The sequence below is a fragment of the Robertmurraya massiliosenegalensis JC6 genome (assembly GCF_000311725.1).
Classification (GTDB): domain Bacteria; phylum Bacillota; class Bacilli; order Bacillales; family Cytobacillaceae; genus Robertmurraya; species Robertmurraya massiliosenegalensis.
This window is the reverse complement of the sequence record NZ_HE978514.1, coordinates 61538-119208: the sequence shown is the minus strand read 5'-3', so window position 1 is coordinate 119208 and position 57671 is coordinate 61538. Positions and strand designations below refer to the sequence as shown.

The following is a 57671-nucleotide window of genomic DNA, read 5'->3' as shown; positions in this document are numbered from 1 at the left end:
TAGAATTAATGCAAGAAGGGGTGAGTGCACCTACGGAAGGAAATATTCTTGAACTCTCAGATGAAGTGTATCGCTTGAGTCGTTTAGTAAATGATATACAACAGTTAAGTCTTGCAGAAGCGGGCAAACTTCCGCTAAATATTCAGTCTGTTGATATATCTGGAATGATAAAAAGAATTTCCCATCACTTTCAGGTGCTTGCTGATGAAAAGGACATTGAACTTAAATATAACAAAAACCAAGAAGAAAGATTGCTGCAAATCGATGCAGATCGAATGACACAGGTGATTGTGAACCTTGTTGGGAATGCTCTTCGTCATACTCCTGAGAATGGAATAGTAGAGATTTCTACTTTGCAAAAAGAAAATTGGTTTTTAATCAAAGTAGCTGATTCCGGACAAGGAATACCAGAAGACGTGCTTCCTCACATTTTTGATCGATTTTATAAAAGGGATACTTCAAGAACACGTAATGAAAGTGGTACTGGTCTAGGGTTATCCATTGCCAAGGGATTTGTGAAAGCGCATGGTGGATTCATTACCGTTGAAAGTGAAAAGAACAAAGGCGCTGTTTTTACTATCAATCTTCCTATTTAAACAACACACCCTAGTCAAATTACCAGGGTGTGTTTCTCTTTTAACTACCCCTATAAACCTGATACCCCCATGGTGAAATGAGTAATGGTACGTGATAATGTGCAGTTGTATCCGCGATGCTGAAGCGGACTGGCACTTTGTCTAAAAAAGCGGGTTCGGGTAGATCAAGTTGTTTACTTTGAAAATATTCCCCGATATGAAAAATGAGTTCATATACGCCACTAATCATATTTTCAGCAGACAAAAGGGGCTTATCAATCCGCCCATCTGAATTACTAACCGTAGACATGAGTAGCTGCCATTCATCGTCACACTGAATATAAAGCTCGATTTTCACATTGCTAGCGGGAGTGCCATGGGTTAAATCTAAAATATGGGTCGTCAATCCTGCCATAATTTCCTCCTCTTCATGCCTCTTTTACAGAAGTTACACTTTCCTTCTTCGGCCATTCCCCAACAAATTCTTCATGATCATAAGTAAGGAAACGATTTAATATTTGCTCTTTATCATCTTGGAAAAGTTGGTCGGAAATCGCAAGCGCAAGCTTTGGTAAGGCAAATCTGATCCCGGAAAGGGCAGATGCAGAAAGTCCGCAGCTTATTAACGTTGAATAATTAAATACGAATAGGCCGTATAATCGTTCTTTTCCCTGATCGTCACGACTCATGAATGAAAAGTTCGGGCTAAGATAAGGATGGGCATCAACAAGCGGATTTGCAATATTCTCAGGTGCGGAAAATTTATCACTCCAACGGGCAATGTGCTTTTCAATTAACCTTAATTCTGGACGAAGAGAAGGATTGGTTACAAGTCCGGTACTGATAATTAAGTGGTCGAACGAGTAAGTCCCTTGAGGAGTAGTAACGAGAACTCCATCTTCTGTTTCTGCCACATCGAGCCATGGTGAGCCTAAATGAAGCTCGAATTCTGACCATGATGTAGCCCGATTAAAAGTATCGTTCGTTGGGGGTTGATTGAATTTAAAGAAGTGAGAAATTGCTGTATATTTCTCTAAATCTGATAGAGTGTGATAATGTTCGATAATGCCTGATACCTCCATTTGTCGTATTGGATTAATACGAGGAAGCTCCTTTCGCCTTACGAATACATGAACTTCTCCAACGCCTTCAGTGAGAGCTGTATGAGCATTATCAAAAGCAGAAGCGCCGCCACCCAATATAGCAATCTTCTTATCTTTTAGTGTAGCAAAATCAATAGGTTCAGAAGTATGTGTATAGTGATGTTTTGGTAATTTCTCAGAAATAAATGGCGGGACATACCATTCACCCCCACCCTGCATTCCAGTTGCAGAGATGACTTTACGGGCTAGTAATTTTCCACTTGGAGCTCCAGGACCGTCAATGTGCAAGTAGTGAATGCCTTCCTCAGAAGGTTCAATTAACTTCAGTTTCACTTCGTTTGCCACAGGTAAATTAAGAATTTCACGATACCATCGTAAATAATTCATCCACTCGCCTCGAGGGATTTTATCAAGCTTTTTCCAGCCTTCTACTCCTTTCTGAGCTTCCCACCAAGCGCGAAAAGTCAGGGAAGGAATGCCGAGATCGATGGACGTTAAATCCTTGGGTGTTCGTAGTGTAACCATTCGTGCGTATGTTTCCCAGGGGCCTTCATAGCCTTTAGGATTTTCATCGATTACTAGTATATTGTAGATCCGCTCACGCTTTAAAGCGAAGGCAGCACTAAGTCCGCTTTGCCCACCACCAATAATGACTACATCGTACACTTGACCTTCAGGATGATGGAAAGGTTGTACCCATTCTGGACCTCCAAAGTTTAAATACGAAAGATCTTTTTTCACTTGTTCATTTAATGCCTCTAAGCTCATATATTTTCCTCCTTTTTAGAATCATTCATTGATTTTTTCTTGTAAACGAAGCAGTCCGATCTGATAAGTTTGTTCTAATGCTGTTTCAAATTCTGTTTCAACTGAATTTTGAATTCTCGCTTCCATTGCTTTGTATATTTGCTCTTTACTTTTGCCACGAACGGCAATGATAAAGGGGAATCCGAATTTTTCCATATAACTTCGATTTATAGTGATAAACTGGTCGTATTCTTCAGGTGTCAAATCTTTTAAGCCAGCCCCTTTTTGTTCATTAACAGAGTCAGGGCTCATTTCTACACGATCTCCTAAATTGGGGTGTTCCTTAAGTAAGGTAAGCTTTTGTTCATTTGTAGATTTTTTTATAATTGAAACCATCTCTTTATGTAGATGTTCGACTGAAGAAAATGGTTTTGTTTCAAATGCCATTTCTGTTATCCACGGTGAGTGCTCGAAAATGCCACCGAAAAGGTCTATGAAATCATGTTTCGTTAACGTATTGACTTGTTCGATTGTGAGCATGTTTATCATTCCTTTACTTAGTCTGTTAAAAGTTATAACATTCAGAGTTATTTTTATTTACATAATAATAAAATAATTTATCGTTGTCATTGGTTAGGGTAGCTGAATAATTTATCAATCAATGTGCGTTATGCACAAAGCTAACTTATATTTCTAACAGTGCCTTGATTCGTAGTGCAACTCTTAGCTGTAAGGTCGTTTCCGGTTCCTTTAATGTCTTTCCAAGAATTTCCTCGCATTTTTCAATCCGATAGACAACCGTGTTGCGATGAACAAATAATCTTTTTGCTGTTTCAGAGATTTGACAGTTTGAATCCAAAAATACGGATAACGTCTGAATTAATGTTTGTTCATCCTCTGTTTCTGGGCAGGTAAACCCTTGTAATGCATAAGTATAGAAGTTTCTTAATTCTTTTGCTGGAATAAGGCGCAATAGTTCGGTCACATCTTTTGTCTGAAAGACTTGAATAAAGTGGCGTTGTTTCAATAGTTCTCCTTGTGCCAAAGCATCCAAAGCTTCACTGTAAGCATGTCTAGTTTGTAGGAAAGTATGGCTGACATTGCTCACACCGAAAGAGATGGTTTTATTAAAGTAGGTACTGACCTTTTGTTGCAGACCGTTAAGGGAAGTTTCAATAAAGGAACTTGCTTCCTCGATTTCATATAGAACAATACAACGATCCCCTAATGTAAAAAGATGTCCTACTGAGCTTGAGTTCTGTAGTTCTTCCTCTAGAAATTCGTAAATATCATCGATTATTTGCTGCCTTTCCCGATAAGAAAAGTACTGGTCCGTATCATCTACTTTGCCGATGGCACAGATATATTTTTGATCATTAAAAAGAGAGAATTCTGTTGCCCGATTCATAATCTCTGTGTCGGTGGAAAAGGCTTGATCGAGGAAATGGGTAAAGAAATCATTTCGGATATTTCGTGATTGTTGTTTAAGGGCTTGTTCCTTCATGAGCGCAAAAGAGATAACGTTAATAGCCTGTTCGATCGTTAATAATGTTGAAGGTTGATGAATTTCCCCTAAAATAGAAAGAAATCCACTTTTCTTCTCGTTAAAATAAACGGGAAAAAGGGTATACGATTGTTTTGTTGAACAAAGTGAAAAGTAAATACGAGCAGTGTTATTCATCGTTTGGTAGAAAACATTCTTACGGATAGAACCCATAAATGAATAAAAGTCAGAATCATAATTCGTGGTGTACAGTGGTTTTAAATGTTGATTAATTAAGTGGACAGGGTGATTTATCATATTTGATAAATCTTGTAGCAATTTTGGAATTCCTTCTCCTTGTAAAACGATGCGCGTAAATTGTTTGTGTGTTTCAAATGCATGGGCTAGTTCAGTGGCATGTTGATCTAGAATTGCTCTTAACGTATAGTTAACAATTTCCCCAAGGGACAAGTCTAACGGAAGCTCGATAATTGGAAAGGCAAGAGCATCGGCAAGCTCCAATACTTCTAGAGGGATTTCTTGTAAAAATCGCTTTGTTTTTATGCCTAATGCAGCACAGCCTTGTGCATGCATAGCTCGAATTAATTCCACTAGTTGATCCGGGTGATCTTTTAAATGATAGGCGGTAGTAATGAGCATTTCATCTGGATTAAGAAAATGGATAATATCTGGTGCATCCATCATATTGACCGTGTTTACTTCTCTGTTTTTCCCAGCTGCTCCTGCGATTAGCGACATTCCGGTGAATTCAGACACGGATAATAATTCGGTTACCTTCATCATGACACCTCTTTAAAAATTCAGAATAATATATTTTTTTAATCATAGCACAAAAAATGCACTTGGTTAATATAAACAAAATCGATATTTAAATTTGTATAAAAATGATAATGAACTCTCAAGGTGAAATCAGTAAACTTAACTTAAATATCTATGTAACAAAAGTTAACATGAACTTTTTAGTTGGGGAGTGAATCGGATGGCCATTCGAGTTGGGAAACAGACGAATAAGGAAAATACAGTAGAGGAAATGATTGAATGGCTTGCTCAGTTTGGAAAAACAGAAACTGGGGGTAATACAAGGCTGTTATTTTCGAAAGAATGGAAGGAAGCCCAAAGAGCCATAAAAAATAAAATGGAAGAGTTCAAGTTGGATACCTATTTTGATAGTGCTGGTAATCTATTCGGTAAACTACAGGGGACAGAAATAAGTAGCAAATCGATCTTAACAGGATCACATATTGATACGGTGAGAAATGGTGGGAAGTATGATGGAGCGTACGGAATTATTGCAAGCCTTCTTGCTACATCGCGATTATTCAAGGCATTTGGTTACCCGAAAAAAACGATTGAAGTCATTTCACTTAGTGAAGAAGAAGGGAGTCGTTTTCCTTTAACGTTTTGGGGATCGAGAAATATAAATGGCGCTTATAATTTAGAAAGTGTGAAGAATTTACAAGATGAGGAGGGAATATCTTTTTTAGATGCGATGAAATCTGCAGGTTTCGATCCAAACTATTATACTCCTTCGATTCGTCATGATATTGAGCGGTTTATTGAGATTCATATCGAACAAGGAATGGTTCTTGAACGAAATAAGAAATCCATTGGTGTCGTTTCTTATATTGTTGGGCAACGTCGGTTTACGGTAAAAGTGAGCGGTGAAAGCAATCATGCTGGTACGACTCCGATGTTTTATCGCAAGGATGCAGTGACCACAACGTCACGATTGATTACGTATTTAACCGATAAAGCAAAAGAAATCGATTCACAGTTAGTGGCAACCGTAGGGAAAATCAATGTAAAACCTAATGTCCCCAATGTGGTGGCAGGTGTTGTGGAATTCAGCTTAGACATCCGAAATCATCGCGAAGACATGCTTAACCAATATTGTGAAGATATATTTGCTGAATTTGAAAGATTCGCAAACGAGTTAGAGATGAACGTTCAAGTATCACAATGGATGGATGTCAAACCAATTGCGATGGATAAAGGGATGAACAGGATGGTTCGCCAGCTTGCATCCAATAAAAACATTAGCCATCAGGATATCGTCTCTGGTGCTGGGCATGATGCCCAAGTATTTGCCTCGATTTGCCCAACTACTTTATTGTTTGTACCGAGTCAAAAAGGCATAAGTCATTCTCCTCAAGAGTTTACAAAATTAGAAGATTTGGAGACAGGAGTAGAGCTTCTGACAGAGCTATTATACAAATTGGCCTACTAAGGGGGATGGAAGATGAGTTTTTCAGAGCTAAATACACCGAAGAGAACGATTATGACACCAGGACCAGTGGAAGTGGACCCGAGGGTTCTAAGAGCACTCAGTACACCGATATTAGGGCAGTTCGATCCAGCTTTTACAAATATTATGAATGAAGTAATGGAAATGCTACGAAAGGTTTTTCAAACGAACAATCATTGGGCATTCCCGATTGATGGAACGTCTCGTGCTGGGAATGAAGCAGTGTTATCGAGCATAATCGAACCAGGGGATAAAGTACTTGTTCCGATTTATGGCCGTTTTGGTCATTTGCTTGTGGAAATCTGTGAAAGATATGGCGCAGATGTTTATACGCTCGACTGTCCATGGGGCGAGGTCTTTGAACCAAGAATGATTATAGCTGAAATGAAAAAGGTATCTCCAAAACTTGTTGCGATTGTACATGGCGAAACTTCTACTGGAAGAATACAGCCGCTCCAAGAAATTGGAAAGGCGTGTCGTGAGCAAGATGTTTTATTGGTAGTTGATGCTGTGGCTTCGATTGGTGGAGTCGAAGTAAAAACAGATGAATGGTGTATTGATGCAGTAATAGGTGGAACACAAAAGTGCCTGTCTGTCCCATCTGGAATGGCGCCCATTTCCTATAATGAGCGAATTGAGGAGATTATTCTCTCTCGTAAAAAGGTGGAACGAGGAATTGCGACCGATGAGGACCGTCAATATGTACGAAGCAAGCTTCCGATTGCAAGTAACTATTTTGATTTAGGGATGTTGCAAGATTATTGGAGCCCAAGAAGATTGAATCATCATACGGAAGCGACTTCGATGGTGTATGCCTTGAGAGAAGGCTTGCGACTTGTATTGGAAGAAGGTTTGGAAGAGAGGTTTAAGCGCCATCAATTTCATGAGCAAGCATTAATAAAAGGAATTGAAGCGATGGGATTAGAACTTTTTGGTGATCCTGAAAACAAGCTCACTTGTGTTACCTGTGTCAAGATTCCTACAGGTGTCGATGGAGACGCGGTAAGAAACATGCTCCTACAGAAATTTGGGATTGAAATTGCTTCATCTTTTGGACCATTACACGGGAAGATTTGGAGAATTGGAACGATGGGTTATAGTTGCAGGAAGGAAAATATTCTTTCAGTCTTAGGGGCGTTAGAGGCAGTACTTATCCGCCATGGAGTGGCAGTCAATCGAGGAAATGCATTGCAAGCAGCTCTAAATCATTATGACGCCAAGGTGGTGGGATAAATGGTTCTTTTTGATTTAGCTATTTGCAATGGTTTCGTCGTCTTACCTGGAGGTGTGAAAAAGGCTGATGTTGGAATTAAAGATGGCAAGATTGCTAAAATAGATGCAAATTTAACCGGGCAAGCGGACAAAGAAATGGACGCGAGTCGGTTATATATTTTCCCAGGTGCTATTGATGTTCATGTCCATTTCAATGATCCAGGAAGAGACGAATGGGAAGGCTTTGAAACCGGTTCAGAAATGATGGCAGCAGGTGGTTGTACGCTCTTTTTTGATATGCCATTAAATGGGATTCCATCAACGATTAACAACGAAGCTCTGATGCAAAAAATAGAGAAAGCGAGAGAGAAATCAATGGTTGATTTTGCCTTATGGGGTGGACTTGTCCCAGGAAATGTCGACTACTTAGAAGAGCTTGCTGAAGCTGGAGTGATAGGCTTTAAAGCGTTTCTTTCTGAATCTGGAAATGAAGAGTTTGAGCGGGTCGACGATATCACACTGTTGAAGGGAATGAAGAAAATCGCATCACTGAACAAAGTTCTTGCCCTCCATTCGGAAAGTGATGCGATAACGAAATGGCTAACGGCTGAAAAGCGACAAAAAGGACAATTCAGTGCAGATGATTATCTAGAAACGCGACCGATTCGCGCAGAAGTCGAGGCGGTTGAAAGAGTCCTGTCCTATGCAAAAATCACAGGCTGTCCGATTCATTTTGTCCATATAAGCAGTGCGGCTGCTGTGGGGAAAATTGAGGAGGCAAAAGAACAGGGCATTGATGTAACCGTGGAAACCTGTCCCCATTATTTACTATTCTCCCATGAAGATTTAGTAGAAAAAGGAACAGTTGCGAAATGTGCACCACCGTTAAGAGAGAAAGAAGAACAGGAGAAATTAATTCATTTATTCATAGATGGTAAGTTTGATATGATTGCCTCTGATCACTCTCCTTGTCCTTTTTCCTTAAAGGATCCAAAGACTCATCATCTTTTTGAGGCATGGGGTGGAATTAGCGGGGGGCAGTTTACCTTACTTGCCATAATTGAATTAGCGTTAAAATATGACCTTCCTTTTGAAAAAATTGCTAAGCAATTGTCAGCGAATCCAGTGGAACGGTTTAAGCTTCCTTTTAAAGGGGGAATTGCTGTGGGCGAACCTGCCAATTTTGCGATTGTAACAACAGAAGAAACGTTCACCGTAACGGAGTCTAATTTCTTTGCAAAACATAAAGAAAGTCTCTATCTTGGGCATACTTTCCCCTGTAAAATAAAGTCTACCATAAATAATGGGAATATCATTTTTGAGGACGGACATATTAAGCAATCGATAAACAAGGGAAATTGGCTCAAAGGTATAACAAATTAATAAAAAAAGTCTACCTAAGGGTAAAGAAAGGTATAATAAAAGGTATTAGAAAATGAGAAAGAAGCCCATTCTATTAATGGATGAGGCTTTTTTCATTTTTTTGAAATAATTAAATAGGACGGTTTTTATGAATAAAATAATAAAGTTGAAAGTAAAGTCATCATATGTGAAGAGCATTAAGGCTGGTGTTCCTCTAATCAAAAAAGAAGCGATTCAAAACGCCAATCTACTAGGTGAGGAAGGAGCGCTCATTGAACTAATGGATGACAAAGGTGCTTTCCTAGCAAAAGGATATTATGGGCAACAAAATAAAGGAATTGGATGGATACTAAGCAGACAGAAAGACGAGCAAATTGACGCCCATTTTTTCGAGAAAAAAGTTAAAAAAGCATTAGAACATCGTAGTTTTTTGTTTAATGATCCAGAAACGACGGCGTTTCGAGTGTTTAATGGTGAAGGAGATGGAATTGGTGGCGTAACGATTGAGTATTTTGATGGCTACCTTCTTATTCAGTGGTATAGTGAGGGCATTTATCAATTTAAAGATGTGCTAATCGAAGCTTTAAACAAGGTTGTCGAATATAAAGGTCTTTATGAAAAGAAACGTTTTGATGCTCAAGGTACCTACATGGCAGACGATGATTTTGTCATCGGAGAAAGAGCGCCTGAACCACTTCTTGTAAAGGAAAATGGCATGAACTTTGCCGTTTATTTAAATGAAAGTGCAATGGTTGGGATCTTTTTAGATCAACGAGAGGTAAGAAAGAAGATTCGCGATCAATATGCAGAAGGTAAGACGGTATTAAATACCTTTTCGTATACGGGTGCTTTTTCAGTCGCTGCTGCATTAGGTGGTGCCATTAAAACAACAAGTGTCGATGTGGCCAATCGCAGTAAAAGCAAAACTATTGAGCAATTTAGCGTCAATGGAATCGACTTCGAAGCGCAGGATATTATCGTTGAAGATGTGTTCAACTATTTTAAATATGCGGGGCGAAAAAATCTTAGCTTTGATTTGGTGATCCTTGATCCACCGAGCTATGCACGTTCTAAAAAGCATACATTCAGTGCAGGAAAGGATTATTCGGATCTATTAGAAAAAGCGATTCGCATTACAGAAAAGGGTGGGGTTATTGTGGCCTCTACTAATTGCAGTACATTTGGCATGGACAAATTCAAAGGTTTCATCGTAAAAGCTTTCCAGCAGGCTAATTCCAAGTATCAAATTCTTGAAGAGTTCAGACTTCCTGCAGACTTTAAAACGATCAAAGAATTTAAAGAAGGAGATTATTTGAAGGTCGTGTTTTTGAAAAAACGCTCATAAGGTATTGTTTGTATTCTGTAATAAATGCAAGAGGGCTGGGAAGTAATTTCCAGCCCTCTGGTGTTATATTAACGTACCCGGCTAGTCGTACCTGCAATCAGTCCTTTTGTTGAGGCAGCACGTACCCAGCTGGGATACTCTTGCATCAATAAATCATACAATTCATGATCTGAGACATGCTGTGGATCTTCGACGCTAAAGAAATCGGCATTGTCAATATAGCGGCCAGAGAGATCATCTAGTTTTTCCAAAAATGAAAAATCAGATTGGAAGGAATTAAAAAGTCCGCGTCTTTTTACTCCTTTATTTGATTTCCCAATCGCCATAAACTGCCAAAAGATCGGTTCGTAAGATGAGTTTCGAATATGATTGATCGTTTCTTTTTCATCGAAGGTTGCGCCGTCGGTTACAAACATGACGTAGACGGGAACCGAGCTTGGGTGCGGTGAATTTCTTTTTGAAGCTTGTCCAAAATAGTGCTCACGGATCGTTTTCATCGCCTTTCCATAGTAGGTGCTACCTTCTAATGGATAGCGCTTAATTAATTGATTGACAAAACCATTAAAGTTATCAATAGTTAGTTCTCCTGCATCATGAGACCTTGCTCCAAATAAGAAAATATCAATCGAGCCATCGTCATCAAAACGAGTTCCTAATGCTAGTATTCTCTCAGCAAAATCTTGAATCTTTCCGGAGCGATACAAGCTATACATCGAGGCAGATATATCTAAGCAGAGCGCAACTTTTGCATGATGATTCTGTAACCCTACCTTCTCAAGTGACACCTTCGCTTTTTTTGACAGGTCAAGGATTTTAGGAGCTTGCTGGGCCATTTTCTTCTCCAGATTGACTTTCTTATCATTTGCTGGAGGTGACGGAGTGATTTGGGGCTGTTCTTCTTCTGCCACTTCTCCACCAAAATCCTTTAGAAGAGCAGCAAGACCTCCGTCATAGCCTCTTCCCACTGATGCCACTCTCCAAATTGATTTGACATAAAGCTCAGCAATAATCACAGCCTTTTCATTCTGAAATTCATTTCCTTTAAAGGTGTATTCCAAAATAGATTGTCCATTTGCTTTTATTTGAATCGATCCTGAAAAAATATTCCCCATGGTTCCTTCCCCGTCAATCGTGCCTGTAAATACTAAATATTGAGCAGATGGGGGTAGCTTGTCCAAATTGATTAGAAAGGTTCCAGAGCCATTTTGATAGTTTGGAAGCCGTAGCTCATTTAAAGGAGATTGAGTCTGGTTGTAAAAGATCATGTAACGGTCGTCCACAAGCTTTTTGTCCGCATTTAATCCAAAACAAGTAATGTCAATTTCTGAATTTGCATCGATTTTCACTTCTACTTCAATCTGTGTAGATGGCGTGTAATCTACGAGTTTCACTTTCTCCCCACGAATTAACGATTTCATCTTGTCCTCCTTAATCGCTCGTTTCTTATAGTTTACTTTAAATTGGCAAAAAAGTTTAGATTTTACTTTTAATTGGTGGAAATTGCATAACAGTGGATCGTTGCTCAAATACTATTTTCAGTAGCAAAGCTAGGAGGATAAGTATGCGTACAAACGATGGGTTAATGTCTATTTTTGCTTTAGGAGGACTTAATGAAGTAGGGAAAAATATGTACTGTATTCAATATGAAGAGGATATAATCGTTATCGACTGTGGAAATAAGTTTCCAGATGAGAGTTTATTGGGAATTGATTTGATCATTCCTGATGTCTCATTTTTAGAGGACAACAGGGATAAGGTCAAAGCGTTAATTGTGACACATGGGCATGAGGACCATATTGGTGGGATCCCTTATTTGCTAAAAAAGATTGATGTACCTGTGTTTGCGACGCGATTTACACTTGGATTAATTGAATTAAAGTTGGAAGAACATAAGTTAATTAGGGAGACGAAACTAGTAGAGATCGATTCAAATGCTGAATTAAAAATCGGCCAAATGATCGTACAATTTTTCAGGGTGAATCATAGTATTCCTGACTGTCTAGGTGTTGTATTCCGAACACCACAAGGAAATATTGTCCATACAGGTGACTTTAAGTTTGATTTAACCCCTGTTAACCAACAGTATTCGGATATTCATAAAATGGCTCAAATCGGTACTGAAGGTGTATTACTATTACTATCAGAAAGCACGAATGCTGAACGACCAGGAAGTACACCATCGGAGAAAATGGTTGGAGAGCAAGTGATGGAGGCATTCATTGAGGCGAAACAAAAGGTGATCCTATCAACATTTGCCTCAAATATTAACCGTGTACAACAGGTGGTAGACGCTGCGATGCGGACAAATCGAAAACTTGCTTTACTTGGGAGAAGTATGGTCAATGTTGTGGATGTAGCAATTCAACGTGGGTACTTAACGGTTCCAGAAGGAATGCTGATTGAAGCAAATGAAATCAATGAGTTATCTCCGGAGCGGGTTGCGATTTTATGTACGGGAAGTCAAGGAGAACCATTGGCGGCTTTATCTCGCTTATCGACTGGAAACTTCAGAGGGGTGGAAGTGTTAGCGGGTGATACAGTAATTCTTGCGGCAGGACCAATCCCAGGAAATGAAAAAAGTGTATCGAAAATCGTTGATAATTTATTTACACTTGGTGCCCATGTTATTTATGGTTCTGGAAAAGGCATGCACGTTTCAGGTCACGGATATCAAGAAGATTTAAAATGGATGCTTACACTTATGAAGCCGAAATATTTTATCCCGATTCATGGAGAATATCGGATGCTCCATCAGCATCGAATATTAGCTGAATCGGTTGGGTTAGAACAAGAAAATACATTTATCCTCAAAAATGGTGACGTGGTGGATATTGAGCATTCACTTGCTCGCCACGCAAGGCGAATTCATGCTGGGGATACATATGTAGATGGAGTAGGAGTTGGGGATATCGGTGAAATTGTTTTAAGAGATCGGAAACAACTATCAGAAGATGGAATGCTTGTTATGGTCTTAACAATGAGTAAGGTAGATAAAAAATGGCTCTCACGTCCAGATATAATAACGAGAGGGTTTATCTACGTAAAAGATTCAGAGGAATTAATGAAAGAAATGCATCGACTCATTGATAAGACGCTGAAAGATATAAACCTTTCCGGAAGGGGACAATGGAGCTCGGTGAAACAAAGTTTAAAGAAAACCATTGGTGAATTTTTATATACAAAAACAAAAAGAAGACCGATGATATTGCCAATCATCATTGAAATTTAATAAGAAGAGAATTCTTTATCATTGCAATGCTGTAACGTAATGGGATAACATAAAAGTGGAAATAAAGAATATGGGTATGCAACTGAGTCGATTTCACCATGTACGAAGGTAAATTAAAGAACGAATATCTGTAGGTTATACATTCGAACCCACCTTAAAATATTTTCTTTTTTTTACTTAAAAGCACAAGTATGAGATTGATGCAACTGTATTCAAATAGAGAAGATCAGCGAAGAAAGTTGGTACTAAAAATGAGTGAAAAAAGCGTTATTTTTTTTGATATTGATGGAACTCTTCTCGATCATGACAAGAAACTACCTGAAACAACGAAAAAGGCTGTGCTCGATTTAAAGGAACAAGGACATATAGTGGCAATAGCAACAGGTAGAGCCCCATTCATGTATGAGGATTTACGAAATGAATTAGGGATCGATACTTATGTTAGCTACAATGGACAATATGTTGTGTTAAATGGAGAAGTATTGTATACGAATCCTCTTTCGAATCCGTCCCTTCTAAAATTGACAGAAGCAGCACTTGCAAATGATCATCCAGTCGTTTATATGGACCATGAGGCGATGAGGGCTAATGTTCCAGAGCATTCGTATATTAGCGAAAGCATAAGCTCTTTAAAAATCGAGCACTTTCCTGCTCATGATCCCCATTATTATAAAGAACGAGATATGTTTCAAACGCTTCTATTTTGTCCTGAAGGAGAAGAAAAGCAATACGAAGAGAGCTTTGAAGATTTTGATTTTATCCGTTGGCACCCTGTTTCTTGTGATGTTCTGCCAAAAGGTGGTTCGAAATGGAAAGGAATCGAAAAGATCGTCGACAAGCTAGGGATTCCAAAAGAGCGTCAATATGCCTTTGGTGATGGATTAAATGATCTGGAAATGCTATCGATGATTCATCACGGTGTAGCCATGGGAAATGGTGAGGAAGAAGCAAAGGCAGTCGCCAAATATGTGACCAAATCGGTGGAAGAAGACGGCATTCTCCACGGACTCAAAATGGTCGGCTTATTATAGAAACAATCCAAACATAGAAGAAGAGTATTAAAAATGACAGCACGTTTTTAATACTCTTTTTCGTATTTGTATTTGTTTTTAAAGAGAAGGAATCATGGGTGCAATTAAGGCTGATAAAGGAACGATCTTTGCTTCTTTTTCATATTCAGGCAAATATGCCTTTAAAGCACTAACCACTTTATTGCCAGTTATGCCAACATGCCCAATGGCAATGAATTGTTGGCGGTTATCAAGGCGATCAGTTAATTTAGATGCTTGCTGGTAGATATGTCTTTCAGAGTAAATATGGTCAAAGAACATATCGTTTTCCAGATAGGGAACAGATAATTCTTCGGCGATTTTTGGAATGACACTTTTTTGAGCCGTTTTACTATCGAGATAGTATAGGTTGTTTTCTTTACATATTTCAAGAATAATCCGCATCACTCGTTCGTCCTCAGTCGCTTTTGAACCCATGTGATGGTTCATACCAACGGCATAGGGAACGTCTTGAATTGCTTGCTCAACTCTTTTTCTAATTTCTTGATCACTTAAATCAGTCGTAATCGCACCAGGCCCTAACCAGCTCTTTTTTCCTTTCTTTGGCTCCATTGGCAAGTGGATGATGATCTCATGTCCTTTTTCATGTGCCAGCTTAGCATCTTTTTCGGTTGTCGATAAAAAGGGCATAATCGCTACCGTAAGTGGGATGGGGAGCTCAAGCATTTCTTTTGAACCTTCCATATTGTTTCCAAAATCATCAATGACAATGGCCAATTCTTTCTTGCTCGTTGCATCATGATTTACGGACTCGGCATGAGCAGGTATTGAAGAAAAAATAATGAAAATAGCTAACCATATTATGCGCATGTATTGTCACTCCTTTTTCTTTAAGATTTCACAATTCATACTCTTTCATCCAAAGAAGTTATTCATAATACTTAAAAAGTAAGGTGAAAAAATGGACATTAAACATTTACAATATTTTATTGAAGTGGTTCATGCTAACAGTTTTTCACGAGCCGCTGATAATCTTTATATTACTCAGCCAACGATAAGTAAGATGATCAAAAATTTTGAGGAGGAAGTAGGAGTTCCACTTTTTGAACGATCTAGAAAGCAACTAACTCTTACCGATGCTGGAAAATTGATTTTCGAGCAAGCGACATTAATTAATCGAGCTTATCATAATTTAGAAATTGAACTGGATAATCTTTTAGGATTAAAAAAAGGTCATATTCGTATCGGACTTCCGCCTATTTTTAATGCACACTTGTTTCTCAAAATTGTTAGTAGCTTTCATGAGAAATATCCTGGAATCACATTTCAACTGATGGAACAAGGATCGAAAAAAATTGAAGAGGCGGTAGAAAAGAATCTGCTGGATGTTGGAATTGTTGTTTTACCTACGCAAACAGAGATTTTTGAACATGTATCATTAAAGGAAGAAAATTTTCGGGTAATCCTTCATAAATCACATCCGTTTGCCGCAAAGAAGGAAATTGAATTAGAAGAATTAGCGAACGAATCATTCATTACCTATAATCGAGATTTTGTTCTCAATGATCGCATCCTGCATGCTTGTCAATCAGTTGGGTTTATGCCAAATATCATTTCTGAATGCTCACAACGCTCTTTTATCGAAGATATGGTTTCATGGAAGTTGGGCATTGCTCTTATCCCAGAAAGTATTTGTCAAAATTTAAACCATCGAATTAAGGCTGTAAAGGTCATTAATCCTTCGATTGAATGGAAGTTAGGGATCATTTGGAGCAAACATCATTATCTTTCATTTGCCACGAAAGAATGGCTTTCTTTTACGAAGGAAAAGCTTAAGGAAGAAAAAACAATATAAAGCTGAATACATTAGAGACGGAAGAATGATGCCGTCTCTTTTTTTGTGTGTTTCAACTATTCGTTTGAAGAATGGATGTAAACTCTTTCATAGATAAATGGAATATTTCTGATGAAATATAACCATTTTACTTGACGTAAGTAGAGACGTACAATTTTTTAAGAAAGGTTATTCTTGTTTACAAGTTGTTTATAGGATTAAACCTAATGAGATTGTTTAAATGAAAGGACTTAAGAGATGGAAGCAAAAAAAGCAAGTGAAAGTCGCATTGTTAATACAGCCCAAGTCTTATCCTGCGACTTAAACAATTACAATACACTCTTTGGTGGAGTACTAATGAAAAAGCTCGATGATGCTGCAACATTATCTGCTCGTAGACATTCGAGAGTAAAAGAATGTGTGACAGCGTCAACCGATTCGATTGATTTCTTACACCCTATTCATCAAACCGATTCTGTTTGTGTAGAGTCGTTTGTTACCTATACAGGAAAAACTTCGATGGAGATTTTTTGTAAGGTGGTTGCCGAGGATATTATCACGGGTGAACGGAGAGTTGCAGCTACAGCGTTCTTGACCTTTGTCGCACTTGATGAAAATAAACAGCCTATCCAAGTACCGAGCATTTTACCTGAATCGGAAGAAGAGAAATTTCTTTACGAAACCGGAAAAGAGCGGGCGGAAATGAGAAGGATTCGAAGAAAGAAAAGTAGAGAACTTGCTGAGTATATTTCACTTAAAAAACCGTGGGATCAATAAGAGGAGGATGGAGCTATGTTCACTTTATCAAGTATAGATGAATTAGAAGAGGCACAAAAGAGGATCGATAACATCAAAAATGATTACCCAGTGCTGTATGAAAAATTATTAGATGCTGTATATTTAACAAGAGCTTTGCAATTTAAATATCGATATATGGGCTGTTTAATCATGGATGAGGATGCTGGTGATGATACACCACAATTTGTGTATGGTTCTGTAATTAGAGTATATAGAAGGGAACTAAAAAAATTAAAAGAAGATCAAGACTTTCTTGTTTTAAAGCAATTGTTTACAAATTTCCGTGATGCTGGTTACTCAAAAATATCCCTCCTTGTTTTGGGGATGCCGCCAGAATCATTAGTTGGAACATCTTATATTCGATAAGAATGGAGGAGTAAAGACTTTAAAGGTCGTTACTCCTTTTTTCATTTGTATCATCTCAAATTTGGAAAATCACCTTTACACATTCACTATAGGATAAAATGCTTATTAATTTTTGTATGTTTATTGTAAAGTCGAAAAATTAAGTATATGATAGTATTGGATATAGGGTTAACTGCTCTAATCTATTGGTTGTAGAAGTGTTGATTACAATTAATCCATTTTATAATGGGGCACGTCAAGTTATTAACATTTTAGGTTATGTTTCCTTAGAATATTGAATGCTAGGAATTAAGCCGAAGTAAGAGGTAGTTATCAGCTACTCTTATTTCGGCTTTTTAATTTATTTTATTTAAAAGGATGGGTTTAATGAGGGAAGGGATTTCACAAAGTTATAAGAATTCATTGGATTATTTTATCAGTATGAATAGCGGTAGTGATTTCTCGATTTTCTCAGAGGATAAAGACCCGTATTTCATCATTAATTTATCAGGTGATATCGTCTATGCCAATGATGCATGTCACGTTTTCCTAGGATATAAAAAGGAAGAATTGCTGCAATTAGAACTTAAAGATGTTTGCAGTTATACAGAATTGAATCGTACAGGAACATATTTTTTAAGGGATGATCGGGAAAAATTAACTAGTTTCTATTTGCAAATTATGAAAAAAAATAAAGAGTTTACCGATATTGACGTTACGTGCGTTCCTATTTTTCAACATAAAAAAGTGATTGGAACTTATGTCGTTTTTAGAGAAGCGCAAGATATAGCCGTCCAACAAAAAAAACAATTTAGTACAATTATGGAGCATTCTCCAGAAGCTATTTTTATATTAAAAGGAAGTACAATCATTGATGTAAGCAATGGTGCCGTTAAATTGGTTGGAGCAAATCGTAAAGAGCAATTAATGGGGGAGAGTTTTTACCAACTTTTAGATCCTGGGTGTATAGAGATTTTCTATGACAAACTTCTTGTCATAGAGGACGGAGGAATTCCAGAATTATTTGAACTGAGAATGGTTACAATGGATGGAAAAATCATTGATGTAGAAATAAAAGCCTTGCCAACTATTTTCAATGGAGAACGAGCATTTCATTTAATTGTTAAAGATAGAAGTGAATATAAGAAATTAACGATGATCTCTGAGAAACAAGCAGTGGCTGGTCAATTGGCTGCAGGAATTGCCCATGAAATCAGGAATCCAATTACAGCCATTAAGGGATTTATGAAATTAATAAAGTCTGCACAAAAAAAGGAAATTTCCTATTTTCCAATTATCGAATCAGAAATTGAACGGATCGAAATCATTTTAAACGAATTAATGGTGCTCGCAAAACCATCAGATTTAAAATACGAAAGTGTATACATCGATTTAGTCGTGGAGAAAGTGATTAAATTAATGGAGTCTCAAGCATTATTGAACAATACGTGATTACATATGTACGTGGGTTTGTGGCACCAATGGAGGAAGTACTTCTGAAACAAGGGCATGCGAAGGATGTAGATCATGCAAGACGATTAATCATGAATTTTCTTATTGAAGAAATAAAGGGTGTCATTCAAGTATCCCTCGATGTTGAGGTGGGTGATTACTATCACGATTGGAATTTTCCCAATAATACAGGGATCCTTATATTTATTCTTGAAAAAGAAGAGGAGGATCATTATGTTACGGATATTGACATTTCAAAGTTAGAAAGGGAGGTAGGGCGAATCAGTCATCTTGTTCAAAAAACCCCTGATGAGATGTTTACATGTCCGATTTCTCATTCAATATATGTGGTTGAGAGAGCCGGTATCCTCATTCAAATAGAAAAAGCTCTACTCGAGCGGGGATTCGAGCAGGAATTGAGATATACAAAGGATCAACTTGAGAAAAGTTATTTTCATCGACACGGAGAATTTGAGGAAATCTTTCATCAACCAATTAGGGATATTTTTATCGATTGGGACTTTCATGCCAATAAATCGGTTATGGTCTTTATCTTAGCTTAATATTGATCACCAAAAGAAGAGCTTATTGATTAAGCTCTTTTTATATTCATGATGAACTGCATGAAATAGGGTCCGGGAAAAAATATCCAAGTTTATCCTATTGTGATATTATAAATAGTAAATGAATCGATTGAATGTTGCATGATTTCTGAACATCTTTAGTAAATGAGGAACGGAAGATGCCCATGAACAGATATAAAAGTGAAGCTTTGAAATTATATAAGGACAGTGTTCTCCTCCTTATTTTAGTAGGTCTCGTATTTATTACAACAGAGTTTAAAGTGACTCTTGTTTTTGGTCTTACCTTTACTTTCTCTAGTTTATTTTTATTTCTTATTTTCCGTATTTACGGTTTATCTTTGGCGCTAGTAACAGGTCTTGCTGCCCTCCTTTTTGTGCCAAGAGAATTACAGCTTCTAGGCTTAAGTGCAATTCCCATTATAGAAGTATTGTTTGTCGGGCTATTCTTCCTCAAAGGCAGAAAGGCAAAAATGTTTTATGTTGATGCCTTATTTTGGCTTGTGTTGGGTGGATTTCTATTATTCTTTCTTAATCGTCATAACCTTACTGACTATGCCCTTTATTTTACAATTAGTAAAGATATTGTAAACGGATTATTGAATGTTCTACTAGCAGATATGTTGCTTGCATATTTTCCGTTTTACCGTTTGCTTAAAAGTAATCGTTTAAATAAAAACCATGTATCCATCCATCAATTTTTATCCCATATTACCTTATTTTCTATTTTAGTTCCTTTCTATATTAATGTTATTTCTAATACCCTTCATACTTATGAATCTCTGCCTAAAGAATTAAGTACAGAGGCTGCTAGCATTGCTACACGAATGGAGAAAGCTCTAATGGGATTGGATGAGGAAGATGTTTTTCAGATTCAAGACATTGTCCTGCGAAACCAAATACAAGGAAATGAAATCTTGTTGGAGAGTAACGAAGGAACCGTTGTAACAACCGATTTAATGACTCTACAGCATGCACGAGATTTGCAAGACCAGTATTCACTCAAAGAAATGGCTCCTCATTTATACGAGGCGTTTCCAAAAAATAATGAAAGTCTTCAACCACTAAATAAATGGTCGGAAGGACAATACATATACATAAGAAGTGTGGATTCGATGACCATCCTGCTTCAATATCCAATAAGTCAATATCAAAATGATATCTTTCAGCTTTCTCTTGAACAATCACAATACCTTTTATTAATGGTTTTATGTTTAGTAGTGTTACTTCTCGCTTTTAATCGTATGCTTACAAATAATCTAAAGCATTTGACAGTAATCACAACGGGCCTTCCTCAAAAGCTAAGAAGGCTTGAAGAGATTGAGTGGCCCCAAAGTTCGCTTTACGAGCTTCAACTACTTAGACGAAATTTGCGGAAAATGGCAGATAAGTTAACTGAATTATTCCAAGAAAGTACAGAAATGAACGAGAGATTAAAAGAATCAGAGGAACAACTTCATTGTTTGGCTTATTATGATAGCTTGACATCTTTGCCAAATCGCTATTACTTTCAAAATTATGTGAATGAACTAATCGCTGACCCTTCGAATAAAATGCTCGCTATTATTTTTATTGATCTGAATCAATTTAAGCAAATCAATGACACACTTGGGCATGATGCTGGGGACACACTGCTGACTTTAACAGCCAAAAAACTCAAAGTATTACAGAATAATGACCGTGAAGTTTTTCGATTGGGTGGAGATGAGTTTGTAATTGTTCATCAATTACAGCATAAAGATGAAGTTCAGGCTACTCTCAATTTGATTATTAGGGAACTATCTACTTATTTCCGAATTCATGAACAGGATCTTTATATTACGGCGAGTATTGGCGTTAGTATGTATCCGGATGATGGACAGGACTTAAATACGCTTGTACGATTTGCTGATATTGCCATGTATATATCGAAGGAAATGGGTGGCAATACAGTTCAATTTTATGATGAGTCCATGAGAGATAAATTTCAAGAACGTCTCTTTATTGAAAATGCATTACGAGCTGTAGTAGACACAGGAGGATTTGAACAGTATTATCAACCAAAGACTCTTTTAGGAAAAGTGACAAGTGTGGAGGCGTTATTAAGATGGAAGGACTCTGAATTAGGGTCTGTTTCTCCAGGAGTGTTTATTCCGATTGCAGAAGAGATGGGCCTCATTTTTCAAATTGACGAATGGTCGTTAATTCAAGCATGTAAACAATCCAAGCAATGGCAAATAGAGGAGAATATCTTTATCCCGATTTCGGTTAATATTTCTGCCAAACATTTTCAACAAGAATACCTTGTGTCTATGGTTAAAAGGGCTCTTGATGAGTCAGGGCTTGAGCCGCGTTATTTAAAGTTGGAAATAACAGAAAGTGTATTCATAAGAAACCCTCAACATGTGTCCTATGTCATGGAGCAATTAAAAGAGATGGGGGTGCAAATTTCTATCGACGATTTTGGAAAAGGTTATTCAGCTTTATACCAGCTGCTGCATCTACCGATTGATGAGATCAAAATTGATCGGCAATTTATCAAGAATATTCATGAAAATGACAAGCAAGCATTATTGGTCAAATCCATATTGTCTTTCGCACATGGGCTGGATCTCAATGTTGTGGCAGAGGGTGTTGAAACAAATTATGAAAAAGAAGTTTTAATGCAAATGGGTTGTGATGAGATCCAGGGATTTTTATTCAGTCCTCCCGTGAATAAAGACGAATTTGTGAGATTGGTACATGCAAAAGAGCCGAATTACCTATAAAACTCTCTGCTTTTATCATACATATGAATCATTTTTTGTAGTATGATTTAATTATATATGTAGGTACTAAAACTTAGTAATAAGAAGCGGAGAGAAAGTAGAATGCGTTTAGTGAATTTAGATAACTGCCAAACTGGAACGCTTTTAGGAAAATCGATTTTTCGTGAAAATGGAACGATTCTTTTGACACAAGGAACCTATTTAACCAATAATTTAATTAAACGGTTGAAGGAATTAAATGTTTTTACCGTATACATAGAAGATGAAGTATCTGAGGGGATTGAAGTTAAGGAATCAATTCCTCCTGAGTTGCGGCAAGAGGCAGCAATGGCGATCACCGAAGGATTAGATGAATTAGTCCATATACATAAACGTCCCAATGTCCATGGAATTATGAAAACAGGTCGAGTTGTGCGTAGTATTCAGAAGGTGTTTAAGGATATCTTATTTTGTCTTAATGAGAGTCAGGCGGCCTTAAATCTACTAGCGATGGCAAAGGTTCAAGAAGATCATGTGTATAATCATTCTCTCAATGTCTCGATCTATGCTTGTCAGTTAGCGATTGAAAATGGGCTGCCAATCAAGAATATTGAAGAAATTGGTTTAGGCGCCATGTTGCATGACCTAGGTAAACTGTATATTCCAAAAGAGATTCTTAATAAACCAGGAAGACTGACAGAATTGGAATATGAGTTGATTCAGTCTCATTGTGAATTAGGTTTTGATCGCTTAAGAAAGATTCATGAGATTCCCCTACCTGTCGCCCACTGTGCCTTGCAACATCATGAAAAAATAGATGGAACAGGGTACCCTAGGGGGTTAAGAGATCATGAGATTCATAAGTATGCCAAAATCATAAGTGTTGCGGATGTGTTTGATGCAGTCACAAGTCATCGAACCTATCGTCCTGCCATGTTACCTCATCAGGGAATTGAAATTCTTCAAAGGGGAATGGGGACACAATTCGAAACGAAACAGGTGGAGCTATTTAAGCAATGTGTGGCTATTTATCCACCAGGATTGACGGTTCTATTAAATGATGGAAGAACAGGAATTGTTTCAAAATATAATTTCCAGTCGATAGGAAGACCAGTGGTACGGATTATAAAAGATCAAGAGAATCAAGCGGTTCAACCGTATGAAATTGATTTATCGGCGAATGAACATAGGTTACTCGATATTGTAGAAGCAGATGCGTTGCTATAAATAATGGGCTGAGCTTGAAAGAGGGAAAATAACTCTTTTCAAACTCAGCTTTTTTACTGTCTTTTGGCGTTTCGCCGATATATTTGATTTTTCGCCGATAAATTTCGATTTCCGCCGATATATCTCAAAAAACGCCGATATAATCTGATTTTCGCCGATATATCTCAAAAAACGCCGATATATCAAAAGACGCAAGAGTATTAATAAGAATGACACACGAATTATTTAGATAGAGTGCGTGCTGGAAGGAATTGTTGCGCATAGATTCATTGAAAAAGGTCTGCCTTCGTTCATAATTGGAACAATTTTGGTGAAAACAAGAAGTTTCGTCATCTCTAAAGATGATTAAGATAGAAGCTCAGCTAGAGCAACATCTAATGAGAAAATAGAGCTCTGTTTAAAATCCACATCAGAAAATTCATCACTAAAGCCGTTAACGCCAGAACCAATTTGAACAATTCCTTCTACATGTTGAGAGGACTGTATTTCTTTAATTGCATGATTTAAATATCTGTTTCGTTGTTTAGGATTGTACATAATAGGTATCTCCCTTTCTATAAAGAACAGACCAGCTTATAAGAGAACTGGTCTGTGAATTGCCTTTGTGAGTAGGAGTTATACTCTAAATTTAGAAACGTTTTCTTGTAGTTCTTGAGCCATGCCGCTTAATGTATGAGCAGAAGCTGTAATTTCTTCCATGGATGCGTTTTGTTCTTCGGCAGAAGCTGCCACCTGTTGTGAATTTCCAGCAGCTTGCTGGGAAATCGTTGCAATTTCGGACATTTTTTGGACCATGTCTTCAGTGCTCGCATTTACTTCTTCTACAATCGCCGACACTTCTTGGGCTTGGGTACTAATGTTTGAAATCATGTCAGTGATTTCTTGGAATGAATTACCTGTCTCATTCACCTTTTCTATTCCTGATTTAACAGAGTTCTTTCCTTCTTCCATGGAAAGGGTAACTTCGTTGATTTCCCTTTGAATTTGACTAATAAGAGTGCGGATATTGTCCGTTGCATTATTCGATTCCACAGCTAGTTTGCGAACTTCATCTGCTACAACAGCAAAACCTTTTCCGTGCTCACCTGCTCTAGCAGCTTCTATCGCTGCGTTTAAAGCAAGAAGATTTGTTTGCTCAGATACTTGTGAGATTAGATCAACGATTTTACCTATCTCTTTCGAACGGGTACCAAGTACTTGAATATTATCTGCAATTTTTGCTACTTGATCTTGGACTGTGTTCATCTGTGTCACAGTCTCTGAAACAACAACATTGCCTGCTTGAGCCCTTTCACTCGTTGACACACTCAAATTAGAAACGATTTGGATAGAACCTGCGACTTGCTCCATTCCATGAGATATTTCCTGCATTGATTGATTTCCATTCATAGCACTTTGAACTTGATTATCTGAACCAGCCGCAACTTCCTGAATCGCGATTGTTATTTGTTCGGTTGCTTTTGATGTTTGTTCAGAGCTTGCTAATAGCTGCTCTGAAGAGGAAGCAACTGTTTCGGATGTTATGGTAACTTTGCGGATAAGGTTTGCTAGATTGGTGCCCATTTCATTAAAGGCTTCAGCGAGATCACCAATTTCATCCTTATTTTTAACTTTAATGGGATCCATCGTCAAGTTTCCATTTGCCACTTCTTTAACATTATCAGTGACAAATTTTAACGGCTTAGATATCATGCGTGAAGTAATGTAGGCGATTGATAATCCGAGGACGACGCCACCAATTAAAAAGGCGATGATTAAAACTAAGCTGCCATTAAATACTTTATTTGCTTCGTTGCTTGCTGCGATTGCGTTATCATGATTATAAGTAACTAACTCATTGACAGTAAACTGGATGCTAGAAAACATATTGTCTGCTTCGCCAATCGTGGAAAGAAGACGAATACCATTGACATTACCAGTCCCTTGAACGATATTCATATCTTTTCCGAGTTCAATAAATTTAGCATGGATTGCTTGGTATCTTTCCCATTTATCTACGAGAGTATCGTATTGTTGCTGCTCTTCATCAGTAGTGATTGTAGCTTCATAATTTGCAAATACTCTATCAATCTCTGTAAATGTTTCGTCCATCTTCTCAACTAATAAGGCGAGTTTCTTTTCATCTGGTTCAATGACGTATTTATATTCGAGGGAAGCGAGGTGTTCAGTTAGATAATTAATGGTATTGATTGATTCAACACTAGGTAGCCAAACGTCGGTAATTTCGGTGCTCTTTTCGTTGATGTTATTGGTTGAACTAATAGCAACATAGCCCAAAATCCCCATAATTAAGAGGACAGATGCAAAACCTATGTACAGTTTTTTTGAAACTGAAAGGTTTAGGTTAAATCTAGGTCTTTTGATTCTTAGCCGTTTCATGCAGGTACCCCCTAAGTAGTGTAATTCTGTCGAAAAATGTTATAATAGTTCTATTTTATACTATTTTAATAGTGAATTAAAACTATTTTTAAATTAAAAAATATGAATAATTAGAAAATATAACTTAGGTAAACGAAAATTTTTACAAATACCTTCATTTCGTTGTATGATAAGGGAACGAAAGGGTGTTGGAATCGTGAAATTTATAAAGTTTCTGTTGATCCCGATAGTGCTTCTGGGCATTGCCGGATATGCAGTCTATTATATTGGTACGAATATTGCTTCGGAAAAAATTATGGATTCAGTAACGACAGAATTAGTAAATAGTGGAGAAATTGACAATATAAAACAAAGGATAGAAAGCGATCCAGAGCTTAAATCTCATATGGAAGAAGCTCGAAATGCTGTAGAAGAAGATTTGCCGTTTACTACAAAAGGAGAAGCAACGCGAGTTCTCATTAATAAAGTAGGTGTAACGACGCTAAACGAAATTCAGGAAAAAGCAGAATCTGGTTCCGCTTCAATAGAGGAAATTATCCAAGAGCTGGAAAGTAAATTGTCAGAGGAAGAATTTTTAGCTTTAAAGGTGATCGCTTATAAAGAACTTTATGGAAACTAGTCAAGACCATGTTGACTAGTTTCTTTTTTTACATACTGCCATTCCGATGGGATAATGACGGCCCTCTCGACCTGGTACAGGCTCAATGAGTACCCCTTTTTGGTAGTAAAATTCCACTTCTTCATATGCAGTGAATAGCTCTTGGAATTCTTGTTCCGTTAACTGGTGTACATGGTAGGGCTCACTTGTAGGTTTTCCTCTGCCTTGACCAAAGGGTGTTGATATAACAAGTGTTCCACCAGGTTTTAGCATTTGATAGATGTTTTCCATAAAAATGTCTTCTTTATCTACATGCTCAAGTGTTTCAAAGCTCACAATCAAGTCGAATTGGCCTATTTTTTCTGGAAGAGTAGGCTCTACGCAGTTTTCTACCTGGAAAGAGACTAACGGATGATAATACTTTCCTTTTGCATAAGTAATCGTTTCTCGATCAATATCGACAGCTATAATTTTTTCAATTTCTTTCTTTTTAGCACTTGCGATCACATTACTTCCAAACCCACTTCCACAGGCAAAATCTAGGACTCGTCCTTTTGCATAATGGATCGCAAAATGATATCTTGCTAAATGTTCCAATAAAAGACCGTTCATAGGCTTCATCAATTCTGGAATCACTCTCTCACCTGTGTATTTCATACTTTTGGCCTCTTTTCGTTGTTTTCCATAACATTGTTTCCATAGTAGCAAAGAATACTACATTCGTATAGCTTCATGACAATCGAGGCATAGAAAAACCCAGTTAACGTGACAAACGATAACCGGGTTGATTTTTTAGCGAAAAAGTTTTTGCAAACCTTGTCCTAATACATTAAATGTGAAAATGACATAAGTCATGGCGAGTGCTGGGTAAAAGACAATCCATACAGGTCCGCGAATGTCGCTGTAAGCGTTGGCTAAAAGCATTGGCCATGAAATCGATGTGTTTTCAAAAGTAAATGAGGAGATATCCGTTTGAACAAATGCTTGTGACACAAATATTCCTAGAAAGCCTAATTGACCGAGTAGAAACATAACCTTACCTAAATCACCAACTAGATTAACAAGGAGTTTTCCATAAAGAAATGGCAAATAGTATTTATTTAGAAGCCTAAAGGAAGAGACTCCTACCGACGTTCCACCTGTTACGAATTCTTTCTTTGAGATTTGATTGAATTCAAGTTTAATCATATCGGCAACTCTCCCGACCTCCATTGCAGCAATAATTAGAACAACGAAAAAAGCTCTCGATTCTGCCATGATTAGAGGTGGTAAGGTCACGAGTAATATGACGACAATAATGGTCGGAACATAAGAAAGAAAACCGTTGAGCCAGTTGAGTAATGCGTTAGCGCCAAACCAATTTCTATGGGCAAAATAAGCAAGTGGAATAGCTATTAGATAGCGAATGAGCGTGATAGAAAGAATGATGAATAGTGTTTCTTTTGCACCTACAATAATTAAACTAAGAATATCTCTTCCATCTCTGTCCGTTCCTAAGAGAAATTCATCAGAAGGTTCGTAAGGAGGAACGACTGGAATTTTTTTATCGTTCCACAGATATTCAATTTCTTGTAATTCTGAATCAATAAAGGGTAAGTATTCGCCGAAAAAAGTGATGAAAAGAAGAAAAAGTAACATCGTGCTGCCGATACATAATAAGATATTCCTTTTAAGAAATGTCATCGTAACTCACCTGTTTTTCGTGGTAATAGTTTGTATTTCAAACGTTTCGATAAAATGATCGTGGCAAACATGATCAATAAGTAGGGCAACATAAAGGCTAAGGCTCTCGGTTCATCATAGGCCAGTATACTTCCTAATAAATGATAACCGGCCCCTTGAAAGCTAGATAATTTTTCCATGATCGGTAGGCTTGTTAGGATGTAAAGCATGACAAATTGTGTTTGATTCAAAATGGAGTAGAGACAGTTCCAAAGCATATGCTTGAGGATGCTTAAAGTCTTTAATCCTTTTGAACGTGCAGTTCGTAAGTAATCTTGACCAACTTCATTTTCTAATGAGGCGGCAGTGAATTTCATCATGTGGACCATTGGAAATACGGTGATGGCGATCATCGGAATGAGAAAGTTATACCAATGATCGTTTCCATAGAGGCTAAACTGTGGGAGCCCTACGTGAAATAATTTGATCAATAAATATTGAATGGCAATAAAAAGAAAGAAATCGGGAATAGAAGACAATATCCATGAAAAAAAAGCTTGTACCTTTCCGATGATTTTTTCTCGAAAATAAAATTGCACAACACCGAGCAGTGTTCCAATAACCATACTTAAGAACAAAGCTGGAAGTATAATGGTAAAATCGCGTATTAATAGTTTTTGCACTTCTTCAACAATCGGGACACCGGTACTGTTATTTCCAAAACCTTTTTCTGTTTGGAAATGCTGAATAAATGCTGCTATATTTTCCTTATATAAATCTAGTGTAAAAGGAAAATCAGCAGTGAAAACGAGTCCACCATGATGAACTACATTCATTTCTCTAGGCAATAGCAAGAGGAGAATAAATGCAATAACAATCAGAAAGAAAACAAGTGAACTCTTAATTAATTCCCACCCCATAAGAACCTCCTTGTAAATGTTTGAATGAATTATAATATTTGAATAATATTTTATTTTAGAAAATTCAGTTTAGTTGATTTTCTCATAAAAATACTATTTTAGTCAAATTCTCCCACATACATCGATGTCAATGGACCCATACTAAGATTGGTGATGGAAATGGCATGCAAATCGAATGAAGCGTTACAAGCAATGGTTGAAGAAGCGCGTAACTGGACGACAAAAGGAAAAGTGGCCGATTATATTCCTGCCTTGGGTTTAGCAAATCCAGATGATTTATCGATTGCGATTCACTACCCGAATGGAGATTGCTTTTCAGCTGGGAATATCGAAAAGAAGTTTACGTTACAAAGTATATCGAAAGTGATCAGCCTTGCTTTTGTATTAATGGAGCGAGGAAAAGAATATGTATTTGAAAGAGTAGGTATGGAGCCGACGGGGGATCCCTTTAATTCGATTGCCAAGCTTGAAACAATGGCAGTAGCGAAACCACTTAATCCGATGATTAACGCAGGAGCTTTAATGGTGACACATATGATTGAGGGAGATTCTGTAGCTGAAAGATTTAATCGACTTCTTGCATTTATTCAAGGGTTATCTGCTGATTCCAAGGTTAGCTTTAGTAAGGAAGTCGCACAATCTGAATATGAAACTGCTCATTTAAATCGCTCTCTATGTTATTTTTTAAAAGAGCATGGATTGATTGAAGAAGAGATTGAACCTTTAATTGACTTGTATACGAAACAGTGTGCAATTGAAATGAACTGTTTGGACTTAGCAAGAATTGGGATTGTGTTTGCGATGGACGGAGTAGACCCTGAAAGTGGAAAACAATTAATGCCTTCTGAGGTGGCTCGAATTTGCAAAACTTTTATGGTCACGTGTGGGATGTATAATGCTTCAGGGGAATTTGCCATTAAAATTGGGATCCCGGCAAAAAGCGGTGTTTCAGGCGGAATTATGGGAGCTGTTCCAGGAAAGTTCGGAATCGGAATTTTTGGCCCTGCCCTCGATGATATCGGAAATAGTATTGCTGGAATTAAACTGCTCGAACTTTTATCAAAACGCTATCGGTTAAGTATGTTTTAGAAAATAAGAGTGTCAATCAATTGTCTAATATATTATAGAAGAAACTGGCAAGAAAAATGATAGAATATAGGATAGATAAGGAAAAATTCCCAATCTAATGCAAATGAAGAGAGAGAAAATTGTATGGAAAACATAGAAATTGAACTGCGGGAGATAAAGAAATTTTTCGCAGAAGGGCCAGTATTGAAAGGAATAAGTGCTAAAGTGAAAAAGGGGTCACTTCTGACGATTGTTGGTCCCTCAGGATCAGGGAAGAGTACGCTCTTGTCTCTTTGTAATCTCCTTCAAACACCAGATGTTGGTGAAATTTATGTGAATCAAAAGGAAATTCGAGAATGGGATATTCAAAGCCTGAGACGTTATGTTGGAATTGCCTTTCAATCTGCTCCGATGATGCAAGGTTCGGTACATGATAACTTATCATTGCCGTTAAAATTGCAACATCAAGTGTTAGAAAATCCGGAAACGTATTTGGAGTATGTTGGGTTGTCAGCTGAATTTTTGTCGAGGGAAGCAAAAGAGCTTTCAGGAGGTCAGAGACAACGGCTATCTCTTGCTCGAACATTGGTCAATAACTCATCTGTTTTACTTTTAGACGAAGTAACTTCTGCCCTTGATTCAAAAACTTCTCAAGGAATAGAGGAGCTGATCAAGCGCATTAATAAAGAGCGTAAAGTGACGATCCTATGGGTAACACATGATCTAGCACAAGCAGAAAGAGTTGGAGATGAAACATGGCTAATTAAAGATGGACAATTAGTTGAAGCAGCTCCAACGAAACAATTTTTTTCCAAACCAAAGGATGAAAAAACGATAGACTTTTTAGATTTGGTGAGGAATGGGATATGAGTTTAACGGCCATTATTTTTAGTTTTGTTTTTGTTATTTTAGCTCTATTTTTATCAAATGCTTTTAAGCTAGGTTTAGGTAAAGATATTATCATTACTTGCATTCGTGCAACGATTCAATTATTTATAGTTGGTTATATTTTGAAGTTTGTTTTCGGCTTTGATCATCCATTTGTGATCATTTTGATGCTTCTAATGATGGTGTTCGTAGCAGCAAAAAATGCCGCCAAACGGGGAAAGGAAATTCCAAATGCATTTTGGAAAATTTTCCTTACCATTGCAGTAGTTGAAATCATTGCCCAAAGCTTTCTATTAGGGTTGAAAATTGTTCCAGCACAACCACAATATATCATTTCGATTAGTGGAATGATTATCGGGAACTCGATGATTATCGCCAATCTCTTTCTTAATCGCTTGAAAGCAGAAATTGAAATGAGAAAAGAGGAAATCACTCTTGTCCTATCTTTAGGAGGGAGCATTAAACAAGCAATCTTTCCGATTTTGAAGCAATCGATTCGTGCAAGCTTAATTCCAACGATTGAAGGGCAAAGAACAATCGGTCTTGTACAATTACCTGGAATGATGACCGGTCAAATCATAGCAGGAGCAGATCCGATACAAGCGGTCAAATTTCAATTATTAATCGTCTTCTTAATCATGTCGGCAGCGACTTTAACGGCTATTATTCTAGGGTTTCTGATCTATCCAAATCTATTCAATCATGAACAACAACTCAAGGTTTTTAAATAGTAGGTAGAAAGCCCGTGCATCTAAAGCTTGATGTGACGGGCTTTTTACGTGTGAAGAAGGAGCATACGGGAGGATCTGAGAGGAAAATGGATGATTTATAAGGATATGCCACTTAACTTTGTACAGTTATTACTGAACATACTTTTTTAACAGAATAAAGCTAAATTTCGAGTTTGTTCAAACAATTCTGGAAAGGTATAATAAAAAACAATGGATAAAATTTCTAAAAATATCGTGCTGTTGCCTTATAAAGATAATAGAGGTGAAAGAATGAATGATGCGAAAATAGAAGTCCGAAATGTGACAAAGGTCTTCGGAAAGTCTCCTATGCAAGGAGTAAAAATGCTAAATGAGGGCCTGAGTAAAAAGCAAATTCTCGAAAAAACCGGAATGACTGTGGGGGTCAATAAGGCAAGCTTCGAAGTTAGAAGTGGTGAGATATTTGTCATTATGGGCTTGTCGGGAAGTGGAAAATCAACACTTGTCCGCATGTTCAATCGCTTGATTGATCCAACCGATGGTCAAGTACTGATCGACGGACAGGATATTGTCAAGATGAAACCGAACGAGCTAAGAGAAGTTCGCCGTTCCAAGATAAGTATGGTTTTTCAACGCTTTGCCCTTTTCCCACACCGTACTGTTTTAAGCAATACAGAATACGGACTAGAAGTTAAAGGGGAAGAGCAGAAGAAACAACGTGAAAAGGCGTTAGTAGCTCTTAAACTAGTTGGTCTCGAAGGCTATGAAAATAGTTATCCTAGTGAACTCAGTGGGGGAATGCAGCAACGGGTTGGTTTAGCTCGTGCTCTTGCCAATGATCCTGATGTTCTATTGATGGACGAGGCATTTAGTGCTCTTGATCCATTAATTCGAAAAGATATGCAAAACGAGTTGCTAGAGCTTCAAGAAAAAATGGAAAAAACGATCATCTTTATTACCCATGATTTAGATGAAGCATTACGAATCGGAGATAGAATCGCATTGATGAAGGATGGTTCCATCGTTCAAGTAGGAACACCAGAAGAAATCCTTATGAATCCAGCGAACGATTACGTAGAACGATTTGTAGAGGACGTAGACTTATCCAAGGTATTAACAGCAGCGCACGTTATGAAACGTCCAGAAAAAATTCTTGCCGATCGCGGTTTAAGAGTAGCTTTACAAATTATGAAAGATGCTGGTATTTCCAGTCTTTATGTTGTCGATAAAAAGCAAAAGCTAGTTGGGGCAATTACCGCTCAAGACGCAGCCGATGCTTTAAAAAACAATCAATCTAAAATTGAAGATATCATGATTCGAGATTTACAAACGGTCAGCCCAGATACGTTACTTTCCGATATGTTTGAGCAAGTGGCTACTGCCTCATTACCAGTCGCAGTGATTGATGAAGAAGAACGTTTAAAAGGAATTATCGTTCGTGGTGCGGTGTTAGCTGCACTTGCTGGAGACGATATTCAATTAAACGGAAATGAGGTGAAATAAATGGCAGTACCAAAAATACCACTCGGTGATTGGGTCGATACGTTTGTCGATTTTTTACAAGTACAATTAGAGCCACTATTCGATTTAATAAGAGATGGAATCGGGGGCTTTGTCGAATTTATTGTTTGGATTTTATCATCTATTCCTGCTGCTATTCTAATTATCCTGTTTACAGCACTTATGTTATGGGTGAGCAAGTGGACAAATGCCGTATTTACAGCAGTTGGACTTCTATTAATCTATAACCTGGGATACTGGGATGGGACCATCGACACTTTAGCCCTTGTGCTAACCTCAGTCGTTATTTCCATTATTATCGGGGTTCCAATTGGTATTTGGATTTCCCAAAATAACACAGCCCGCAATATTGTTACACCAATACTAGATTTCATGCAGACGATGCCTGCATTTGTCTATTTAATTCCAGCGATTCTATTCTTTGGAATCGGTATGGTACCGGGAATTATCGCATCCGTTATTTTTGCTATGCCGCCAACTATCCGCTTAACGAATCTAGGAATTCGTCAAGTACCAGAGGATTTAATTGAGGCAGCAAATGCATTTGGCTCAACAACGAAGCAAAAACTATTAAAAGTACAGCTTCCATTAGCCACACCTACGATCATGGCAGGGGTTAACCAAAGCGTGATGCTATCCCTTTCAATGGTTGTTATTGCTTCACTAGTTGGAGCTCCAGGACTCGGTGCTGATGTGTATCGAGCTGTCACGCAAATCAAGGTAGGAATTGGTTTTGAAGCAGGTTTAGCGATCGTTATTTTAGCGATTGTGTTAGACCGGATTTCTCAAAATATAGGAATGAAAAAACAAAAATAGGGGGACATCTTTTATGTTTAAGAAAAAGTTTTTATTAGCAATTGCTCTTCTTTTCACTATGTTATTAGCTGCTTGTGGTGGAAATGATGAGGGTTCTGAAGGTGGAGAATCTACTGATGGTGGTAGTGAAGGAATCGGGGAACAAGTAGATTACAAGATTGTTGGAATCGAGCCTGGTGCTGGTATTATGCAAGCGACACAAACGGCTCTAGAAGAATATGAAAATTTAGCAGACTGGACGCTTGTTGAATCTTCTTCTGCTGCAATGGCATCAGAGCTCCAAAAGGCTTATGAAAATGAAGAGCCAATTATTGTGACTGGATGGACGCCACACTGGAAATTTGCTAAGTTTGATTTGAAATATTTAGAGGATCCAAAAGGTGTTTATGGAGAAGCAGAAGTGATTCAAACACTTGTACGTGAAGGACTACAGGAGGATCAACCAAGTGCTTACACAGTATTAGACCAATTCTTCTGGACTCCAGATGATATGGCTGCGGTTATGGTTGAAATTCAAGAAGGTGCTGACGCTGCTGAAGCTGCAGCTGCATGGGTAGAAGAAAATGCGGATACTGTTGCAGAGTGGACAAACGGTGCTGAAGAAGTTGACGGTGAATCAATTAAGCTTGCTTATGTAGCATGGGATTCTGAAATCGCTAGTACGAATGTTGTTGGAAAAGTATTAGAAAGCCTTGGTTATGAAGTGGAGCTTCTTCAATTAGATGCAGGTCCAATGTTTGCTGCAGTTGCTGAAGGTGATGCAGATGCAATGGTAGCAGCTTGGTTACCAGGAACACATGCATCTTACATGGAAGAGTACGGTGACAAAGTAGTAGATTTAGGACCAAACCTTGAAGGTGCTGCAATCGGTCTTGTCGTACCAACTTATGTAGAGGCAGATTCAATTGAAGATTTAAAATAATCATTGTTAACGGGTGCCCAGAATTTCTGGGCATCTTTTTTTGATTGGCGGGGGAAAATAATGCTAGTTTGAGACATATTAGGAGGTATTTTAGTGGACAAAGAAATGAATTACGGGAGTGATTATACATTTATTCCCGTCACTTCGATCGGAAGCGGAATTGGAATTGAAGTATTACCTGATTTGTATTCACATACGATTCAAATTGTGAACATCGTGCTAGTCGGTACTGCTGAAGCATTTGTTTTAGTAGATGCAGGGATGCCAGGATCGTCAGAGGAGATCATTTCAGTAATGGAGAAGCGCTTCGGAATGGGAAGTCGCCCAAAAGCCATCTTGTTAACCCATGGTCACTTTGATCATGTCGGTGGCATTATTGAATTGATTGAGCATTGGAATGTCCCCGTTTATGCACATAAACTAGAATTGCCATTTTTATCAGGGGAAATTAGTTACCCTGAACCAGATCCAACAGTTGAAGGTGGAATGGTAGCGAAGATGTCGAAGTTCTTTCCGAATGAACCAGTCCATTTAGGTAAGCGTGTGCAACCGCTACCTGATGATGGAACAGTTCCATTTATGCCAGGATTTAAATGGATACATACACCGGGACATACTCCGGGGCATGTATCGTTTTTCCGAGAGTCTGATCGGTCGTTAATTGTCGGAGATGCATTTGTCACTGTGAAGCAGGAATACTTATATAAGGTAATTACGCAAGAACAAGAAATAAGTGGACCACCAAGATATTTTACGAATGACTGGAAAGCAGCGAAGGAATCGGTGATTCGTTTGCATGGATTAAATCCAGCACTTGCTGTAACAGGACATGGACTACCGATGTCTGGAGAACTTTTAACTGAAAATCTTTCGAAATTAGTGCGAGAATTTGATCAAATAGCTGTGCCAGAGCATGGAAAGTATGTGGATGGAGAAATTCACTAGATTTTCTTTGTGAAAATGCTTCGTATAAGTAGGTAGCTATGGAGATATCGGCGATTATTTTCATATATCGGCGAAAATCAGAATATATCGGCGTTTATGAAGATATATCGGCGAAAATTGAGATATATCGGCGAAAATCTCATTATATCGGCGAAACGCTTCAAACACTCTAAAAATGGCGGACAAAGTCCGCCACCAAACCAACTAATTTATCAAAGACTGCAATGGAGCAGGAATTCTTCCACCACGCTTAATCATTTTTTCAGAACTGTATGGGTTAACGCCCATGACAGGAGCTCTCCCTAATAATCCACCGAACTCGACCATGTCTCCTTCATGCATACCAGGAACAGGAATAATACGGACGGCTGTCGTCTTTTTGTTAATCATGCCGATCGCCGCTTCATCGGCAATAATTCCAGATAGGGTAGCTGCAGAAGCTTCTCCTGTTATTGCGATCATATCAAGTCCAACAGAGCAGACACAAGTCATTGCCTCAAGCTTGGATAACGATAAGGCATCATCAAGAATACCGCGAATCATGCCATTGTCTTCACTAACAGGAATAAACGCTCCACTCAGTCCACCAACATAGGAACTGGCCATTGCTCCACCTTTTTTTACAGCATCGTTCATTAAGGCTAGAGCGGCAATCGTACCGTGTGTTCCAACACGTTCCAAGCCGATTTCTTCAAGAATTTCTGCGACGCTATCATTCATCGCATTTGTTGGTGCAAGGGACAGATCCATAATTCCGAACGGAACGCTCAGTCTCTCGGCCACGACACGCCCAATCAATTCACCTGCACGAGTAATTTTAAAGGCGGTCTTCTTGATAATGTCACTGACTTCACCAAGGTCAGCGTCAGGATAGCGCTTCAATGCACTCAACACAACACCAGGCCCACTAACACCTACATTCAGAACAACCTCTCCTTCACCAGCACCATGAAAGGCACCAGCCATAAAAGGATTATCCTCAACAGGATTGCAGAAGACGACAAGCTTGGCACAGGCAAGACCATGTTGCTCCTTACTTTTTTCAGCCGCTTCCTTAATGATTTCGCCCATCCTGCGAACGGCATCCATGTTAATTCCAGCACGAGTCGTTCCAACAGAGACGGAAGCACACACTCTCTCCGTAACACTCAAAGCCACCGGTAGAGCATCAAGCAAGGTTTGCTCGCCAACGGAAATTCCCTTATGTATAAGAGCAGAATAGCCACCGATGAAATCAACACCGAGGGTGATCGCCGCCTTGTCTAGCGTTTTCGCTAACTCGACCGCTTGTTGGGTAGTTGCCTGTCCAAGAATTTCGGCAATTGGGGTAATAGAGATTCGTTTATTAATGATGGGGATCCCAAATTCCCGCTCCACTTTTTCAGCAGTAGTCTTTAAATCTTTTGCATAATGGGTGATTTTGTCATACACCTTTTGCTGCATTTTCTCAAAATCAGAATCGGCACAATCTCGTAAGCTAATCCCCATCGTTACGGTACGAATATCGAGATTTTCCATTTGGACCATTCTGATCGTTTCCATCATTTCATTAACTGCAAATTTCATTTGTTTTCTCCTCTCTTACACACGGTGCATCGCTTGAAAAATATCTTCAAGTTGGACATTAATCGTTAATCCGAGAGCTTCTCCTAATTTTGAAAGCTTCTGTTGTAATGCCTCTAGATCTTCATAATTCGTTACGTCGACAATCATCATCATCGTGAAAAAATCTTGTAAAATCGTTTGACTAATATCAAGGATATTAATTGTTTCTTCTGCTAGGATCGTCGTTACTTTTGCGATAATCCCAACTTGGTCCTTCCCAACTACACTGACAATTGCTCTTTTTTGTTCCAACAAAATCACCTCGAAAAAAATAGTATAAAAAAAGGAGACTGGGTTTCCCAATCTCCATTAGACGTAAGAATAACAACTGTTACTCTTCTGTCCTTTTGCCTGAGATTGTGAATCCTTCGGCGCCGCAAGGGTCTCTCCAGAAGCTGCTCCTGTTATAGTGTTACCCATAACATTCATCGCTAAAGTGAATCCATTTTAAAAATTGATTCAATATGAAATTATTTTTCAAATATAGCAGTGTATTGAATTGAAATCAATGAAAAAGTTCATTTGTTCACATATTTTTATAATCTTCAATTAGCTGTTCAAGCTTCTGCAGACTACTTGCTTCTTCAAGCAGAGGTTCTTTCTTTAATGTATCCATGACACTTTCAATTAAATAGGTGCGAGGTTCCATCATGTTAATTAGTTCATCATAAATAAAATCGAGTAATTCGATTTGCTTCTGAAAATCTGTGCTTTGAGTAAACGGTTTTTTTAAGCTAAGAATGGTCCGATGCATGGCTTGTTGGAAAGCTTTATTATTTTTCTTTCCGTTCGGACTCCAAGTATCTAAAAGTTCAGGCTCAAGAAGCTGTTCGCCAGATTGGGACACCTCTTCCACCGTTTTTGCGATTCGATTGACACTGTAGCGTACGACACGACTAATGGCATGCGGTGGTTTCACGGCTATCGAATAGTTTTTTAGTGTTTGATTCAATATTCCCATAAACATGCTGGCGCAATCTAATAAATAAGGCTTCTTATCCTCTCCGAAGATTGCGACAAAGCGTTCATACACCCAGCGTAAGCTTTTAAAGGAACCAATTTTTAGAAATTGTTTGAGCTCTTCATCATTAGAAACAAATACCTCTTCAAAAAGGGTGGTTAAGTTATTGGAACGATTCATCTCGAGCTGCAGTTCCATTTGTTTAATAAATATTTCTATATCGGAAGGATCTTGTCCGATTAACAACTCATTTCGTTCTTTTTCCATTTGTTTGTATAGGGTAGTAAAAAGAGCGATTAATAATTCGTTTTTAGATGAAAAATAGTTATAAAAGGTTCCTTTCGCAATCCCGCTATAATCAAGAATGTCTTGAATAGAGGTAGCTTGAAAGCCTTTATCGATAAATAATTGATGAGCCATTTTAATTACATGTTGTTTTCTGTCTTTCATGTTCATCACCTTTAATAGAGAGATTGTACCGATCGTCTAATTTGATAGTACATGATTTTTATTAATTCCTCAATGTGGTAAAAACACTGGATATTTTCAATTGATTTTTTTGAACTGCTGGTATATGATATGTCTTATGTGAAATCCGAGTATAATATAATGTACTATACGTCTAAGGGGGAAATATTATGGATAACACGATTGGGAAATCTAGTCGTCCACCGTATGGAATTATAGCGATATTGATGATCGGTGCTTTTATTGCATTCTTAAATAATACATTATTAAATATCGCATTACCGTCTATCATGGTGGAATTAAAAATTGAAACATCGACTGTACAGTGGTTGACAACAGGCTTTATGCTTGTAAATGGTGTGTTAATACCGGCAACTGCTTTTTTAATTGAAAAATACAGTGTACGCAGACTATTTTTGGTCGCAATGGGTTTATTTACCATTGGTACAATTGTAGCTGGAATGGCACATGTTTTTCCGGTGCTATTAGCGGGGCGGATGCTTCAAGCATCTGGTTCAGCAGTGATGATGCCATTGCTGATGAATGTCATGTTAATTAGTTTCCCAATTGAAAAAAGAGGGGCAGCGATGGGCATGTTTGGTCTAATCCTTATGGCTGCTCCTGCAATTGGACCAACATTATCAGGTTGGATTATTGAACATTATGACTGGAGAATGCTTTTCCATTTCATCACACCAATTGCGGCGGCTGTCTTTATTTTAGGCTTTATCTTATTGAAGGATAAGAAGGAAAAAGTGAATATTCACTTGGATTTATTCTCACTAATTTTATCAAGCTTAGGATTTGGTGGAATCTTATATGGATTTAGTTCGGCTGGAAACAAGGGCTGGGATAGTATCCATGTGTATGGTGCGATTGCAGTAGGGGTTGTAACATTAGTTTGGTTTATTCTGCGTCAAGCTAACTTAGAGCGACCAATGCTTAATTTCCATGTTTTTAAATATCCGATGTTTGCTCTATCTTCATCTATTACCATGATTGTCAACATGGCAATGTTCTCAGGAATGCTTCTTATTCCGATTTATGTGCAAACACTACGAGGCATTTCGCCTATGGATGCTGGATTATTAATGCTTCCAGGTGCTTTAGCGATGGCTCTTATGTCGCCAATTACAGGAAGACTTTTTGATAAATTTGGTGGTAGAGTGTTAGCGATTATTGGATTAAGCATTATGATCGTAACAACATTCTTATTTAGCAGACTGACTTTTGAAATTAGTTATACTCATTTAATGATCTTACATGCGATTCGTATGCTTGGAATGTCAATGGTCATGATGCCTGTTTCTACAAACGGCTTAAATCAGTTACCAAAACGTTTCTACCCACATGGTACAGCTATGAACAATACGCTTAACCAAGTTTCCGGTGCGATTGGTACAGCGCTTTTAGTTACAGTTATGTCTACCCGTACAGAAACACATGCAATGGAAATAGGAAAATCATTAACGACTCAGCCAACAGAGGCGATGAAATTACAAATTGAAGCACAAGCGATGTTAGAAGGGATTAACGATGCATTCTTCGTAGCTTCCATCATTACGATATTTGCCTTTATCCTAGCATTCTTTATCAAACGCTCAAAAGAATCAGAAGATCCGCAACAAGAAACTGCAAAACCACAAGTGAAATCAAAGCTTGTTGGGAATTAAAGAGTACTCTATCTAAAAAAAGGCTACGGTGTATCCGTGCCTTTTTTTATTTGGGGAAAATGATGAACCTGCTCTTATTAATTTCAGCTAGAGGTGGGGAGCGAGGCGGGACGACTATCTGGTTATTCCTCTGAGCCGCTTTAAATCCCTGTTAATTTATATTCGATTGGAGCTCTCTCCGTCTCGCCCAGATGGTAACAGGAAAAATTCCTGTTATGATCGAACTCTTATTCCAACTGGCAGAAATAACGGAAGAAATTCCGCCTATTGACCCGAATCTTTCATAAATCAGCGCTTTTTCACTTCATAAGCGGAAAAACTTCCCTTATTTGCCCAGAAACACGCCCCATAAGGCAAATAGCAGGAAAACTTCCTGTTAATGTCTCATTGGAGCTCCCCCGCCCAGATGATAGCAGGAAAACTTCCTGTTAAGTTTTCTCCAAAGCCCCCTTGAAGGCAGGTAAAAGACAATCTACTGGAATTACGAATCAAGTCATATGCTCCCTTCACGAGACTCTAAAACATGTCACTTAAAAATTCACCCACCTTCTTTTGTGTTAACTTTTTTCTTTTTAAAATGTCGTAGTATCGGCATCGGTTTACTGTTCATGATAAACCACACGATAACAGGACCCAAGAAATTTAGGATAATGACTATAAAAACAAATGACAGAATGAACCAAGGTGCATTGAATATTTTTTCATAAATAAAAGTGTGATATAGATCCATACTAGGTAACTCCTGGATTATTTTCTATCTATCCTAACCATTCTAAAAGAATATGATTCAACTCATGCATAAGAACTAAAAAGAACGGAGAGAAAAGTAGTAGTGAGTAGAAGGAGTTCATCACATGCCAAAACTTCATGGGAAAAATAAAACGAACATTTCACGTTTAATAGATGAAAATATTGCGATTGTGGAAGAGCGTTTTGGAAAAAGTGTTGATTTGACAAAGCGCGAATTTGAATTTCAAGATAACAAGAAAATTAGAGCAGTCTGCTTTTTCCTCGATGGACTTGTGAATAGTAACGAGATTAATGCAGTCATTAAATCCCTTATGTATAAAGCGGAACTTATTTTAGACGAACCAGGCTCCGTTTCAATTGTTGATGCAATCAAGTCTTCTGTTCTTATAAATAAGTCGATCAAGGTTACCGATTTGATTGATCCGATGATCGATGCGATTCTTGCAGGAGATACGGTATTCTTCATTGATGGTTCAGATGCTTGTTTACTAGTCTCATCAAGAGAATGGGCATCACGTTCCGTTGAGGAGCCCCAGGTGGAGCAGGTCGTAAGAGGGCCAAGAGATGGTTTCACAGAATCAATACGAACGAATACAGCACTTGTACGAAGAAGAATTCGCGATCCGAACTTGATGTTCGAGGCTATGACAGTCGGGAAAAAGTCAAAAACAGATATTAATATCGCTTATCTTCAAGAAACGGTGAAAGAGGGGCTTGTTGAAGAGGTTAAAAAAAGAATCAGCAGGATAAAAATCGATGCCATCCTAGAAAGTAGTTATATTGAAGAATTAATTGAAGATGCTCCATTTTCTCCTTTTACTACAGTACAAAGTACTGAAAGGCCGGATAAGGTAGCCTCTTCATTGCTTGAAGGAAGAGTAGCCATTTTTGTTGATAACACGCCATTTGTATTGGTTGTTCCAACCTATTTTTGGCAATTTATGCAAGCAAGTGATGATTATTATTCTAGATTTTTGGCAGGTAGCTTTAATCGCGTCATCCGTTATGTTGCTTTTATTATTAGTTTAACCCTGCCTTCCATGTACGTGATGCTGGTGAGCTTTCATCAGGAAATGATTCCTACTTCATTGGCACTCACGATTGCATCAGGGAGGGATGTCAATCCTTTTCCTGTCTTGATTGAGGCATTGATTATGGAAATAGCCTTTGAGCTGATGCGTGAAGCAGGGGTGAGGATGCCTAAACCTGTCGGGCAAGCAGTTAGTATTGTTGGGTCACTCGTAATTGGACAAGCTGCAGTGCAGGCAGGGGTAGTGTCACCTTTTATGGTCATTATTGTAGCCTTAACAGGAATATCATCGTTTGCGATTCCAAATTATGCGGCATCATTTTCGATTCGATTAATTCGTTTCGTCCTTCTCATTGCTTCAGGAACAATGGGGTTATTAGGATTTGCGACTGCTTTTGCATTCCTTGCCATTCATGCGATGTCACTTCGTTCATTCGGGGAATCCTATTTGGCTCCAGCAACACCGTTTAAGCCATCAGACCAAAAGGACTTTATTTTCCGGGCACCATTGTGGACCATGGATGAACAACCAGATCTGGCAGAAGGTAAGGAAAATCGTCTTGCAGAGGATCAACTTCCAAAACCGAATAAGAAGGAATCTAAATCCAAGGAAAGTCGTCAAACTTTTGGAAATGGACTTGTGAAAATTAGGAGAAAAGCCAGCAAGTCACGGAGGCATGATCAGGATGAAGAGTAGGCTGGCGTTATCGATATTCATGATATGCTCGATTCTGTTAACTGGTTGCACAGGTATGGGGAAAAGAGAACTTAATGAGTTGGCGCTTGTTATGGCAGTGGGGTTGGATAAGGGAGAAAAGGAAGGGAACATCAAAATTACAGCACAAGTCGTTCGTCCTGCTGATGCAATTGGACAAACAGGTGCTCCAGCAGGAAATACAGGAGAGCCTATTTGGTCAGCGAGTGCAGAAGGGGAGACGATTTTCGAAGCAATTCGAAATCTATCTACTTTTTCTTCGAGGCGGGTTTTCTGGGCTCATAATCATGTCATTGTTATAAATGAGGATCTAGCAAAGGAAGGAATACGAGATATTATTGACTTCTTCACAAGGAATCCTGAACTTCGAATGAGAACTTGGGTGACTGTCACGCCTGAAAAGGCAAGTGAGGTTGTCTCGACTTTAACTGGACTAGAAGTCGTACCAGGTTCGGCGATTGATCGTTTATTTTGGTATAGCTCCATTGCAGCTCGTTCGCCTAGGACTGAGATTTTGGATTTACAGGCTGCTTATTTGAGTGAAAGCTCTGAACCTGTTTTAGCAAGATTAAAACTCATCAATAGAGGAATTTCAAATAAAAAACCTGGTGAAGAAGGAGCGCTTGAACAGGTGGAATTGTCTGGTGCTGGTGTATTTAAAGGGGATAAATTAGTCGGGATATTGGGGGATGAAGAGGCGCGAGGATTATTATATTTTATTGAGAATCCTGAGTCTGGTGTTGTCTCGCTTAAATGTCCAAAGGATGAGACGAAAAAAGTAAGTATTGAATTACGGAAACAAAATGTAGATGTCATTCCTAAATATAAAAATAAGCATGCGGAATTTGAGGTCAACTTACAAGCGTACGGAAGTCTTGTTGAAGCGGGCTGTGAATTTTCCATGGATGATGATAAATCAGTAGAACAGTTAGAAGAAGAATTATCAAGCTACCTTAAGGAGCAGATCATTAAAGTCGTTGATAAGGTTCAGAATGAGTATAAGTCAGATATTCTGGAGCTTGGCAAAGTTTTTAATAATCGGTACCCAATCGAATGGAAGGAAATCAGAAGCAATTGGGAACAGGAACTACAAGAGGCAAAAATAACGGTTCACGTAGAAGCGGAGATTACAGATGGAGCCCTACTTTTTAAACCAACAAAAAAACATTAGGAGTTACAAATGAAGGTTCAAATTACAAATGGAATGTTTATGGCGATCATTATTAATCTCGTATATGCAAAGGCGATCGGACTTACACAAGGTTCTATGGCGAGAGAAGTAGGGAGTGATATGTGGATTGCCACGATTTTCGCCGTTCTTCAAGGTCTATTAGTGATGACCATAGTTATCTATTTGATCAAAAAAATGCCTGATAAGGACATCATCCAGCATAGTGAGAAACTGGTTGGAAAATGGTTTTCGAAGCTGGTTGCCGCATTGGTGCTGATATTTTTTCTTTTTGCCTTTGGTGGGATACTAGCTACTTTTGTGTATCATATTAAGGATTTCTTTTTGCCAGAATCTCCACTGCTTGTTATTGTATTGGCAGCCCTTTTTATCGGTGTGTATGGCATATTTTTTGGTCTCGAGGTTATAAGTAGAATGGCCTTACTCGGGGTTTTTTCAGTACTATGCTTGAATATTTTAATCATTTTAGGTTCTGTTCAGGATTTTGATGTCCGAGAGCTGTTGCCAACGTTTCAATCAGGCTTTTTCAACACACTGTGGGCAAGCAGACATTATGATGCAGATTGGGCGTTAGCGACAATGATGGCCACAATGCTTCTCCCTTATGTTAAGAATGATAAAACATGGACAAGATCGGGGATGGCAGGAATTATTTATGGAGGTCTATTTGTTCTCATTTGGCCGATTCTTGAAGCAGGGGTGTTAACGGCTGAAGTAGCTGCCCAATATTTTGTTTCTTGTATGCAAATGGCTCGAAGTGCGCAAATCGGGGTATTCTTCCATCGCTATGAAATGATTATGATCGCCTTTTTTGCTTTATCTTCCATTACTCAAATTATGATTACGCTTCTATGTTCATCTATTGCGCTTCAAAGACTGCTAGGATTAAAGGATTATCGACCAGTTATTATTCCGACAGCTCTCATGCTAGGAGGTTTCGGTTATTGGTTTGTATTTGATCATGCACGGGCAATTGAATTATTAGAAACGTATTGGATTTGGGTTGCACTGGGCATTACGATTAGTCTCCCGATACTCATCTTACTTTTACGGAAAATATTTAAAAAGAAAGTCAAGGATATAGAGGTTAGTGAAAATACAAAGGCATGAAAAATTATTCACTTGCAATTCCGACAAGTTTGATCTAATGATCAATTTGTAATGGTGGAATTTTTGGGAGAAGGTGAATGTAGTTGGAAAAGAAGTTTGAAACCGTATTATTGCATCCAGTTAAAGTGAATGAGAAGTCAATAAAAAGTAAAGTGACTCCTATTTATCAAACTTCTGCCTTTGTATTTAAGGATTTAGAAGAGCTTGAAGGTTATTATCAAGGTGAAGGGAATTACTTATATTCTCGAACTGGGAATCCTAATCCAGATGAACTAGGTGCGGCCGTAGCTGCCATTGAAGGTGCGCCAGCAGGGATTGCGACCTCCTCAGGGTTATCAGCGATTTTGGCAGGGGTACTAGCCGTTGTAAAAAGTGGCGAGCATATCATTGCCGCAGAAGATTTATATGGTGGAAGCTTTCATCTGTTGAAAGAAGAACTTCATAATTTAGGGATTGAGACAACTTTTGTGTCTTTCACTGATCTAGCTGAGGTTGAAAAATCAATTCAAGAAAATACGAAAATGCTTTATACAGAGTCGATTACCAATCCGCTCCTAAGGGTAGAAGATTTACATGGAGTAGTGCAATTAGCGAAAAAACATCATTTATTAACCCTTATTGATAATACTTTTGCGACTCCTTTTCATTGTAACCCATATGAACTTGGAGTTGATTTAGTCGTACATAGTGCAACGAAATACATTGGGGGCCACAGTGATGTGACAGCTGGTGTGTTAGTGGGGAGAGACGAGTTAATTGCAAAAGCTCGAGCAAAGGTAGTCAATCTTGGTGCAAATGTGAGTCCATTTGAAGCATGGTTAACAAGTCGGGGACTAAAGACATTGGCTCTACGCATGAAATGTCAATCGCAAAATGCGCAACAATTAGCTGAAGCTCTCAACAGGAATCCTAATATCGAAAAAGTTTATTATCCATTCGCTGAGTCTCATACAGGCTATGGAGCCATGGTCACGATCAAACTAGGAACTCAAGTCGATACAAGTGCCTTTTTTAAATCATTATCATGGGTGAAAATTGCCCCTACTCTTGCAGGAGTTGAGACAACGGTTTCACATCCATTAACGACCTCCCACCGAGCTCTTCCGAAAGAAGTATGTGATGAGCTAGGAATTACGATGGAAGTGGTAAGAATATCAGTTGGAATTGAGCATCCAGATGATATCATACAGGTTTTCACAGAAGCGCTTGAAAAAGCACTAAAGTAGAGAGTTTTTCTTTGGTCGTCCCAATCGGGAAAGGGCAAGCCGTCTTAATGTGGAGCTACTGAAATTGGCTACGTTTTTATTTTTCGTTCGCCCTTTTGAATCGTTTGTCATACTTATCCCTCCTTTAGAGAATAGTATCACCTATATCGCTAAAGGCTAAAAATGGTTTAATGCTCCAATTTTACCATTTTGCTAAAAATAATTGACGGATCATTAGCAATTCGGGTATAGTAAAAATATAAATTAATCGTTCTCCTAAAGGGGAGTAGCTTTAACAGCAAAGTCGTCAGTTCGGAGGCATTTGTCTCTCGGCTTTGTTGGCTAACGGGCATTTTATTCCGTAGTTAGCAAGACCTTTACCAATAAAAGGGTAAGGGTCTTTTCGTTTTTTTTCAGGCCTTTACCAATATTGGTAAAGGCCTTTTCTATTTTGGTGAGGACAAGGAAGGTGTTGGGGATGTGAATTAACTGAAATTCGGTAAAACTAAAAACATAAACGAAATAGGAGGAAGTTGAAAAATATGGATATATCGATTTTATTGGAGTACGGATGGGTATTACTTTTACTTATTGCCTTAGAGGGGCTTTTAGCAGCAGATAATGCACTCGTTTTAGCGATCATGGTGAAGCATCTCCCGGAGGAAGAAAGAAGAAAGGCTCTATTCTATGGATTAGCAGGTGCTTTTGTTTTCCGCTTTGTTTCTTTATTTGTTATTTCATTTCTCGTCGACGTTTGGCAAGTTCAAGCGCTCGGAGCCGTCTACTTACTGTTTATTGCCATTAATCATATCGTCCGAAAACTGATAATGAAAAAGGTTGACGACGAGGTTGTGGAAGAAAAGCCGAAGAAAAAATCTGGATTTTGGTTAACCGTCTTTAAAGTGGAGCTTGCAGATATTGCCTTTGCAGTGGATTCCATTTTAGCGGCTGTTGCATTAGCAATGACACTTCCAAATACGAATCTTCCCAATATTGGTGGAATGGACGGTGGGAAATTTCTCGTCATTTTCGCCGGAGGTCTAATCGGTGTCATCATCATGAGATATGCGGCAAATATGTTTGTGAAGCTGCTCCATGCAAGACCTGGATTAGAATTAGCAGCGTTTGCGATCGTCGGCTGGGTTGGAGTAAAGCTCGTCGTCTTAACATTATCACATCCAGATATTGCTATCATTTCCTATGAGTTTGCCCACTCTACACTATGGAAGCTCATTTTCTATACAGTCTTAATTGGAATTGCTGCAGCAGGTTGGTTTTTATCAAAGGATAAAGAGAGTGTAGAAAACGAAACACCGACCGCATGAAACGAAGAAAGTGAGTCCTAGATAGGTGAAACATAATAACCCCATGAAGGTCAGGGTATAGTATAAAAAGAGTATCAATTTTTTAGGCTATTTTGGTAGGTGACTTTCTTGGGTGTTGAAATCATAATTCTAGCTATACTTATTGTCTTAAATGCATTCTTTGCAGGTTCTGAGATGGCGTTAGTCTCCTTAAGTGATAGCCGTATCAAACAATTGGCTGAAGATGGCGATAAAAAAGCAAAATTGGTTCAGAAACTTTTATCTGAACCAAGTCATTTTCTTGCAACGATTCAAATCGGGATCACATTATCAGGGTTAATGGCTAGCGCCTTTGCCTCGAGAAATTTTGTCGGAATGATGTCTCGTTCTCTAGATAAATATGTGCAACTGCCAGTGGAAATGCAACTGCTTGAAGTGATTGCCACGATCATCATTACCTTGATTTTATCTTATTTCACACTTGTCCTAGGAGAGCTCGTCCCGAAAAGACTGGCAGTTACGAAAGCTGAACAAATCTCTCTTTTAGCGGCAAGGCCATTGACCATTCTTTCGAAAATTACTTCCCCATTTGTGCGCTTGCTGACCTTTTCGACTCATTTAATTGTGCGGCTTTTCGGCGTCGATCCAAATGCAGAAGGTGAAGAGGTCACAGAAGAAGAAATTCGTATGATGGTCGATGTAGGTCAAGAAAGAGGAACGATTCAGGCAACAGAAAAGGAAATGATCAATAATATTTTTGAATTCGATAACAAAACGGTTTCAGATATTATGACCCATCGTACGAATATTGTAGCCATCCCAAATGATTTAAGTTTTCAAGAGGCTGTTCACGTAGCAAATGTTGAAAAATATACGAGAATTCCTGTATATGAGGAAAATATTGATCATATTGTTGGGACTCTCCATGTGAAGGATCTTTTTTCATTTATTGAAAATGGCGATCAGAACGACTTTAATTTAAACGAACTCATCCGAGAGCCTTTTTATGTTCTTGAATCAGTGGGGATCGACCATTTATTTAAGGATATGCAAAAAAACAAAGTTCATATGGCCATTGCGATAGATGAATATGGTGGTACGGATGGAATCGTGACGATGGAGGATATTTTAGAAGAGATCGTCGGTAATATTTTTGATGAGTATGATGAACCGGAATTGGATCAAGAGGAAATCGAAAAAATCAATGAGACCGACTATATAATGATGGGAACTACTGATTTGGATGATGTAGAAGATATTTTAAAAGTGGACTTCCCAACCGAAGATTATGATACACTAAGTGGATTTATTATTGGGCAACTCGGCTATATTCCTGATCCAGAAGAGAAACCGATCATCGAGTATGAGCATTACCGATTTGTTGTAGAAGAAATCAATGAAAGACGTATTATAAAGGTGAAAGTAAGCGAAATGAACGAGGAAGAGCAGGAATAAGTATAAAATTCCTGCTTTTTCCATTTTGTTAATTGACCACTGGTTAAAAATATTTTAAACTAAATGTAGTCAATAAAAAATCAAGGAGGGTACTATGACACCAAGAAAGACTGTCCAACAAGAACTCACAAGAGATATGATTATGAATGCAGCAAGAGACCTTTTTGCAGACAAAGGATATGAGCATGTATCGATGCGACAAATTGCCAAGGAATTAGGGTACAGTCACGGTGCACTTTATTATCATTTTAAAAATAAGGCAGAGCTATTTTATGCACTAGTAGAAAGTCATTTTACTATGTTAAATAAAGTGTTAGAGAATATTATGGAGAAAGATTTAGAACCTCATGAGAAGTTGAAGCAAATATTTATTGGTTATATTGAGTTCGGTCTAACCTATCAAAGTCATTATGAAATTATGTTCCTGATAAAAGATCAAGAAGTAAGAAATTTTATCAATCAGGAACCGAATCGCACCTATGAAAGTTTCGCAAAAAGTGTCTATTCGTTATGCGGAAAGAATGTAAAAATACAAGATGTATGGTCGATTTTTCTTTCATTGCATGGATTCGTAACACATTATTGCAGACATGTCGTTGGATTTGAAGAAGTCAAGGATTTGGCAGAAGCACATGCGAATTTTCTGATAAAAGCGATTCAGTAATTTTTTTTACGTATTATTGACCAATGGTCAAAAAAAGGAGGAATATACATGGAAAGAGTACTTGTATTAGGGGCATCTGGGGGAATGGGATATTCAATTGTACGTGAGTTATTAGATAGGGGGATTCAAGTTAAGGCATTTGCACGAACGAAAGAGAAGTTAGAAAAATTGTATGGAAAGGATCAGAATGTGACGATCATTACAGGAGATATCTTTCAAGTGGAAGACCTCAAACGAGCAGCAGATGATGTGGATGTCATCTTTCAATCGGCGAATATTCCATATCCGGAATGGGAAGAAAAATTAGAGTTATTTATGAGAAATATTTTAATTGCTGCAAGGGAAAATGGGGCAAAGCTTGCAGTGGTTGATAATATTTATGCCTACGGTCGAAGTGGAGGCAAAATGGTAACAGAAGAATTCCCAAAGAATCCCCATACGAAAAAGGGACGTATTCGCTTAAATGTGGAAAACGTCATAAAGCAGTCGAGTGTAGATGCGCTCATTGCACATTTCCCAGATTTTTATGGTCCTAATGCAGAAAGTACATTGCTCCACTATACCATTGATAATATCGTTAAAGGAAAAAGAGCTGGCTTTGTTGGCAATCAAGAAATCAAGCGAGAGTTTATCTTTACACCTGATGGGGCAAAGGCGATCGTTAATTTGGCACTTGATGAGAGGAGCTACGGGCAAAACTGGAATATACCAGCTTACGGTACGGTAAGTGGTAAAGAACTTATCGAAATGATAAGAGAGATAACGGGCTATAATAAAGGAGTTTCAACGATTTCAAAAAACATGATTCGATTTTTAGGGCTTTTTAATCCGATGATGCGAGAAGCTGTGGAAATGTTCTATTTAAATGAGGAACCGGTCGTACTCGATGGCTCAAAGTATGAGAAAGTGTTTGGCGAGATTCCACGTACGTCCTATCAAGAAGGCTTGCGGCAGACGATTGAGTATATGAAAAAGGAGTAGAACCTACTCCTTTTTGCCTCTTATTTAATTGCTGGAATTTATAGTTCTAAAATCATGATGTTTAAGTATTCTTCCGATGATGCTTTTAACAAGCATCGAAGTGAATGAATTTTGTCATTCCAATTTTAAACGTATATAGTCTACTAAAAGAATTAATATTTGGTATTATTGATTATAAGCATATCCTTCTCGTAATAGGTAGTAATGTTGTATGTATAATTGTCTTTTTCATTATTGGACGAATTCTATTTTTAAAAGATAAATGGGTGATGAATTAATGACCTTGTATCATTATGTGGGGGCGGATAAACCGCTCCCTTTAGGGAATTATGGAGAAACATATACGTTAAAAAAGATGAGAGATATTCCAAAACCAAAAAATAAAAATGACTTGCGAAATATTTTAGACCTTTCAGACCTTGAAGACGAGTGGGTTAAAGTATATGAAACGGAAGTGGATTTTGCCTTTGTGACGGTTAGCGAGCTAGATGACCCAACTTTAAAAGAAAAATTGCCGATCAATAAACGTTATATTTATGAATTGGGTGGGTCTTTTCAATTAACTGGAGAGGATTATTTTCAAAATCGAATTCAATATCAATGCAATGAAAAGTGTTTTAAGGAATTGTTTGCTTATTTGAAGGAACAGTTAGTTGTTGGGGAAACGATTGAAGTGTATTCTTGTTGGGATTCAGAAGAAAATCAGCCGAGGGATAGTACGTTAGACACACAAATTGATGTTAGTAAGTACAAAATTGCCTACCCACTTAGCTTTGAAGATAAGCAGCTGATTACATTGTTTAAGACGTAATCAGCTGCTTTTTGATTGTCTAGGAATTCCCTCGACTTGTGGCTAAGTGTTCGTATAAGCGCTAGGAGTATCGGTATGAAAAAATAACAGGAAAAATTCCGCTTAATGAGCAAGCATTATGAAAAAGAGCCGAAATAACAGGAAAATTTCCTGCTATTCCCTCAAAAAATGCCAAAATAAACGATTTTGCTCTCCATAAGCGGAAAATCTTCCGTTAATTTCCCTAAAATGGACTCCATTGAGGAGATAACAGGAAAAATTCCGCTTAAGGGTGAGAGATGTTTGGAACGAAGATTGAGAGAAACCGGAAGCTTCTTACATTTTGTAGGAGCTTTGGACCCGAGCCTATCGATGACTTTTATAAAGAATGGCAAGAAGTGCAAGCATGACTGCGTCTAGGCGGGCTTGAAAAGCAAAGGTTAGGATTCCTTGATGAAGCAATGGGATTTTGGTAAGAATGAGAGCGGCAATCATAATCAGTATTAATGGGATAGAAGCGGTACGAACATGCCTATTTGCTAAAATAAGTAGTCCGCAAATGATCTCAGTTAAAGCGAGAATATACATAAAGTAAAGCGGAAATGGTAATCCAAGCTCAATAAATGTGTGGCTCATTTCTGTGTTTACGAGCTTCATAAGACCGGAGATGGTAAACACATATCCGACCGAATAGCGAACGAGATTCATCATATTCATCATATCCCTCCTCCTCTTCACTATATGATGGAGAAGGACAAGTCATGAGGGATATTTTATCGTTTAAAAAAGCGACCTAAAAAATAGGTCGCTTTTTAGTTAATTATCTAATTTCATCCAGAAGGAGTAATTGATAATCGATGGTTTAATATTGGGTGCATTTTTGATAGATTTAATGTTTTGTATAAAATGATTAAAATATTTTATATCTTTTAATGTCTCCATATAGCTGACTTCTTCAAATTGTTTGGAATGGTGATGTTTAATATAACCACAACATACTTTTTCATCAATAAATTCGATATACATGATTTTAGTGTGGTTAAACACATAAGAAAAGATTCGATTCAGAGAATTTTTCATTTCATCATTCATCATTGATTTTGAGTCCAAATTAAATTGGGCACGAAGCAAATCATATCGTGTCGATTGGTTCAATACTTTCAAGTTACATTCCCCTTTTTAACTAGAATTTTAAGTTATGTGCAAAGCGGCCCGTAATCAAGGAAGCAAATGATGTTCAACATAAAAAAATCCCTCATATAAGCATGAGGATCATCTAAATTATAATCCCACATGTGCATGAGGGGGCATTTTAGTTATGATCCTATACGTACACGAGGGATCATAATTATTATGTCTTCTTTCATGCAACTGGCTGGCATGGTATGTGATATACTTTAGCCCCTATAGCTTTGCGTCCCCATTTTTCAATGGCTTTGCCAAATTAACCTTTATGGAATCAATTTCTTAGGCAATAGGTCAATGTGAGTAACAATGATTATCTGCCTAGTGAAATAGAATCATTTATTTGATTATTATAACCTATAAAAATATATATTTCGACATTTTTTGACTGATTTTGGGGGTAATTTGAATATTTTTTTAAACCTGAGAGATTTTTATCGAAAAAAATAGGTCCAAAGTGGTGGTTTTTCCACTTCGGACCTATTAGTGTTATTTAGGGTGCATTTTAAATTGCAAAAATAAATCATTATACAGGGCTAGATTTTTCTTTCCGAGGTTTTCATAGACCTCGAGCTTTTCAGTTAATTCAGGTGATGGATAGAAGCGTTCGTCTTCAACCATTTCTTCAGGCATATACTGAAGCGCCTCTTTATTTGGAGTAGAGTAGCTAACCCACTCGGTATTTTGGGCAGCGATCTCTGCATCAAGCATGAAATTGATGAATGCATGTGCCCCCTCTATATTTTTGGCTGTTTTAGGAATGACCATATTATCAAACCAAAGATTCGAACCTTCTGAAGGAACGACGTAGTCGAGGCTTTCATTTTCCCACATCATATCAGCTGCATCGCCAGACCAAACAAGTCCAATTGATGCTTCTTCATTGGCAATAAGCATTTTGATTTCATCTCCAACGATTGCTTTGATGTTTGTAGTTAGCGTATCAAGTTTTGCTTTTGCTTCCTCTAAATGGTCGATATTTGTATCATTTAAGGAATAGCCCAAGCTGTTTAAACCCATCCCAATAATTTCACGAGCCCCATCAATTAATAATATTTCGTTTTCAAAGGCTGGATTCCATAGATCATTCCAGCTCGTAATCTCCATATCACCGAGCATTTCGCGATTGAAAACGATCCCTACTGTTCCCCAAAAGTAAGGAACAGAATATTTATTGTCTGGATCAAAGGGTAAGTCCATGAAACGTTCATCGATATTTTTAAGATTTGGAAGCTTGGAATGATTTAAAGGCAGCAACAAGTCTTCCTCTTGCATTTTGGCAATCATATATTCGGATGGTACGGCAATATCATAGGTTGTGCCGCCTTGTTGAATTTTCGTTAACATCGCTTCATTTGAATCAAAGGTTTCATAAATGATTTTGATCCCCGTCTCTTCTTCAAAACGGTCAATGAGTTCATCGTCAATATAATCGCCCCAATTATAAACGGTTAATGTATTCCCACTGGAGAATCCCTCAGCAGAATTCAAGCGATTAATCGCAAGTAACAGTAGCAAGGATGCGATAATAACTGTGATAAAGACACGGATTAGTTTATTCATTTCCGAATCCCTCCAACCTGAGCCTTGTTACGTTGTGTAATAAAGTAATAAATCACAACAAGGAGAATCGTGAACAAGAATAGCAATGTGGAGAGAGCGTTGATGTTTAATGAGATCCCTCTACGTGCTAAAGAATAGATTTCGACAGAAAGGGTTGAGAATCCATTTCCTGTTACGAAAAAGGTAACAGCGAAATCGTCGAGTGAATATGTTAATGCCATGAAAAAGCCAGCAAAGATTCCTGGTGTTATGAACGGTAAAATGACTTTCGTTAAGACGTTAAAGCTACTTGCTCCTAAATCGCGAGCCGCATCAATTAAGGTAGGGCTCATTTCCATAAGCTTTGGCAGTACCATTAACACGACAATGGGGATGCTAAAGGCGATATGGGAAAGCAACACCGAATAAAATCCGAGCTTAATTCCGACCATTGTAAATAAAATGAGGAATGAAGCACCGATGATCACATCTGGGCTTACAATTAGGACATTATTTAATGAAAGAATCGTATTTTTTGCTCTCCGTTTTTTCACTTGATAAATGCTAAGTGCACCTAATACACCAATAATCGTCGAGATTAGAGCGGATAAAAGGGCAATTACCAATGTGTTTAAAACAATAATTAAAAGTCTTGTATCCTGGAATAATTCTCGATACCAATCTAATGTAAATCCTTCAAAGTTATACATTGTTCCACCGCTGTTAAAGGAGTAGAACACTAGGAAGAAAATCGGTGCATAAAGAATGAAAAAGATCAGAAGTAAAAATAGTTTTGCTAAAGGGGATATTTTTCTTTCCAATTTATATACCCCGCTTTCTAGTTCCTGTCATCGTCATAAAGAGGAACATAATAATAATCAAGAATACGGCAATCGTTGAACCCATTCCCCAATCCTGTGTTACTAGGAAATGCTGCTCAATCGCTGTACCTAGTGTAATGACACGGTTTCCGGCAATTAAACGAGTTAACATGAATAGAGATAATGCAGGAATAAAGACAACTTGACAGCCAGCTTTTACCCCATCAAGTGTTAATGGAAAAATCACCCGTCGGAATGTCGTCCACTTTGATGCACCTAAGTCGTTCGCTGCATCAAGCAAGGTTGGATTTAATTCGTTTAAGGCATTAAAGATCGGTAAGATCATAAAAGGGATAAAAATATAGACCGATACAAAAATAAAGCTGAAATCGGTAAAAAGAATTTGCTGTGAGCCAATTCCAATCACTTCTAAGAAGCTATTTGTTATACCGTAAGTACCAAAAATCCCAAGAAATGCGTACGCCTTTAAAAGTAAATTAATCCAAGAAGGAACAATAATCAATAAGAGCCATAAGTGCTTATGCTTTGTTTTCGTTAACAAGTAGGCAGTTGGATAAGCAACTAATAACGAAAAGAGTGTAATTAAAAAGGCATACCAAAAGGAGCTCAAGGTCATTTTTAAATACACGGGTGTGAAAAAGTTCTGGTAGTTAATAAGCGAAAGATTGCCTTCAACATCGAAGAAGGAATAATAAAGGACAAGAATAATCGGTGCAATGACGAACAAAGCAATCCACAACGCATAAGGGACCATGTATAGATTGCGGGTAAGCTTATTCTCCATGGTCTTCTTCTCCATCAGTATAAGCTTCTAAACGTTTGTCAAATTCCTCTTCTGTTTCTCCTAAACGCATAACGTGAATAGCTTCAGGGTCGAAATAAAGACCAATCTCATCTCCCACATTCGCTGTCTTTGTAGAATGGACGAGCCACTCATTACCATCCCTATCATAGCAGCTGATCTCATAATGAACACCACGGAATAATTGTGAATCGACACGCACCTGTAGTTTTCCTTTTTCGAGTGTTGTAATTTCTAAATCCTCTGGACGGATAACAATTTCCACCGTTTCATTTTTATCCAAACCTTGGTCCACACATTCGAACTGCTTTCCAACAAATTCAACAAGGTAGTCTTCAAGCATACGGCCTTTCAAAATATTAGACTCTCCAATAAAGTCAGCTACAAATCGATTGATTGGTTCATCGTAAATATCCTTTGGTGTCCCACTTTGCTGAATTTTCCCTTCGTTAATAACGAAAATTTCATCTGACATGGCAAGTGCTTCTTCTTGATCATGGGTGACGAAAATAAAAGTAATCCCTAGACGTTGTTGAAGCTCACGAAGCTCGTATTGCATTTCGTAACGAAGCTTCAAGTCTAATGCGGAAAGGGGTTCGTCCAATAGAATGACCTCTGGCTCATTGACAATCGCTCTGGCAATAGCGACACGTTGTCTTTGACCACCAGACATCTCTCTAATTTCACGATTTTCATAGCCTTTTAGGTTGACGAAGCTAAGGGCTTCCTTAACTTTCTGATCTATTTCAATTTGATTCATTTTCTTAATCCGTAATCCAAATGCGACATTTTCGTACACATTTAGATGAGGGAATAGAGCATAATCTTGAAAAACGGTATTGACCTGTCTTTTATTTGCAGGAACATTGTTAATCTTTTTCCCGTTAAAGAAAATCTCACCATTTGAGGCTTCCGTAAATCCTGCGATTAAACGCAAAATCGTCGTTTTTCCACAACCTGAAGGACCAAGTAGTGTATAGAACTTCCCCCGCTCGATCTCAAAACTTACATCATTAAGGACAGGTGGATCGTTATCATATTGTTTTGTTACATGTTGAAATTGAATAATTGTTTCGTTTTTCAAAACATAGCAACCTCCCTCTTACAAAAATTAGTGAAACCTATGATACGATTGATTTTGTGATTGTTAAGAAACCAATTCGGAATAATTATACATGAAATGCGACCATATGCCATATTTTTCGAGAAAAATATTAAAACCTTTTTGATTTTCGACAGTCTAATAGATAGAGAGTAGGGGGGAAGGGATTTGGCAACGAATGAAGAGCTTGTGCAAAAAGCGATATCTGGGAATGAGGAAGCATTCTTAGAGCTTATGAAAATACACAAGATTGACTTATACAAAACGGCACTTTCCTATTTGAGAAACGAAGGAGAAGCGCTTGAAGCTGTCCAGGAAGTGACCTTCCGTGCCTATAAAAGCATGAGAAAGATAAAGGAGCCTGCTTATTTTAAGACATGGCTCATTCGAATAATGATCAATTATTGTCACGATCAGCTTAAGAAAAAGAAACGAGAAGTGTTGAATGAGGAGTATTTAATGGCACAAGGAGTGACAGACTCGCATGACTCACTTGAAGTTGAGGATGTGTTACAAAGTTTAGATACTCGTTCGCGGGAACTGATTACACTCAAGTACGTAAATGGATTGAAAA

At 38.0% G+C, this 57671-nt stretch carries 53 protein-coding genes and 2 riboswitches (1 of these 55 cut by a window edge); of the genes, 33 read left to right on the top strand and 20 right to left on the bottom strand.

Annotation, left to right across the window (positions count from 1 at the left end):
- Positions 1-596 carry the final stretch of a sensor histidine kinase gene (locus BMSHG_RS14000; RefSeq protein ID WP_019155076.1) on the top strand. The gene continues 775 nt to the left of window position 1, outside the view, so only the last 596 of its 1371 coding nucleotides appear in the window; its start codon lies off the left edge, out of view; its stop codon occupies positions 594-596.
- Positions 597-636: 40 nt separating this feature from the next.
- Here the strand turns inward: BMSHG_RS14000 and uraH are convergent, their stop codons facing one another.
- From uraH to BMSHG_RS13980, 4 genes are all read right to left on the bottom strand, one after another.
- Positions 637-990: a hydroxyisourate hydrolase gene (gene uraH / locus BMSHG_RS13995; RefSeq protein WP_019155075.1), complete on the bottom strand. Its 354-nt coding sequence runs from the start codon at positions 988-990 to the stop codon at positions 637-639.
- Between the two features lie 13 nt (positions 991-1003).
- Positions 1004-2446, bottom strand: a complete 1443-nt coding sequence (locus tag BMSHG_RS13990; protein WP_019155074.1) for an NAD(P)-binding domain-containing protein — start codon at positions 2444-2446, stop codon at positions 1004-1006.
- A 21-nt stretch (positions 2447-2467) separates the two neighbouring features.
- A complete protein-coding gene (gene uraD, locus BMSHG_RS13985) occupies positions 2468-2965 on the bottom strand; it encodes a 2-oxo-4-hydroxy-4-carboxy-5-ureidoimidazoline decarboxylase (RefSeq protein WP_019155073.1) in 498 nt (165 codons plus the stop codon).
- Between the two features lie 145 nt (positions 2966-3110).
- Positions 3111-4712 (bottom strand): PucR family transcriptional regulator, encoded by a 1602-nt coding sequence (locus BMSHG_RS13980; RefSeq protein WP_235776382.1) that lies wholly within the window; start codon positions 4710-4712, stop codon positions 3111-3113.
- A 196-nt stretch (positions 4713-4908) separates the two neighbouring features.
- Here BMSHG_RS13980 and allC point away from each other — a divergent pair, with 196 nt between their 5' ends.
- The 4 genes from allC (at position 4909) to BMSHG_RS13960 (ending at position 10093) form a co-directional block, all read left to right on the top strand.
- Positions 4909-6156: an allantoate deiminase gene (gene allC / locus BMSHG_RS13975; protein WP_019155071.1), complete on the top strand. Its 1248-nt coding sequence runs from the start codon at positions 4909-4911 to the stop codon at positions 6154-6156.
- Positions 6157-6168: 12 nt separating this feature from the next.
- Entirely contained in the window at positions 6169-7407 is a 1239-nt protein-coding gene (locus tag BMSHG_RS13970; RefSeq protein WP_019155070.1) for a pyridoxal-phosphate-dependent aminotransferase family protein, read from the top strand.
- The gene (locus BMSHG_RS13965) at positions 7408-8769 is read left to right on the top strand and encodes an allantoinase (RefSeq protein WP_019155069.1); all 1362 of its coding nucleotides are present in this window, start codon (positions 7408-7410) and stop codon (positions 8767-8769) included. It abuts the gene before it with no gap.
- A 127-nt stretch (positions 8770-8896) separates the two neighbouring features.
- Entirely contained in the window at positions 8897-10093 is a 1197-nt protein-coding gene (locus BMSHG_RS13960) for a class I SAM-dependent rRNA methyltransferase (RefSeq protein WP_019155068.1), read from the top strand.
- Between the two features lie 68 nt (positions 10094-10161).
- On the opposite strand, the gene BMSHG_RS13955 is transcribed toward BMSHG_RS13960, so the two are convergent.
- On the bottom strand, positions 10162-11511 hold the full coding sequence (locus BMSHG_RS13955) for a VWA domain-containing protein (RefSeq protein WP_019155067.1): 1350 nt from the start codon (positions 11509-11511) through the stop codon (positions 10162-10164).
- Positions 11512-11654: 143 nt separating this feature from the next.
- Here BMSHG_RS13955 and BMSHG_RS13950 point away from each other — a divergent pair, with 143 nt between their 5' ends.
- Together BMSHG_RS13950 and BMSHG_RS13945 are read left to right on the top strand one after the other, a co-directional pair.
- Positions 11655-13322, top strand: coding sequence for a ribonuclease J (locus BMSHG_RS13950; protein ID WP_019155066.1), 1668 nt, complete (start codon positions 11655-11657; stop codon positions 13320-13322).
- Between the two features lie 251 nt (positions 13323-13573).
- The gene (locus BMSHG_RS13945) at positions 13574-14353 is read left to right on the top strand and encodes a Cof-type HAD-IIB family hydrolase (RefSeq protein WP_026073458.1); all 780 of its coding nucleotides are present in this window, start codon (positions 13574-13576) and stop codon (positions 14351-14353) included.
- A gap of 78 nt (positions 14354-14431) precedes the next feature.
- Here BMSHG_RS13945 and BMSHG_RS13940 read toward each other — a convergent pair whose 3' ends face one another.
- The gene (locus BMSHG_RS13940; protein WP_019155064.1) at positions 14432-15202 is read right to left on the bottom strand and encodes a divergent polysaccharide deacetylase family protein; all 771 of its coding nucleotides are present in this window, start codon (positions 15200-15202) and stop codon (positions 14432-14434) included.
- Positions 15203-15293: 91 nt separating this feature from the next.
- Between BMSHG_RS13940 and cidR the strand changes: the two genes are divergently transcribed.
- The 7 genes from cidR to BMSHG_RS13905 all read left to right on the top strand — a co-directional run bounded on the left by cidR (position 15294) and on the right by BMSHG_RS13905 (position 23295).
- Positions 15294-16187 (top strand): cidABC operon transcriptional activator CidR, encoded by an 894-nt coding sequence (cidR, locus tag BMSHG_RS13935; RefSeq protein WP_019155063.1) that lies wholly within the window; start codon positions 15294-15296, stop codon positions 16185-16187.
- A 237-nt stretch (positions 16188-16424) separates the two neighbouring features.
- Entirely contained in the window at positions 16425-16943 is a 519-nt protein-coding gene (locus BMSHG_RS13930; protein ID WP_019155062.1) for an acyl-CoA thioesterase, read from the top strand.
- A gap of 15 nt (positions 16944-16958) precedes the next feature.
- On the top strand, positions 16959-17330 hold the full coding sequence (locus BMSHG_RS13925; protein WP_019155061.1) for a hypothetical protein: 372 nt from the start codon (positions 16959-16961) through the stop codon (positions 17328-17330).
- Positions 17331-17696: 366 nt separating this feature from the next.
- A complete protein-coding gene (locus tag BMSHG_RS13920; protein ID WP_019155060.1) occupies positions 17697-18761 on the top strand; it encodes a PAS domain-containing protein in 1065 nt (354 codons plus the stop codon).
- 29 nt (positions 18762-18790) lie between these two features.
- Complete coding sequence (locus BMSHG_RS26200) at positions 18791-19324, top strand: Na-translocating system protein MpsC family protein (RefSeq protein ID WP_148346942.1); 534 nt, start codon at positions 18791-18793, stop codon at positions 19322-19324.
- 179 nt (positions 19325-19503) lie between these two features.
- Positions 19504-22089: a putative bifunctional diguanylate cyclase/phosphodiesterase gene (locus tag BMSHG_RS13910; protein ID WP_019155058.1), complete on the top strand. Its 2586-nt coding sequence runs from the start codon at positions 19504-19506 to the stop codon at positions 22087-22089.
- A gap of 102 nt (positions 22090-22191) precedes the next feature.
- Complete coding sequence (locus tag BMSHG_RS13905) at positions 22192-23295, top strand: HD-GYP domain-containing protein (RefSeq protein WP_019155057.1); 1104 nt, start codon at positions 22192-22194, stop codon at positions 23293-23295.
- A 345-nt stretch (positions 23296-23640) separates the two neighbouring features.
- Here BMSHG_RS13905 and BMSHG_RS13900 read toward each other — a convergent pair whose 3' ends face one another.
- Both BMSHG_RS13900 and BMSHG_RS13895 read right to left on the bottom strand, forming a co-directional pair.
- Positions 23641-23832: a hypothetical protein gene (locus BMSHG_RS13900; protein WP_019155056.1), complete on the bottom strand. Its 192-nt coding sequence runs from the start codon at positions 23830-23832 to the stop codon at positions 23641-23643.
- A 78-nt stretch (positions 23833-23910) separates the two neighbouring features.
- Positions 23911-25674, bottom strand: a complete 1764-nt coding sequence (locus tag BMSHG_RS13895; RefSeq protein ID WP_019155055.1) for a methyl-accepting chemotaxis protein — start codon at positions 25672-25674, stop codon at positions 23911-23913.
- Positions 25675-25870: 196 nt separating this feature from the next.
- Here BMSHG_RS13895 and BMSHG_RS13890 point away from each other — a divergent pair, with 196 nt between their 5' ends.
- Positions 25871-26293, top strand: a complete 423-nt coding sequence (locus BMSHG_RS13890) for a hypothetical protein (RefSeq protein ID WP_019155054.1) — start codon at positions 25871-25873, stop codon at positions 26291-26293.
- 15 nt (positions 26294-26308) lie between these two features.
- On the opposite strand, the gene BMSHG_RS13885 is transcribed toward BMSHG_RS13890, so the two are convergent.
- The 3 genes from BMSHG_RS13885 to BMSHG_RS13875 all read right to left on the bottom strand — a co-directional run bounded on the left by BMSHG_RS13885 (position 26309) and on the right by BMSHG_RS13875 (position 28854).
- Positions 26309-26929 carry a class I SAM-dependent methyltransferase gene (locus tag BMSHG_RS13885; protein WP_019155053.1) on the bottom strand — a complete coding sequence of 207 codons (621 nt, stop codon included), beginning with the start codon at positions 26927-26929 and terminating at the stop codon, positions 26309-26311.
- 135 nt (positions 26930-27064) lie between these two features.
- Complete coding sequence (locus tag BMSHG_RS13880; protein WP_019155052.1) at positions 27065-27955, bottom strand: ABC transporter permease; 891 nt, start codon at positions 27953-27955, stop codon at positions 27065-27067.
- Positions 27952-28854, bottom strand: a complete 903-nt coding sequence (locus tag BMSHG_RS13875; protein WP_019155051.1) for an ABC transporter permease subunit — start codon at positions 28852-28854, stop codon at positions 27952-27954. The genes BMSHG_RS13880 and BMSHG_RS13875 overlap by 4 nt, the downstream gene beginning before the upstream one ends.
- Before the next feature lie 159 nt (positions 28855-29013).
- Between BMSHG_RS13875 and glsA the strand changes: the two genes are divergently transcribed.
- The 7 genes from glsA to BMSHG_RS13835 all read left to right on the top strand — a co-directional run bounded on the left by glsA (position 29014) and on the right by BMSHG_RS13835 (position 35724).
- A complete protein-coding gene (glsA, locus tag BMSHG_RS13870; RefSeq protein ID WP_019155050.1) occupies positions 29014-29943 on the top strand; it encodes a glutaminase A in 930 nt (309 codons plus the stop codon).
- A gap of 123 nt (positions 29944-30066) precedes the next feature.
- Positions 30067-30792: an ABC transporter ATP-binding protein gene (locus BMSHG_RS13865; RefSeq protein WP_019155049.1), complete on the top strand. Its 726-nt coding sequence runs from the start codon at positions 30067-30069 to the stop codon at positions 30790-30792.
- A complete protein-coding gene (locus tag BMSHG_RS13860; RefSeq protein ID WP_019155048.1) occupies positions 30789-31541 on the top strand; it encodes an ABC transporter permease in 753 nt (250 codons plus the stop codon). Before BMSHG_RS13865 ends, BMSHG_RS13860 begins: the two co-directional genes overlap by 4 nt.
- Before the next feature lie 270 nt (positions 31542-31811).
- Complete coding sequence (proV, locus tag BMSHG_RS13850; RefSeq protein WP_026073457.1) at positions 31812-33023, top strand: glycine betaine/L-proline ABC transporter ATP-binding protein ProV; 1212 nt, start codon at positions 31812-31814, stop codon at positions 33021-33023.
- A complete protein-coding gene (locus BMSHG_RS13845) occupies positions 33024-33857 on the top strand; it encodes an ABC transporter permease (protein ID WP_019155046.1) in 834 nt (277 codons plus the stop codon). It abuts the gene before it with no gap.
- Between the two features lie 13 nt (positions 33858-33870).
- A complete protein-coding gene (locus tag BMSHG_RS13840; RefSeq protein ID WP_019155045.1) occupies positions 33871-34779 on the top strand; it encodes a glycine betaine ABC transporter substrate-binding protein in 909 nt (302 codons plus the stop codon).
- A 93-nt stretch (positions 34780-34872) separates the two neighbouring features.
- Positions 34873-35724, top strand: coding sequence for an MBL fold metallo-hydrolase (locus tag BMSHG_RS13835; protein WP_019155044.1), 852 nt, complete (start codon positions 34873-34875; stop codon positions 35722-35724).
- A 204-nt stretch (positions 35725-35928) separates the two neighbouring features.
- Here BMSHG_RS13835 and BMSHG_RS13830 read toward each other — a convergent pair whose 3' ends face one another.
- The 3 genes from BMSHG_RS13830 to BMSHG_RS13820 all read right to left on the bottom strand — a co-directional run bounded on the left by BMSHG_RS13830 (position 35929) and on the right by BMSHG_RS13820 (position 38740).
- Positions 35929-37290 carry a PFL family protein gene (locus BMSHG_RS13830; RefSeq protein ID WP_019155043.1) on the bottom strand — a complete coding sequence of 454 codons (1362 nt, stop codon included), beginning with the start codon at positions 37288-37290 and terminating at the stop codon, positions 35929-35931.
- Between the two features lie 15 nt (positions 37291-37305).
- Positions 37306-37581: an ACT domain-containing protein gene (locus BMSHG_RS13825; protein ID WP_019155042.1), complete on the bottom strand. Its 276-nt coding sequence runs from the start codon at positions 37579-37581 to the stop codon at positions 37306-37308.
- A 77-nt stretch (positions 37582-37658) separates the two neighbouring features.
- Positions 37659-37731, bottom strand: a riboswitch (glycine riboswitch).
- 124 nt (positions 37732-37855) lie between these two features.
- Complete coding sequence (locus BMSHG_RS13820) at positions 37856-38740, bottom strand: TetR/AcrR family transcriptional regulator (RefSeq protein ID WP_019155041.1); 885 nt, start codon at positions 38738-38740, stop codon at positions 37856-37858.
- Between the two features lie 188 nt (positions 38741-38928).
- Here BMSHG_RS13820 and BMSHG_RS13815 point away from each other — a divergent pair, with 188 nt between their 5' ends.
- The 10 genes from BMSHG_RS13815 (at position 38929) to BMSHG_RS13760 (ending at position 51645) form a co-directional block, all read left to right on the top strand.
- Positions 38929-40431, top strand: a complete 1503-nt coding sequence (locus tag BMSHG_RS13815; RefSeq protein ID WP_019155040.1) for a DHA2 family efflux MFS transporter permease subunit — start codon at positions 38929-38931, stop codon at positions 40429-40431.
- An 854-nt stretch (positions 40432-41285) separates the two neighbouring features.
- Positions 41286-42908 (top strand): spore germination protein, encoded by a 1623-nt coding sequence (locus tag BMSHG_RS13805; RefSeq protein ID WP_019155038.1) that lies wholly within the window; start codon positions 41286-41288, stop codon positions 42906-42908.
- Positions 42898-44097: a Ger(x)C family spore germination protein gene (locus BMSHG_RS13800; protein WP_034658877.1), complete on the top strand. Its 1200-nt coding sequence runs from the start codon at positions 42898-42900 to the stop codon at positions 44095-44097. Before BMSHG_RS13805 ends, BMSHG_RS13800 begins: the two co-directional genes overlap by 11 nt.
- Positions 44098-44106: 9 nt before the next feature.
- Positions 44107-45225, top strand: a complete 1119-nt coding sequence (locus tag BMSHG_RS13795) for a GerAB/ArcD/ProY family transporter (RefSeq protein ID WP_019155036.1) — start codon at positions 44107-44109, stop codon at positions 45223-45225.
- Positions 45226-45308: 83 nt separating this feature from the next.
- Positions 45309-46451 carry a trans-sulfuration enzyme family protein gene (locus BMSHG_RS13790; protein ID WP_019155035.1) on the top strand — a complete coding sequence of 381 codons (1143 nt, stop codon included), beginning with the start codon at positions 45309-45311 and terminating at the stop codon, positions 46449-46451.
- Positions 46452-46972: 521 nt separating this feature from the next.
- Positions 46973-47755, top strand: coding sequence for a TerC family protein (locus BMSHG_RS13780; RefSeq protein WP_019155033.1), 783 nt, complete (start codon positions 46973-46975; stop codon positions 47753-47755).
- Positions 47756-47863: 108 nt separating this feature from the next.
- A complete protein-coding gene (locus BMSHG_RS13775; protein WP_019155032.1) occupies positions 47864-49189 on the top strand; it encodes a hemolysin family protein in 1326 nt (441 codons plus the stop codon).
- A gap of 94 nt (positions 49190-49283) precedes the next feature.
- The gene (locus tag BMSHG_RS13770; RefSeq protein ID WP_019155031.1) at positions 49284-49853 is read left to right on the top strand and encodes a TetR/AcrR family transcriptional regulator; all 570 of its coding nucleotides are present in this window, start codon (positions 49284-49286) and stop codon (positions 49851-49853) included.
- Positions 49854-49901: 48 nt separating this feature from the next.
- Positions 49902-50834: an SDR family NAD(P)-dependent oxidoreductase gene (locus BMSHG_RS13765; RefSeq protein ID WP_019155030.1), complete on the top strand. Its 933-nt coding sequence runs from the start codon at positions 49902-49904 to the stop codon at positions 50832-50834.
- Positions 50835-51111: 277 nt separating this feature from the next.
- Positions 51112-51645 (top strand): hypothetical protein, encoded by a 534-nt coding sequence (locus BMSHG_RS13760; protein ID WP_019155029.1) that lies wholly within the window; start codon positions 51112-51114, stop codon positions 51643-51645.
- Positions 51646-51990: 345 nt separating this feature from the next.
- Here the strand turns inward: BMSHG_RS13760 and BMSHG_RS13755 are convergent, their stop codons facing one another.
- The 6 genes from BMSHG_RS13755 to BMSHG_RS13730 all read right to left on the bottom strand — a co-directional run bounded on the left by BMSHG_RS13755 (position 51991) and on the right by BMSHG_RS13730 (position 57079).
- Entirely contained in the window at positions 51991-52344 is a 354-nt protein-coding gene (locus tag BMSHG_RS13755) for a DoxX family protein (RefSeq protein WP_019155028.1), read from the bottom strand.
- 96 nt (positions 52345-52440) lie between these two features.
- Entirely contained in the window at positions 52441-52788 is a 348-nt protein-coding gene (locus BMSHG_RS13750) for a hypothetical protein (protein ID WP_019155027.1), read from the bottom strand.
- Positions 52789-52987: 199 nt separating this feature from the next.
- Positions 52988-53075, bottom strand: a riboswitch (cyclic di-GMP riboswitch).
- Positions 53076-53298: 223 nt separating this feature from the next.
- On the bottom strand, positions 53299-54372 hold the full coding sequence (locus BMSHG_RS13745) for an ABC transporter substrate-binding protein (RefSeq protein ID WP_019155026.1): 1074 nt from the start codon (positions 54370-54372) through the stop codon (positions 53299-53301).
- Positions 54369-55172 carry an ABC transporter permease gene (locus tag BMSHG_RS13740; RefSeq protein ID WP_019155025.1) on the bottom strand — a complete coding sequence of 268 codons (804 nt, stop codon included), beginning with the start codon at positions 55170-55172 and terminating at the stop codon, positions 54369-54371. The genes BMSHG_RS13745 and BMSHG_RS13740 overlap by 4 nt, the downstream gene beginning before the upstream one ends.
- A gap of 1 nt (position 55173) precedes the next feature.
- A complete protein-coding gene (locus tag BMSHG_RS13735) occupies positions 55174-55977 on the bottom strand; it encodes an ABC transporter permease (protein ID WP_019155024.1) in 804 nt (267 codons plus the stop codon).
- Positions 55967-57079, bottom strand: a complete 1113-nt coding sequence (locus tag BMSHG_RS13730) for an ABC transporter ATP-binding protein (RefSeq protein WP_019155023.1) — start codon at positions 57077-57079, stop codon at positions 55967-55969. The genes BMSHG_RS13735 and BMSHG_RS13730 overlap by 11 nt, the downstream gene beginning before the upstream one ends.
- Positions 57080-57265: 186 nt before the next feature.
- Here BMSHG_RS13730 and BMSHG_RS26195 point away from each other — a divergent pair.
- Positions 57266-57671, top strand: a 406-nt coding sequence (locus BMSHG_RS26195; RefSeq protein ID WP_019155022.1) for a sigma-70 family RNA polymerase sigma factor, incomplete at its 3' end; no start/stop codon positions are given.

Coding starts and splice junctions, on each gene's coding strand:
- BMSHG_RS13920 (WP_019155060.1), top strand. CDS start 17,697: ATGAGGGAAGGGATTTCACAAAGTTATAAGAATTCATTGGATTATTTT.
- BMSHG_RS13865 (WP_019155049.1), top strand. CDS start 30,067: ATGGAAAACATAGAAATTGAACTGCGGGAGATAAAGAAATTTTTCGCA.
- glsA (WP_019155050.1), top strand. CDS start 29,014: ATGGCATGCAAATCGAATGAAGCGTTACAAGCAATGGTTGAAGAAGCG.
- BMSHG_RS13950 (WP_019155066.1), top strand. CDS start 11,655: ATGCGTACAAACGATGGGTTAATGTCTATTTTTGCTTTAGGAGGACTT.
- BMSHG_RS13820 (WP_019155041.1), bottom strand. CDS start 38,740: ATGAAAGACAGAAAACAACATGTAATTAAAATGGCTCATCAATTATTT.
- BMSHG_RS13905 (WP_019155057.1), top strand. CDS start 22,192: ATGCGTTTAGTGAATTTAGATAACTGCCAAACTGGAACGCTTTTAGGA.
- BMSHG_RS13745 (WP_019155026.1), bottom strand. CDS start 54,372: ATGAATAAACTAATCCGTGTCTTTATCACAGTTATTATCGCATCCTTG.
- BMSHG_RS13895 (WP_019155055.1), bottom strand. CDS start 25,674: ATGAAACGGCTAAGAATCAAAAGACCTAGATTTAACCTAAACCTTTCA.
- BMSHG_RS13880 (WP_019155052.1), bottom strand. CDS start 27,955: ATGACATTTCTTAAAAGGAATATCTTATTATGTATCGGCAGCACGATG.
- cidR (WP_019155063.1), top strand. CDS start 15,294: ATGGACATTAAACATTTACAATATTTTATTGAAGTGGTTCATGCTAAC.
- BMSHG_RS13980 (WP_235776382.1), bottom strand. CDS start 4,712: ATGATGAAGGTAACCGAATTATTATCCGTGTCTGAATTCACCGGAATG.
- BMSHG_RS13755 (WP_019155028.1), bottom strand. CDS start 52,344: ATGATGAATATGATGAATCTCGTTCGCTATTCGGTCGGATATGTGTTT.
- BMSHG_RS13900 (WP_019155056.1), bottom strand. CDS start 23,832: ATGTACAATCCTAAACAACGAAACAGATATTTAAATCATGCAATTAAA.
- BMSHG_RS13990 (WP_019155074.1), bottom strand. CDS start 2,446: ATGAGCTTAGAGGCATTAAATGAACAAGTGAAAAAAGATCTTTCGTAT.
- BMSHG_RS13795 (WP_019155036.1), top strand. CDS start 44,107: ATGAAGGTTCAAATTACAAATGGAATGTTTATGGCGATCATTATTAAT.
- BMSHG_RS13910 (WP_019155058.1), top strand. CDS start 19,504: ATGCCCATGAACAGATATAAAAGTGAAGCTTTGAAATTATATAAGGAC.
- BMSHG_RS13860 (WP_019155048.1), top strand. CDS start 30,789: ATGAGTTTAACGGCCATTATTTTTAGTTTTGTTTTTGTTATTTTAGCT.
- BMSHG_RS13960 (WP_019155068.1), top strand. CDS start 8,897: ATGAATAAAATAATAAAGTTGAAAGTAAAGTCATCATATGTGAAGAGC.
- BMSHG_RS13945 (WP_026073458.1), top strand. CDS start 13,574: ATGAGTGAAAAAAGCGTTATTTTTTTTGATATTGATGGAACTCTTCTC.
- proV (WP_026073457.1), top strand. CDS start 31,812: ATGAATGATGCGAAAATAGAAGTCCGAAATGTGACAAAGGTCTTCGGA.
- BMSHG_RS13925 (WP_019155061.1), top strand. CDS start 16,959: ATGTTCACTTTATCAAGTATAGATGAATTAGAAGAGGCACAAAAGAGG.
- BMSHG_RS13955 (WP_019155067.1), bottom strand. CDS start 11,511: ATGAAATCGTTAATTCGTGGGGAGAAAGTGAAACTCGTAGATTACACG.
- uraD (WP_019155073.1), bottom strand. CDS start 2,965: ATGCTCACAATCGAACAAGTCAATACGTTAACGAAACATGATTTCATA.
- BMSHG_RS13930 (WP_019155062.1), top strand. CDS start 16,425: ATGGAAGCAAAAAAAGCAAGTGAAAGTCGCATTGTTAATACAGCCCAA.
- BMSHG_RS13760 (WP_019155029.1), top strand. CDS start 51,112: ATGACCTTGTATCATTATGTGGGGGCGGATAAACCGCTCCCTTTAGGG.
- BMSHG_RS13965 (WP_019155069.1), top strand. CDS start 7,408: ATGGTTCTTTTTGATTTAGCTATTTGCAATGGTTTCGTCGTCTTACCT.
- BMSHG_RS13845 (WP_019155046.1), top strand. CDS start 33,024: ATGGCAGTACCAAAAATACCACTCGGTGATTGGGTCGATACGTTTGTC.
- BMSHG_RS13840 (WP_019155045.1), top strand. CDS start 33,871: ATGTTTAAGAAAAAGTTTTTATTAGCAATTGCTCTTCTTTTCACTATG.
- BMSHG_RS13940 (WP_019155064.1), bottom strand. CDS start 15,202: ATGCGCATAATATGGTTAGCTATTTTCATTATTTTTTCTTCAATACCT.
- BMSHG_RS13815 (WP_019155040.1), top strand. CDS start 38,929: ATGGATAACACGATTGGGAAATCTAGTCGTCCACCGTATGGAATTATA.
- BMSHG_RS13765 (WP_019155030.1), top strand. CDS start 49,902: ATGGAAAGAGTACTTGTATTAGGGGCATCTGGGGGAATGGGATATTCA.
- BMSHG_RS13735 (WP_019155024.1), bottom strand. CDS start 55,977: ATGGAGAATAAGCTTACCCGCAATCTATACATGGTCCCTTATGCGTTG.
- allC (WP_019155071.1), top strand. CDS start 4,909: ATGGCCATTCGAGTTGGGAAACAGACGAATAAGGAAAATACAGTAGAG.
- BMSHG_RS13800 (WP_034658877.1), top strand. CDS start 42,898: ATGAAGAGTAGGCTGGCGTTATCGATATTCATGATATGCTCGATTCTG.
- BMSHG_RS13875 (WP_019155051.1), bottom strand. CDS start 28,854: ATGGGGTGGGAATTAATTAAGAGTTCACTTGTTTTCTTTCTGATTGTT.
- BMSHG_RS13830 (WP_019155043.1), bottom strand. CDS start 37,290: ATGAAATTTGCAGTTAATGAAATGATGGAAACGATCAGAATGGTCCAA.
- BMSHG_RS13885 (WP_019155053.1), bottom strand. CDS start 26,929: ATGAAATACACAGGTGAGAGAGTGATTCCAGAATTGATGAAGCCTATG.
- uraH (WP_019155075.1), bottom strand. CDS start 990: ATGGCAGGATTGACGACCCATATTTTAGATTTAACCCATGGCACTCCC.
- BMSHG_RS13970 (WP_019155070.1), top strand. CDS start 6,169: ATGAGTTTTTCAGAGCTAAATACACCGAAGAGAACGATTATGACACCA.
- BMSHG_RS13770 (WP_019155031.1), top strand. CDS start 49,284: ATGACACCAAGAAAGACTGTCCAACAAGAACTCACAAGAGATATGATT.
- BMSHG_RS13780 (WP_019155033.1), top strand. CDS start 46,973: ATGGATATATCGATTTTATTGGAGTACGGATGGGTATTACTTTTACTT.
- BMSHG_RS26200 (WP_148346942.1), top strand. CDS start 18,791: ATGGAGGAAGTACTTCTGAAACAAGGGCATGCGAAGGATGTAGATCAT.
- BMSHG_RS13805 (WP_019155038.1), top strand. CDS start 41,286: ATGCCAAAACTTCATGGGAAAAATAAAACGAACATTTCACGTTTAATA.